The sequence below is a fragment of the Methanoregula sp. genome (assembly GCF_049518935.1).
In the GTDB taxonomy this organism is placed as follows: domain Archaea; phylum Halobacteriota; class Methanomicrobia; order Methanomicrobiales; family Methanospirillaceae; genus Methanoregula.
The window spans coordinates 1-42,367 of record NZ_JBEKRH010000021.1; the positions used below are offsets into that span (position 1 = coordinate 1).

Here is a 42,367-nt window from a genome sequence, read left to right on the forward strand (position 1 = left end):
GGAGAACGGGCAGGTCCAGAAAGTAGGCACGCTCATCGTCCGTGGGGATAATGTAATTTATATCTCTCCATCACTCGAACAATAAGGTGAAGTAACATGTCAAAAGGCACTCCATCAATGGGAAAGAGGAACAAGTTCACCCATATCGCCTGCCGGCGCTGTGGGAAGATCTCGTTCCACGCCCAGAAGAAAGTCTGCTCTGCCTGTGGTTTTGGCAGAAGCACAAAGATGATCAGCAACAAGTGGAACACCAAGAGACCGAAAATCCCTACGCATTAAGAGTTGTACCATGTGCGGAATCGTTGGCATCGTCGATGCTGGCGGTGTATCAATCCAGCTCTATTATGCCCTGTACGCTCTCCAGCACCGTGGCCAGGAGAGCGCCGGAATATCCACTTTTGACGGCACCCTGGTCCACAAGTTCAAGGGAAACGGGCTTGTAGCCGATGTGTTTTCCCCCTCTGTTTTATCCGATCTGAAAGGCACTGCCGGCATCGGCCATGTGCGGTATCCGACAACGGGCGCGAATCTTCCCGAGAATATCCAGCCCTTAAACTTCCAGTTCCAGGAGCACTTCATCTCGATCGCCCATAACGGGAACCTGGTCAATACCTGTGAGCTCCGGGCAGAGTACGAGCAGGCCGGCCAGATCTTCACGACAACGACCGATACCGAGATCATAGCAAAGATCCTGATCGATGCGATCAGCAACTCGGGGTCGGTGGAAGACGCAGTCAGCTTCTGCATGCGCAAGCTCGTGGGGTCTTACTCGGTCGTGATCATGATCGACGGGGTTCTCTATGGCTTCCGGGATCCGCTGGGTATCAAACCCTTCTGCATCGGGAAGACCGAGCATGGGTACATGGTGGCCTCAGAGAGCGTTGCCGCTGACGCCCTGAGCGCAAAGTTCCTGCGGGATGTGAAGCCCGGCGAACTGATCCGGATCGATGCGGAAGGAGTCAGGTGCATGCAGATCGCGGTGGCCGGCAAGCGTGCCCACTGCATCTTCGAGTATATCTACTTCGCACGCGCAGATGCGATTATCGATGGTGTGCTCGTATACGACGTCCGCCGGCAGATCGGCCAGAAACTCTTTGAAGAAGATCCGGTAAAGGCCGATTCGGTCTGCTCGGTACCTGATTCAGGAACTGCGTACGCGATCGGGTACGCGGAACGCTCGAAGATCCCGTTTGTCGAGTCCCTGATGAAAAACCGGTACATGGGCCGCACGTTCATCATGCCATCCCAGAAAGAGCGGGAGAAGGCGGTCCGGATCAAGCTCAATCCGATCCCTGCACACTTAAAGGACAAGTCCGTGGTGCTCGTGGATGACAGCATTGTCCGTGGTACGACCTCGAAACGGATCATAGAGATGATGCGGGACGCAGGTGCCCGCGAGGTCCACATGCGGATCGGCTCCCCTGCGATCAAGGCTCCCTGTTACCTTGGTGTGGACATGCCGACCCGCGAGGAGCTGATCGCGAGCAACAAGGCCGAGGATGAGGTCAGGCACAGTATCACGGCTACTACCCTCCATCATGTCTCGATCGATGCGCTCGTGGAAGCGATCGGGTTCGACCGCGAGAGCCTCTGCACCGGCTGCCTCACGGGCTGCTACCCGCTTCCCATCGAAGGGGAGAAGGCAAAGACCTGCCAGATCAACTTCGTGGACGGGACGGTCCAGTCCAAGCTCGGGTCGTTCGAAGCATAACCGTTCTTCCGGAAACATATCCTATCAGGATCACCGATCTTTTTTGGCTTTGCCGAGCCGATCTATCAATACCGGATTACCCATACCGGGCTCTGGCAACAGGTGTATTCATGGAGCACATCAGGCAGGCATTCAACCAGTTCGCACAGTACTACGATACCCAGCGGGAGTACATCATCCCTGAGATGCGGCAGTTCTATGGCACCGCAGTCTGGGCAGCGGAATCAGGAAATCCTGAACCTGATGTCCTCGACATCGGTGCAGGGACCGGCCTGATGAGCGCATGCCTGCTGGAGAAGTTCCCGCAGGCGCACCTGACGCTCGTGGATATCGCCGAGAACATGCTGGAGATGGCGCAACAGCGGTTTGCCGGCCGTGAGAATACCCGGTACGTGGTGAGCGATTATTCCGCGGGCGAGCTTGGCGGGCCATACGATATTGCCTGTTCGGCCCTCTCGATCCATCACCTAGCACCCGAGGAAAAACGACTCCTCTTCAAGCGCGTTTTTGTGTGCCTGAAACCCGGCGGGATGTTCGTGAACGCGGATCAGGCGGATGGCGAGACCCTGTATTTCCGGGGACGGTATCTTGAATACTGGAACGAATTCCTCAGAAGTGGCCCGATGACCGAATCGCAGCATGCGGAGATCCTGAAGCGACGGGATGAGCTTGATCGGAACGAGAAGCTCTCGGACCAGCTCGCGTGGCTGCGGGAGGCCGGGTTTTCTGATGTGGATGTGGTGTACCGGAACCGGACGTTCATCGTGACGGTGGCGAGGAAAGAATAGTGTTCTGGGAGATTCTCGCTGAACTGGGGTACCCCCAAGCTGAAACGATCAAACTCCTGGATAAAAAACGGGCAGATTGTGATTGGAAATTTTCCAATCACCTCATGACCCCTTCCTGAAAACCGTTTGCAGATCAATCAATCCTGCTTGAAAAAATCATCAAATCTTGATTTAAAATTTTTAATGACGATCCTGATCGAGCTTGAAAACGTATCACCAGCTGCATTGGTCACCAGTCATGATGCTCCCTGGTGATTCCTCTCCTTGCGAACAGAAGTATCCTGGTAACCTCCGTAGATTTCGCTGCAGGAAAAAACACAATCAGAATGTGTCCGTGCCGGACAAAAACCTAAGAAAAAGCAGTAGCGAGGGATGGATTTGAACCATCGATCTACGGGTTATGAGCCCGTCGGGATATCCTGACTACCCTACCTCGCTTCCTATAATCAGGGTTATAATATAGTCGGCATCCGCAGATATACTGCATTAAATGAGCAGTGACGGTAATACTGGATCATGGACGATGAGCTTGCCCTTCTCCGGGAGAAGCGCAGGAAGGAGTTGGAAGAAAAAATGAAACACGAGAATAAGGGTTGCGTAGAGAATGTTGACGAGATGCACTTCCAGCAGTTCATCACTACGAACCAGTTTGCCGTGGTGGATTTCTGGGCAGAATGGTGCGGACCCTGCCAGCGGATTGCGCCCATCATGGACGAGCTCTCAAAGGAGTTTGGCGGCAAAGTTGCGTTCGGGAAATGCAATACCGATGAGAACCGCAGGCTCGCAATGCAGTTCAACATCGATGCGATCCCTGCGATGATGATCTTCTCCCGTGGCCAGCTGGTGGACCGGATTATCGGTGCCTATCCCAAAGAAGCGATCCGGGAGAAAATTGTCCGGAAGTTCGGGCTGGACTAAAAAATTATTTTTTAAAAAGAATTACTGGTCTTTTCCCATCCCGTTGAGTTTTGCTGCCATGATGAAGTCATTCATGGTGAGGCCGCCGGCGGGATAGGTATAGAATGAGACCTCGACGAACCGGGACTCTTTCATGCAGAGGTCCGGGAAGTGGCCTTCTTCTGTGGCGAGACTTGTGATCTCCGAGAAGAAAGCGATGCAGGCAACTGCGTCGGGGAACGTGAAGGTACTGACAATGTGCCCGTTCCGGAGTGACCAGCCGGGAACACCGTTGAGAAGCTCCATCGTCTCCTTCCGGGTGAGTGGCGGGGAGCCCGGCTTATAAGTTGTGCACTTCTGCTGTGCGAGTTCCATGGTAATGTCTCGGTGCGCAGGACAAAAAAAGTTTCTCCCGGGGAATGGTGGGAATATTCCCGCAGGGCTACCCGGAAATCAGGTGGCACCGGGCGCAACCATTTTCGCCCTGCAGACCTGATACAGGATCCCGACGGGAAAAGCCATAATGCCCGGGACACAACCCTTGTATATCGTGTCGTCCGTCTTCTCCTCCATGCACGAATCGCTCCAGGGCATACTTTCCCAGCGGCTCGAATGGACCGATCTTCGCGAAGTGCAGGAGCGGGCCTATTCCGCAATCTCTTCTGGCAATGACGTGCTGGTGATTGCACCTACAGCGGGCGGGAAGTCGGAAGCAGCCCTCATACCGGTGATGGACGATATTCTCAAACATGGCAGGAGCGGGATTGCCTGTCTCTACCTCTCGCCCCTCAAGGCGCTGATCAACGACCAGGAGGAGCGGTTTGCTGCGTTCTGTATCCCCACAGCCCTCACGGTGACGAAGTGGCATGGGGACGTGCCGAAAGGGGATCGTTCGTGGAAGGAAGGCGAACCCCCTCATTTCCTGATGACCACCCCGGAATCCCTCGAGGTCCTCCTACAGGAGCGGACGGTATCCGCCGATCTCAGGAATGTCCGGTCGATCATCATCGATGAACTCCATGCGTTTGTGGAAACGGACCGCGGAGTGCAGCTTAAGGTCCTGCTCGACAGGATGGACGGGATTACCGGGCGGAAGGTGCAGCGGATCGGCCTCTCGGCAACTACCGGGAACCCGGAGGAAGTGCTCACCTGGCTCTCGGACAAGCGTCAGGGTACCGAGCTGGTCGTAGTCCCGACACTGCCACGGGAGAAGCAGTTCAGTTTCCTTATCGAACCTGACGAAAACCGGCGGATCGATGCGCTGGCAGGGATTGTTGCCGGGAGGAAATCCCTCGTCTTTGTCAACAGCCGGAGCGTTGCCGAACACCTGGTCCAGGCACTTGAGGGCAAGGTCCGGAACCTCCACATCCACCACTCCTCGCTCTCGCCCTCGACCAGGAAATCTGCGGAGGACGCGTTCCTCTCCGAAGACGGGGCCTGCACCATATGCACGAGTACGCTAGAACTGGGTATTGATATCGGTGACCTCGATGTGGTTGTTCAGGTTGGCCCACCTGACTCGGTCTCCTCGTTCCTCCAGCGGATGGGCCGGAGCGGGAGGCGGGGAGCAGCTGCATACGTTGCCTGGGTGCTCAAAGATCCCTGCGAGCTGCTCTGCAGTGTCGCGATCATCGAATGCGCCATGGATCGGGAGGTCGAGTGTCTCTTCCCACCGGAGCAGCCCTGGAACGTCCTGCTCCAGCAGGTGTTCCTGTACCTGCACCATGCGTCACGGGCAGGACGGGGAAAGCTGATCAAGGATCTGCTCTCCCGTCCTGCCTTCCGCGGAATCAGCAGGCAGGCGCTGGACGGGGTGATCAGCCGTCTCGTCCTGGATGGTTACATAACAACCGACGGGGAGATGCTGATGCCCGGGACCGAGGCGGAGCGGGCATTCGGGCGGTCGAACTGGAAAGATCTCTACTCGGTGATCAATGGAGGTGGGGAGTACCGGGCGGTTACGCCCGATGGCGAGGTTGTGGGAAATCTCGATGCCCGTTTCGTCAACTCCCGCACCGGGGAGGAGGTCTCGCTTGGTGGCCGTAACTGGTCGATGGTGAAGAGCGACGAGGGGCACAACCTGGTTGTGGTAGTCCCCTCCGGTAGTGCCGGCTCCGCACGCACCTTTTGGACCGGTGCCGGGGAGAGCAGCCTCTCATCCATTGTCTGCCGTCGGATCCAGCAGATCCGGGACCGGGCAGGGTCCCATCTGCCGCTCAGGGACGAAGAGCAGGCGCTCCTTTCCCCCCTGCTTGCAAAGATACCTGAAGGAGGGGGGAAGGCACGTCTGGTTGTCATCGAGAAGCGGAGAAATGACCGGCGGATCGTTCAGGTTTCCTCCCCGAACGGGAGCCGGTTCAACCACATCGTTGCGATACTCCTGCAGAAACGGCTGGGGGGCAGCGCCCGGGCCCACTACAACGACTCTGTGATCCGGATCACGGGCCTGGGGAAGACTGGCTGCCGGGAGGATGTGGTATCGGCGCTGCTCGCTGTTAAGGTAATGGACCGGCATGAGATCGGCCGCCTGCTCCCCTTACCGCCCCGGGAAGGCTGGAAGTTCGCCCGCCTCCTGCCCGATGCAGTCTTCCGGGAGTTCGTTCTCTCGGATGAGTATCGTATCGGGAAATTTCTCCAGACGATCGCTGCCCTTGAAGTTTGCGCTCCCTGATCCCGGAATTACGGCCAGAGATCGCAATGGGTATCGCTCACCCGGTACCCGGGGTCTCTGATCACTTTTTTTACCCGGGCTGCTGACACTACGGTATGAAGAAACTGTTCGTGCTCGTACTTCTCGCAGCCTGCTTCATCATTGCCTGCGGATGCACCCAGTCCTCCCCCCAGCCTGCGGACACTCCCGTGCCAACACACTCTGCCGCCCCCACAACGGCGAGAACCTATATTCCCGCAACTGCCGTGATCACTCCTGAAAGTACCGTTTCGGTATCCGACAATACTATTACTATCATTAAGGACGCCTTCACACCCGCTGCTAACCTGACGGTGAAGGTGGGTTCGACCGTCCGGTGGGTGAACGGGGATGATCACCCGCACCGGATCCTGTTTGCTAACAACGCGTTCTCCCGGTCCCCCCAACTCCTCGCGGCAGGCCAGTCCTTCAGCCAGCTGTTCGATCGCCCGGGTGTCTATAACTATGACTGCATGATCTACCCGTTCATGAAAGGCACCATCACGGTCGTGGAGTGAGCCATGTTCCTGGAGATCTCTTATGCCCCCATTTTCGGCAAACCGCTGATATTCTATCTTGGGATTGCGACCATCCTGCTCTTCTTTTTCGCAGCAGCAATTGCGATCCTGAACCGCAGGGGAATCCACACGATACCTTTTGCCTGGCACCCGCGTTGTGCAATGATCGCGATCTTCGTTGCCATTGTGCACGGAGCGCTGGGGGTTCTTGCGTATTTTTAAAAACACCGAACGGGATCCTCCGGTCTTCCCCGGATACTGGTAAAAAGAGTGGTTGTTAACGCAGCCAGTACAAAGAATGGATTATAATCCGACCATTCGAAGAACTGCCCCGACAAGGATGCCAAACATAGATGTGGATGCCGAGAGCATTCCAAGGATAATATAACCTGCAATCGCACCGATCTTCAGCGGCATGTAGGTTCGGTTCAGGTTCAGTCTCCGTATGGCCCGGAACGATTTTGCGTCTCCGGATACCAACGGTTTGTTCTGTCTGATTCGAAGCATGTTCATGCACCCTGCCATAAACGGTACCTGCCATACACGATACAGTGCATGGTTTTGTTACATGTACTAGGAACAGGCCGTATTTAATAATTTTTAAACGATCAAATCCGTGAAATCCCGTTTTTTCTCTTTATTTAACTCAAATCGTTGATATTGTCCGTTTTTCAGTGTTTGCCGGGGTAAGGATGCTGATGGGAAATATGCGGGAGATTTTTGCCCGTTTCACGCACATCTTCATGCGATGAAAAAATGCAGGAACTGCGCTTAGGTACACTGTTCCGGTGTCAGGATCGTTTGTGTGCCGTTTTTACCCTTCATATGGCGGGACAGACCCGGCCAACGCGACCGATCAGGTAGCCGGAAGCTGGCGGGCAGGTGTGGGAAAAACAAGGCGACTTATCATAAAATCAGAGGAGAGCAGGATGCTCCCGTTCAAACGCCGAGGGGGAGATTTGAACTCCCGAGGCGCGAAGCGCCAGTAGCTTTCGAGGCTACCGCCTTCCCGGGCTAGACTACCTCGGCACCCGATTCTCTTAATTTTTTCCTCAATTCCACTAATAGTTATCTGAGTCCCGGCAAAGTAGCAGGGTACTGTGGATCGCTATGGACCATATACCTCCTGCCGGATTTTGCAGCAAACAAATCATGAATGAATGTGAAAAAAAACGAATAAAGAAAAAAGGAACGGATTTTTAGTATTTACATCCCGTGAGGAGCGCCGCCCCTGCCACCCTGCTGGGTGATCATCATATCATCCACGCGGATGAGCATGACAGCGGTCTCGGAAGCGCTCTGGATGGACTGGCGCTTTGACCTGAGGGGTTCGATAACACCTTCTGCCAGCATGTCAACAACTTTGCCTTCGTAGACATTCAGGCCGGCATTCTTCTTGCCCTTGGAGTGGACATTCTTGAGCTCGACCAGCTTATCGATCGGGTTGAATCCGGAGTTCTCTGCAAGTGCCCGTGGAATGGACTCGTATGCTGCTGCATAGGCTTCAATGGCAATCTGCACGCGGCCACCAACGGTCTGGGCATATTCGCGGATCTTCATCAGGAGCTCGGTCTCGACCGCTCCGCCGCCAACAACATAGGTACCGTCTTCCATGGCATCCATTACGACACGGGTGCCATCGACAACGGCCCGCTCGAGCTCGTCGAGGAGGTAATCGCTTGTCCCGCGGAGCAGGATGGTCGTGGTCTTCGGGTTCTTGCACCCGGATATCCGTGTCACACTGCCTTCGGAATCCTCTTCAACAAGGTCCGCAGCCCCGAGATCCTTTGCCGTGAGTGACTCAGGCTTGGTGACGATGGTTGCATGGAGTGCCCGGCCTGCATACTTCATGTCCTTCTCGGGTACGTCTTCGATTGCAAGGATACCGGCTTTGGCAAGGTAGAACTGAGCGATGTCCGAGATACCTTTCTGGCAGAGGAGAACGTTTGCGCCGCTGTCAATAATCATATCGGCGAGTTTCTTTAATGCTTCGCGCTCCTGCTGGCTGAAGGCATTGATCTGCTCAGCGGTGGAGATCTTGATCTTCGCTTTTACCTGGGTCTTGGTGATCTCAAGGGGGGTTGCGATGAGAGCGACTTTTGCCTTGGTGATCTTCTTGGGCATGCCCTCGTGGACCCGGGTCTTGTCGATGACCACGCCGCGGATCAGTTCGGCGTCGTCCATGGACGATCCCTTCTGTTTCTTGATCATCACATCTTCTTCGTCAACGAGGATCTTGCCGTTCGCCTTCTCGGCTACGGTCATGACCGCATCGACAATGATGCCATCAAGCTTGGTCTTCACCTGCTCGATGGACTTCCCGGTGATGGCGGTGTCTGCGATCTTGATCAGGAGCTTCCGGTCCGAGGGGTCGAGCTTGAGCGAGAGGCTGTTCACGATCTCGAGCGCCTTCTCCATCCCCATGCGATAACCCTGTGCGATGACGGTCGGGTGGATGCCCTGTTCGAGCATCGATTCGGCCTGTTCCATGAGGGCGCCAACAAGAATGACTGCGGTTGTTGTACCGTCCCCGACTTCATCGTCCTGGGTGCGTGCGACCTCGATCACCATCTTGGCGCCGGGGTGCTGCACAGCGATCTCCCCGAGGATTGTCGCGCCATCATTGGTGATGACGATATCCCCGGTAGGGCTGACAAGCATCTTGTCCATGCCACGGGGGCCAAGCGTTGACCTGACGGCACCGGCGATCGCCTTTGCTGCCGCAATATTCGAGCGCTGGGCTTCCTTCCCGTAATTACGCTCCACATTTTCTTTTAAGATGATAATTGGCTGTCCAGAAAGCATAATGGAGAAAAATGGAAGGATCAATCTATACGGGAGATCTTGAAGAGCGAGTAGACTGGGACGCCATCAATATCCTTGATGCCGCGCTTATCGAAGATCACCCAGATCGCGACCGGTGTCGCGTTATGCTTCTTGAGGTACTTGACAACTTCTTTCATTGTGTTGCCGGAGGTGATCACGTCATCTACAATAATACAGCGCTGGCTGCTGATGGAGGCGAAGTTTCCGCTGATCGACCCGGTGGGCCGGTCGCTCTGGTTCTGTTTTGCCGGGTGGTAAATGGCAAGCTGGGCCGTTTCCTGCACGGCAATGAGCGTGGCAAGGGGGATACCCGAGAGGGCAATGCCCACGATGACATCCGCTGCGGGGGATCCCTCACAGTCCCTGGGCTGCACCTGGTAATACCGGTTCAGGAGCATCGATGCAGTTTCTTCGAGAAGGGGGGCATGGCTCGAAACCGCTGTCCAGTCGATATGGACATCCTTGGGTGCGGTTGTTCCCTTGGCCTGCGTGAGCAGCCACGTTACCGTCTCCATGGAAAGGGAGAGCTCATCTGCAATCTGACCCGGGCTGTGGCCTTCTGCAAGGAGCATCTTTGCCCTGCCGATCAGATCGTCAAGCGAAGACATGAACAGAGATTCGCTGGTATCTATTTAAGTTTTCTTTTAATCGCTGCACCGCAGACCGGGCATTCCCCATCGTGGTCGTAGTACTTCCCGCAACCGCTGCACCGGTATTTCCAGAAAACCCTTTTTGCTTTCCTCTGGGTTATGGGATGTGTTTGCACACCAAGCGCTGTTGCAACATTCTGGATTGCAAAGTCGTCTGTGTAGAGGACTGCTTCAAGGTCCAAGGCAAGGGCGAGGAGCTCACGATCGGTATCGGAGATGACGCCGGAATCCCGGGTGGTCAATGCGGCCGCCCGCACCCGGTCCAGGCTCCCACCCCCAGGAGAGACGACACGTAACCCGGCAGCGGAGAGCTTCTCGAAATTGCCTTTCGACCGGATATCACGCAGTTCGTCGCAGACTGATGGCGTGGTATACAGTTCGCCTTCAGGCTTAATGTCTGAGAAAAAGATGCTGGCATCAAGCACTGCTTTCATGGGTGCCTGGCCGGAGACGACAGACGGGGAATCATGATACAACCTGCCGGAAAGCAGTCAACGGGTCCTGATCGCGTGGGCGATCTGCTCTGCCGCTGATACTTTGCTGCAGGCCCGCTCTATCGTATCACTGCAGATCACGTCACGGATGCCGGAAGCCATGAGCCGTGCATATGCCCCTCCGGTGAACACACCATGGACGCAGGCTGCATAGACGTCGGTGGATCCCTGCTGGTAGAGCATACCGGCAGCAGTGGCAATCGTCCCGCCTGTTGAGATGATGTCATCAACAATGACGACCGGGCGGCCAGCAGCAGAGAGCTGCCTTGGAGCCATCCGGACCTCAACGCCGCTCAGCCGGGTCTTTTCAAGGTGATCGAATTCCCAGCCCCCCCCGGCCGATGCGACCTGACCGGCAAATGCAAGGGCCCCATCATCAGGTGCAAGAATCAAGGGATTGTCGAGATCCAGTGTTTTGATATACGCTCCGATATCCGGCGCAATGGAGATGTTCTGTGCCGGTGCCGGGAAATATTTCAGTATTTCCGGCTCGTGGATGTTTACGGTGTAAATATCCTCAACACCCCGCCCGATTGCCCGTGCCACTGCCCGGGCACTGAGCGGTTCACCCGGCTTGAATTGTTTGTCCTGCCGGGCATAGGCCATGTAGGGAAGGACAAGGTGGTTCCGGGAACCGTCACATGCATCGATGAGCAGCAGAAGCTGCACGAGAGCGTCGTTATCCACAACGCTCCCGACGATCATAGTCTCGTCCCCGGTTTTCCCGGCCTGAAGATAATGTTCCCCGTCCGGGAAGCGGGAATATTTCACATCAACAAGCGGAAGAGTGAGTTCCCTGGCGAGACGGGTGGCGAGGATCTGGGATGTTTCCGTATACACAACATTCATGATATCGTTCCTTACACCGGCATGGTTGAATGACTGCATTTCCAGTGAGGTACCTGTCTGGTAAAAAGTATTGCGGTTTTTCAATTTGAATAGTTTGGGAATGCGGGTTTTTACTTCCCAATCCCTCCGGTCATCCCTGCGAATGCTATCAGCTGAAAGTACTTAAACTAGCGTGAGACATTGTATATAAAAAAATCAAGGGTAAAACCTGAGGGCACAACCGCAATGGAAAATTCCAGTCAACTCCCGGAGCAGGAAGGGCAGATATCACCGCCAGCTGAAGTTGTCGATGAGCAGAAAGCGGACATCGCTGGCATAACATCATCGCAGATTGAAGTACCGGCAAAATTGATTGACCAGGTGATCGGCCAGGAACGTGCTGTGGAAGTCATCAAGAAGGCGGCAATCCAGCGACGTCATGTCATGATGATCGGCAGCCCCGGCACTGGCAAGTCGATGCTCGCAAAAGCGATGGCAGAGCTTTTGCCCAAGGAAGAACTGCTGGACATCCTTATCTATCCGAATTCCGATGATCCCAACAATCCGGTGGTCCGGACCGTAGCCGCCGGGCGGGGCAAGCAGATCGTTGGCGCTCACAAGGCAGAGGCCAAGAAGAAGATCCAGTTCCGGCAGACCCTCCTGATGCTTCTCCTGCTCGGTATTGCAGGATATGCGATCATCACCATGCAGCTCTTAATGGGGCTTATCGCAGGCGCGTTTGTTTTCATGGCCCTGCGGTATACAACACCCCGCGAAGAGACCATGGTGCCAAAACTTCTGGTCTCCAATGATACCAAAAATATCGCACCCTTCATTGACGGGACAGGTTCCCACGCCGGGGCGCTTCTCGGGGATGTCCGTCACGATCCATTCCAGAGCGGGGGCCTCGAGACCCCTGCCCATGACCGGGTTGAAGGTGGCGCTATTCACCGCTCAAATGGTGGTGTTCTCTTTATCGATGAGATCAACACGCTCGATCCTCACTCCCAGCAGAATCTCCTCACTGCTCTCCAGGAAGGTGAGTTCCCGATCACCGGCCAAAGCGAGCGCTCGAGCGGTGCGATGGTCAGGACCGAGCCGGTGCCCTGCAGGTTCGTGATGGTCGCAGCCGGGAACCTTGATGCTATCCAGGGAATGCACCCGGCCCTCCGTTCCCGTATCCGGGGGTACGGATACGAGGTCTACATGGCGGAGAGCATGGAGGACACACCTGAAAACCGGCAGAAGTACATCCGGTTCATTGCGCAGGAAGTCAAAAATGACGGGAAGATCCCGCACTTCGACCAGAGCGCAATCGACGAGATCATCCGGGAAGCCCGCCGGCGCTCGAACCGCAAGGGGCACCTGACCCTCAAACTGCGTGACATGGGTGGCCTGATCAGGGTCGCCGGTGATATCGCCCGGCAGGAAAACGCTGCTATTACCACGGCAGCACACGTTACCACCGCGAAAAAGACTGCGAGGTCGATCGAAGACCAGGTCTCGGATGAGATCACCCGCCACCTCCGGGAATACGAGATGACCGTTGTCGAAGGCACTCGTGTCGGACGCGTCAATGGTCTGGCCGTGACCGGCAGCGACGCAGGGTCAGTACTCCCCATCATGGCCGAGGTCACCCCTGCACAGGGCGCCAGCGGTACCGTGATTGCAACGGGAATGCTCAAAGAGATCGCTCAGGAATCGATCAAGAACGTGAGCGCCATCCTCAAAAAATTCACTGGCAAGGATGTCAAAAATATTGACATCCACATCCAGTTTATCGGGACATACATGGGTGTCGAAGGAGACTCCGCCTCCGTCAGCGTAGCTACTGCAGTTGTGAGTGCTATTGAGGGCATTCCTGTCAGGCAGGACATCGCAATGACCGGTTCTCTCTCGGTACGGGGTGACGTCCTCCCGGTCGGTGGCGTAACCTATAAGATTGAAGCCGCGGCCAAAGCAGGCATCCACACGGTTCTCATTCCCCGCATGAACCTCGGGGATGTCCTGATAGAGGAGCGGTACAAGTCCTTTGTCACCATCATCCCGGTCGATACGATCGACGATGTCCTGAAGTTCGCACTGGTTCCGGAGAATTCCGATGGCTTCCTCACCAAGCTTAAGAAGATGGCGATGAGGTCGACCGCGATGATCGCGGATGCACCCCCGGTCAACCAGACAACGGCCTGAACTCAAATGGACGGCATCTCCTATTACGACCTGCGGCATGTGACCGGTGAAGTCACCCATATCGATATCGATAACAGCGTTGTGGAATCCGCAGGAACCTCATTCTTCAACAAGGCCATACTCAGGGTACTTGACAAGACCGGCTGGGGGGTAATCCAGATCGACAATTACACGCCCTGTACCGGCAGGAAATTCGAAGAACTCCTCCGGCAGGCCTTGAAGCTTGCCAGGATTACCCAGGAGAGCGTCTCGCTTGGGGACTTTCCCCAAGGAATGCTCCCGGTTCCGCGGCTTCTGGAAGACCCGCGGGATGTGAGCATCGAGGAAAAGTCCACCCTGCTGGCCGCGATCGAGAAGAGCGCCATGCATCCCGATGTTGTGAACCGGCGGGCGAATTACGTTGAACGGGCAGAAAAGGTCAGGTTCTCGGACAGTTCCGGGAATGAATATTCGTATGAGATGAGCAGGTCCGGGTTCAATGTCCTTGCCGTGGCATCCCGCAACGGCAACATCCAGATGGGTTATGAACGGGAACACACCATCCACGGATTCAACCTCCGGCAGCATCTGGATCTCGGGAAGAAAGCCGCGGAGATCGCCGTCGCCCTCCTGGACGCAAAGGCTGTTAAGGGCGGGAAGATGCAGGCGGTGCTTGATCCGGAACTTGCCGGTGTCTTTGCCCACGAGGCAGTTGGCCATGCAAGCGAGGGGGATCTCGTGCAGGAAGGCAACTCCGTTTTGAAAGGAAAGATCGGGCAGAGGATCGGCAATGATACCCTAACCATCGTCGACGACCCTGGTCTTCCCGAGTTCGGGTTCGATCCTGTGGATGCGGAGGGAGTGGCGGTGAAGCGGACCGAGATCATCATGGGCGGCATCATTAACGCCTACCTGCATACCCGGGAATCGCTTGCAGCAGTAGGGGATGGGGTTGCCGGCCATGCCCGGGCTATGCCGGGCGAGCCGCCCCTTGTGCGGATGAGCAACACGTTCATCGAATCGGGTGATTCTACCGCAGAGGAGATTTTTGCGGAATGCAAACGGGGGATCTTCCTCAAGGGTTCCCGGGGCGGTCAGGTCGATCCCGGGCGTGGCATCTTCCAGTTCAACGCGGAGTACGGGTATCTCGTCGAGGATGGCCAGTGTACGCAGATGGTCCGGGATGTCTCCCTATCTGGAGAAATCCTGACAACGCTTCACGGCATCGTCCTCTGCGGGAACGACCGGATGATGAGCCCGGGGTATTGCGGGAAAGGTGGCCAGAGTGTCCCGGTCAGTGACGGGGCGCCCCATATTCTCCTGAACAATGCGGTGGTGGGTGGCAGTGGCGTGGATTGAAGAACTGATAAAAGAAGGACAGAAGACCGCTGATGAAGTGGAGGTTTTCTTTGTCAAAGGTACCAGTGTCTCTGCTGACCTCCGGAACAAGAAGATCAGTCTTGCCACGACCTCATTTGACTGCGGTCTTGGCATTCGTACGATTCACAAGGGCAGGATCGGATCGTCGAGTACCAACAACCCGGACCAGTGGCGTGAATGTCTGGCTGCAGCGATTGCGAGTGGCAGGCTAGCAACTCCAATGAAGTGGGACGAGTTGCCTGGTGCCCGGTCGCTTGTTCAGGAGCCACTTACCTTCGACGCAAACGTGAATATCGATCCCGCTGCTGCCAGCGGACTGCTCGAGGCAATGCTTGCCGGTGCGGCCGAACATCCTGCGGAGGTGACCTCGGGATCGGCCGGACTTTCAAGCGCGGAGGTTACGCTGGCCAACAGCCACGGGGTGCGGTATACCAGTTGTCACACCGGGATTTCCCTCTCCCTGGAAGCGATCGTCTCCCAGTCCACGGGGTACGAGTTCGATCACTCCTGGTCTATGGATCGCATCGACCCGGCCCTCGTCGGGGAGCGGGCAACGTTCTTTGCCTGTGAATCCGCGGAGGGGAAGGATATCCCGTCCGGGGATTATGATATCCTCCTCTCTCCGCTCGCGTACGCGGAACTGCTTGGCAATGTCTTTATTCCGGCCCTGAGCGGAAGGAATGTGCATGCCGGACGGTCCCGGTTTGCCTCATGCCTTGGCACATCCGTCACCGACCCTCAGATCTCAATGTATGACGACCCCCTGATGCCAGGTGCAAACGGCAGCACCCGTTGGGATGCAGAGGGAACACCCACCCGGCGCGTGGATTTCATCCGGGACGGGATCCTTGAATCGTTCGCGTACGACATACGAACTGCCTCCCGGTACGGGAAGGAGAGCACGGCAAACGCAGTTCGCGGAGGGTATGGCGGACTGCCCTCCATCGGTCACCACAACTTCGTGGTTGACGGTAACAGGGACACTGTTGACGATGAACGTATCCTCTATGTCCACAACATGGTCGGCGCCCACACGGCAAACCCGATGAGCGGCGAATTCTCTGTGGAACTCTCCAACGCGTTCTGGATGGTGGATGGGGCGTTCCAGGAGCCGGTCCGGAGCGCAATGCTTTCCGGCAATGTGTTTGACCTGCACAAGACTGTTGGAGGAATGAGCAGGAAAACCCGGACAATCGGCTCGCTCGTCCTTCCGTCAGTTAAAATACCAAAACAGCATATCATTGGTAAATAGGGGATTTCATGACCAACCTCCTCGTTGCGCTTCTCCTGATTATAGCAATCATCGTCATTGTATGGTACCTGGTAAAACGGCTTTCCGCCCTTGTTGTGAATGCGGTTCTCGGCCTGCTCCTTCTCGTTCTCATCAATTTCCTGCATATCATGCAGTGGATGGGGAAGCCCGATCTCGGGTATGATGTCGCCACTATCCTGATCTGCGCTCTCGGAGGGGTACCCGGCGTGCTGATTCTTGTGTTGCTCAGCATCCTCGGAATTTCGATTTAAAAACCTTATTAAAACGATTTTTAGATTTTTTTAAGAAAAGTTGTTAATCGGGATCTCCCTGCATTTTTTTATTTTTTAATAGTATCAGAACACGTTGGCTTCCGAGTAGACGAGCACTTGGTCCTGCATCAGTTCGTAGGGCTTGATCTCACGCGAGTGTGCCGACATCCTCATCTTCACTACTTCCAGCGCAAGGTGGACATCCGTGAGATCCGAAGGGCGGACGTACCGGAGCAGGATAACGGTATCCGAAAGGTATTCGATGAGAGCATGCCGGCTCGCAAACACGTTATCCCGGTCAGTTTCAGAGGTCATCATGATCGTGCATTTCTTGTCCCGAAGCCCCTCAATGAACCGGAACATCTCTTGGCGCCGCTCGAAATCCGTAGTAAACAGGTCTTCAAACAGCGAGATGGGATCGATGACGACCCTGTGTGCTTTTACTTCCTCGATGAGTTTTGGCAGCTCGTTCTTGATCCGGTTGTTTGCCAGATTGAAATCTGTGGGATCAAGCTTGATAACGTAGAGTGATTTGTTCAGGTACGGCGTGACATCCCAACCCTTCTGCTGCATATAGGAGACGATCCGCTCCTCGCGCTCTTCAAGACTGATATAGATGACGTTCTCTCCTTTCTTGAGCCCGTCCCAGGCAAACTCGAGCGAGAAGGTTGTCTTCCCGGTACCGTATGTACCGATGATGGAACAGATGCTTCCTGATATAAGACCTCCACCCAGCATATCGTCCAGACCCATAATTCCCATCTTGACCCGTTCGCCGCTCATATGACCACCCGGATATTGCTCACTTCAAATCCGCCGGTAGTGGAGATCCGCACGGCAAACTTCACCAGATCACGCTCTTCCAGGTGGGGCATGACGCCGCGGAACTTCTCGAAGTACATCACCCGCTGCCTGCGTGCACCGCTGGTCTCCTCCCACTTGAAAAGGAGGACGGCATCCGCAATATCTGCAAGCTCCCGCTCTTCGGAAGAATCAAGAATGCCCCGGCTGAGCAGGAGGTACGTGGTGATGTTCCGCTGCTTGGAGATCCTCTGGAGACCTCTTAAAAACCCGGTAAGATTATGCCAGATGTTGGGGATGGATCTCTGCGTTGCAATATCCGTGATCGAATCCAGGACCACGAGACTACCGGAAGGTATGCCGTTGATCACATTTGCCAGCTGGAGCAGGATGTTCTCGCGACTGGCCCGCTTCTGGAGCCTCGATATGATATCCCCGTGGCTGTACCATTCGTCGGGCACGACACTGTTGTCGAAATACAGCTCAGAGAGATCCTCAAACTGTATGCCGTCGACCAGTGCCGAAAGGCCGTCGATGTGCAGGGAACCGGCAATCTCCTGCCTCACATCCTCTTTCAGTCGGGTGAACGTGATATACCGGACTTCCTTTGCTATGTGGGTTCTTTCCGAAGCTCTCTCTGTCATCGATTTCAGCGTGTTGACAATCGAGCTGTACGTGAATTCGTAATTCCCGGCCCCGATGTCCCCAAGGAGAAGGATCAGTGAACCCGGCGGGACCCCGCCATCAAGAATAGGATCGAGCGATGCGATCCCGGTGGGCATTTTCTGTGGTGTACGTTCCTGCATATCTGGGGTCTCCAAGGCGTTGGCTCAGATGCGTCTGCAACAAGACTCTCATGGACTAAATTGATAAATATATCTGTCGGGCAAGGATAATAACCAGAATGGTCAGGAAAAAATAAAAAAGGGCTGAAAACGTAACGGAATGACCCATAATTATATAGAATGGTTCCCCCGAATAATAATTCGGAAGAATCCATAGAGTATCTCACGGAGCGTCGTGTCATGCAAATAGCGGATTTCATAAAATCATTAAAAAAAGACACACCGCCGGGCGAGCCGGGGCAGGTCTCTCCGGGGCCCGCCATTGAACCTGCACCCCAGGAAAAACCCCGGGACACGATCGAAACCGCACCGCCGGGTGCTTTGCCGCAACCCAGAAAACCCGACGCTACCTACCGCCATTATTTCCGCCTGATAAAGGGGCTGGAAAGATCATCGATCGAAGAATACGATTTTGAACGGGACGGATCTTTGGTCGATGTCCGGATCCCTGACGGATACGAGGAGGTTGACCAGTACTGGGTGGAACGCGGTCGCTCGCTCGTCATCATCGCCCATAACCGGCGCTCCAACCAGAAAGAATACCTCCTCTTCGAACCATCCCTTTCCGATTTTGAATACGAACTGCTCGAACGACTCCACGAGGACCTGCGGGACGTGCTGATCCTCTCGTCAGAGGAGATCAAGAAAGACCGGAAACGCATCCTCCTTGAAAAGATGCATGGCCTTCTGGATGATTATGGTCTTGATCTGGAAGTATCCACGCTCTTCAAGCTGCAGTATTTCCTGATCCGGAATTTTATCGGCTGGTCGCGGATTGACCCCCTCATGAAGGATGCGATGCTCGAGGATATCTCCTGTGACGGGAACAAGATCCCGCTCTTCCTGTATCACCGGAAATACCGGAACATCAAGACCAACATTGCCTTCGAATCCGAAGTCCTCCATTCCCTTGCCATCTCGCTCGCCCAGCGCTCCGGCAAACACATCTCCACGGGATCGCCTATGATCGATGCGACCCTGCCTGATGGATCCCGTCTGCAGCTGACCTTGGGCACGGAAGTGACCACGCGGGGAACCTCGTTCACGATCCGTAAGTTCAGGGAAGAGCCGTTCTCTCCTGTCGAACTGATGGAGAACGGGACGTTCAATGCAGAGGCGCTCGTCTACTTCTGGATGGCGATCGAGAACAACAAGAGTCTCCTCTTCATCGGTGGGACTGCATCCGGGAAGACCACCTCCCTGAATGCGGTCTCGCTCTTCATCCCGCCCGTGGCAAAAGTCGTCAGCATTGAAGATACGCGTGAGATCACGCTCTACCATGATAACTGGATCGCCAGCGTGACAAGGGAAGCCATGACCGAGGGCGGAAACGCTATCAACATGTTTGACCTGCTCCGGGCAGCGATGCGGCAGAGGCCGGAATTCATCCTCGTAGGCGAAGTCCGTGGAGTCGAGGCCCAGACGCTCTTCCAGGCAATGAACACCGGCCATACCACCTTCTCGACCATGCATGCAGGCAGCGTGGATGCCGCGATCCACCGGCTTGAGAGCGAGCCCCTGAACGTGCCGCGGAACATGATGCAGGCCCTGAACATTATCAGCGTCCAGGGCCTGATCTATCACGGCACTGAACGGGTCCGCAGGGTCCAGGAAGTGGTCGAGATCGCCGGCATCGATCCCTCGACCGGCAACCTGAGGGTCAACAATGTCTTTGTCTACGACCCGGTTCAAGACGTTTTCAACTATACCGGCAGATCGCAGGTATATGCCGATATCACCGAGAAGCGGGGGTGGACCCGTGAGCAGCTTGAAAACGAGATTACCCTCCGCATCTCCGTTCTCAATGCGATGAGGAAACAGAGCATCATGGATTACATCTCGGTGGCGTCCCTCTTCCATTCCTACCATATCGATGCGAAAGCTGTCCTCTCCAGCATCGATGACCTCCGCAAGGTACTCCGATGATCGTACGCAATTACCTGTACCGCTGGATAAAAATGGATCCCCTGCGATACCACGGGCTGCATGCGGACATGATCTCCGCCCGGGTCGGTATGACCCTTGAGCAGTATCTCTGGCGGTCAGTCAAACTTGCGTTCGTCACCGGTATCCTGTTTGCGGTCATCGGGTACTTCGCAAGTGCGCTCATCTCCCTGCAGATGGTGACCGGCCACGCCGGGATCTCGAACGTGTTTAATTTCCAGATGCCGGTCATCTTCGATGCAATATATCCAACCGTCTACATCCAGGCAATTGTCATTATCTTCTCGTTTATTGCAGGCACCTATCTCGGGTATGTCCTGTTACTGAAAGTCCCCGGGATCGAGAAGAACAACCGGTCCATCAAGATCAACCTCACTCTGCACAATGCGGTTGCCTACATGTATGCCATGCGCCGGGGTGGCGCCCAGATGATGACAATCTTCCGGTCCCTTTCCGACCGGGCGAACATCTATGGGGAAGTAGCCCTGGAGTTCCGGCAGATCGTCAGGGATGCCGATTTCTTCGGGTATGATGTGGTCACGGCGATCCGCCACTTGTCGGAAACCACGCCCTCGGAAAAACTCAAGACTTTCTTAGAGGATCTCCTTTCGGTTATTGAGAGCGGTGGGAATATGGGCGAATTCCTCTCCATGCGTGTCAGGCTTTACCAGGAAGAGGCACGCTTTGAGCAGCGGCAGTTCCTCAACGTCCTCTCCATTGTTGCCGAATCGTATGTGACGCTGTTTGTTGCCGGCCCCCTCTTCCTTATCATCATCATGGTGGTGATGGGGATGATGGGCGGCCAGGCGGTCCTCCAGCTCTCCCTCGTTACCTATGCGATCATGCCGATCGGGTCCCTGGTCTTCATCCTCCTCATCGATCTCATCTCCATCAAGGCGGAGAAGACCGAACGGTATGTCAGGACCAAATGGCTCCATACATATTCTGATGTCACAATAATTCAGAAAAGCAATGAAGAGCCCCTGTTCGAACAGCTGAAAAAGTATGATCGCCTGCGATCATTCGTTCATCACCTGCGCCACCCGCTTGAGAGTTTCATCAGCAATGTCAACCATACGCTCTTTATCACCGTTCCCGCGGCCACCATCTACCTCATCCTCGTCTTCATGCAGGTCCCTCACTACCGTGATATTGAGACCTACATCCATGTAGTCGATTCCCATGTTGTCATCGCGCTCCTGATGATCCTTATTCCCTACGCAATCTTCTACGAGATCTGGTCCCGGAAAGTGCTTGGGATCCAGGCCCTTATCCCGGATTTCCTGGAGCGGATGTCCGGCATCAACCAGGTAGGACTGACCATTGCGCAGGCGATCGCAATCATGGTCAACACCAACCTCGGGCTCCTCAGCTACGAGATCCGGCGGATCAAGCGGGATATGGAGTGGGGTGCGAATTTCACCGAGGCGCTGATGCGGTTCGAGGAACGCGTTAGCACCCCCTCCATTGCCCGTACCGTGACCCTGATCACCAAGGCGAGTGAGATGAGCGGACAGATCGGGGACGTCCTCTCCATTGCATCGAGCGATGCCAAGATGAGCGAGGTCTTAAAACGGGAACGCCTCGCTGAGATGTTCATCTATACCGCGATCGTTTACCTCTCGTTCTTCGTCTTCCTCTTCGTGGTTGCCGTGCTGACCACACAGTTCCTGCCGGTCCTTGCAAACATCTCGGTCAAAGGACTTCCCACAACCGGGGCACTCGCAGGTATCGGATCCATCCCCACGGTAACCTTTGGCCGGCTCTTGTACCATGCCTGCCTCATTCAGGCCCTCTTCTCAGGCCTCATCGCGGGCCAGATGGGTGAATCCTCGCTTGCAGCGGGGGTAAAGCATTCCTGTGTTCTCCTCATCATATCCCTTGTGGCATTCAATTTCGTTCTCGTTGCGCTGTGATGAGCAGAACCGGCTTCTCCCCCTCTGCGAGATACCATTAAATCTTCATATGAAGATCTCAAACTGAGGTGAGAGAATATGTGTACTGTCGGGGGAGGTCCCACCGGGGACCTGAATTTCGATGACGACCGGGTGAAAGCGAAGAACTATCGCTGCAATGAGTGCGAGGAAAAATTCCCTCACATCAACCCGAACAAGAAACCTATCTGCCCCAACTGCGATTCAGATAACGTTACGGAAATATGATTCATCCTCTGACCGATGAGTTTCTGCTCATCAGCGGGGAACACTCTTTTTTACTGGCAGGAAAAGCGAATGCCCGGTTCGGTCTCAGGATCGAGACCATGGATGCAGAATACAGCCAGACCGTGGACCCGGATGATCTCATCGTGGTCTCAGCACCCGAAGGTGGCCCTCTCGAACCGGCGATCATGCTTGCAGAGTTTGTAAGGACCTACCGCATGCCCCTGATCGTTCTCCCAAAAAACCATCCCGGTTCCAAACGGTTCTCCTATCTTGTATCTGTATGGCCGGAGATCCACACCAGCTGCTCGATACGGAGGGGGACACACCCGGAACAGCACCTGGTCTGTTCGAGTGATGAACTGGCAGGAATATCTCTTAAAGGGCTTCCCGGCGCCGTGGAACTTTCCGGTCTTACCGGGAATATTATTCCTCAGTATGTAAAATCCCGGATATTAACCGAATTCTCTAAATTTCCGGGATAAGCTGCCGTTCTCTCGTACTGGAGACCACCCTTTTGATCGAAAATGACAATACATATATGGTTTTTTTCACCTACTATTGTACTGCCGTGAGAGGAGGGTTGGATGAAGACTGAGGTCCTAAGAAACATCAAGAAAGCTGAAGAAGAGTACCAGTCAGTGATCAGCAAGGCCCAGGAAGAGAAGAAGAAGAAACATTCAGAGGCCGAGCTCGAATCTGATAATCTGGTAACGAAAGCGCAGAGTAATGCAGAACAGTACAAAAAGCTGAAACTGGAAGAAGCACGGCACCAGGCGGCACTTAAGCACGCTGAAATCATCAAGGGCGGCAACCAGCGCGCAGCAGCACTGAAACAGAAGGGCGAACAGAATCTTCCAAAGGCGGTGCAGCTGCTGGTTTTGCGGTTTAAGGAGCAGCTGCATGTTAAAGCCTAAACAGATGAACCGGCTTCTCATCGCCGCTTCCCGGGACCAGATGGGCCCGGTCATAGCGGAGCTCTACCGCCATAACCTGTTCCACATCGAGGAGTACGTGGAAGCAGGAGTGGAAGGCTATGAGGGTTTTAAGATCGGTACGCCTCTTTCAGGAGCAAGCGAAGCATCAGGTGACCTGCTGAAGATACGGGCGATCGAGAACGCCATTGCCATCCGCGGCGATGACATGGAACCGGCAGCCCTATCTTCCCGGTCCGCACTCCGGACACAGATCGAGCGCGAGCTCCCGGGTCTTGAACACGAGGTCGAAGAATTGACCCAGAAGCGTTCGAAACTCGAGAACCGGTCAAAAGAGTTCGAACAGAAGATTGCCGAGATTGCGCCGTTTGCCAGCGTGCCGGCCGATCTGGATCTGTTCCGCGGCTATGCGGGTTTTACCGTATATGCCGGGTATGTTTCCGGCGATGTTGCACTCTCTGTCCCGTGCGAACAGTTCTTCTCCAAAGGTAAGGAGAAGAGTTTTATCGTTGTCGTTGTCCCGTCAGGGCAGCGCAGCGAGGCCGAGCGGGCCCTGCAGGAAGCAGCATTTCAGTCAGTACCGGTTCCCGATGAGACCGGTGCCCCGCAGGCACGCATCGATTACTATACCGGGCAGATTGCCGACCTGGCAAAGCAGATTGCCGACATTAACGGGAAACTGGGTGCTGTCAAACAGCAGCATGCCGGGTTTCTGGTTGCCTGCGAGGAATTCCTGAAAGCTGAAGTGGAGAAGACCGAAGCCCCGCTCCGGTTTGCAACCACACGGCAGACCTTCGTGGCAGAAGGCTGGATCCCAACAGACAAGGTTGACGAAGTGAGCGCGTCTCTTGTCAAGGCAACCGGTGGCAGGATCTTTGTTACCGTGGTACCGATCGATCTGGAACACGACACCGTGCCGGTCGAGTACAATAACCCGAAGTTTGCACAGCCTGCACAGATGCTGATGGATGTCTATTCGCGACCCCGGTATACGGAAGTGGATCCGACACTGATGCTTGCCATCGTCTTCCCGATCTTCTTCGGTATGATCCTCGGGGACGTCGGGTACGGCCTGATCCTTCTTGTCATGTGCTTTGGCCTGCGGAAATTTATCAAAGGCGAAGAAGGGGGCCAGTTCTTAACTGTACTCCGGAATGCCAGCATATCGAGCATTATCTTCGGGCTGCTCTTCTCCGAATTTCTCGGATTCGAGCTCCCGTGGAACCCGATCATCTTCTCAAGGCACCTGCTGATAGGTGGCGGGGCGGAAGGCGGTGCAGGCCCGGCAATTCCTGCACTCATGATCATGTCGATCTGGATCGGTATCCTGCACATCACGCTGGGCAGGGTGCTTGGTATGTACAACCATGCACAACAGGACCATGGCGAACACCGTATAAAGGCCGTGATGGCCAACTTCGGCTGGCTTGCGGTCATGTGGGGTCTTGTCATCGCAATCTGGTCCAATGTTGCAATGCCGTATATGCCCAATCTCACCGGGCTTCCGGCTGTCGCAGCCGCACTGAATGCCGGGACCATTTCCGGGGCCGTCCTCATCCTTATCGGTGTGGGCTGCATTGCGAGGGACTCGATCCTTGAAGTGGTCGAGTTGCCCACGATCATCTCCCATGTTCTTTCCTATGCACGTCTTGTCGCGGTTGGCCTCTCTTCAGTGGCCATTGCGATGGTCGTCAACTACATGTCCATCGGGATGTTCATCGGTCCCGGGCTTAAGAGTCTCTCACTCGTCGGAATCGTCATGATCCTTGTCGGTATCGTGATCTTCCTGCTCGGGCATGCGCTTAATACCGCACTGGGTATCCTGGGTGGAGGGCTTCACTCAATTCGTTTGCACTATGTCGAATTCTTCACCAAGTTCTACAAGGGTGGAGGCAAAAGGTACGTTCCATTCGGAATGAAACGCAGATTTACGGAGGAATAAATTATGGTAGACGCAGGAACAGCAACAGCAGTAGCAGTATCAGCAACAGATCTCGCATCAATCCAGGCATCGCAGATGGGAATGAAGGCAATCGGCGCAGGTCTCGCCGTCGGGCTTACCGGTGTCGGTACCGGTGTGGCCGAGATGGGTATCGGAGCAGCCGCAGTCGGTGCAATCGCCGAGAACAAGGACTTCTTCGGTCTTGGTCTCCTCTTCACCGTTATCCCTGAAACCATCGTTATCTTCGGTCTCGTCGTCGGTCTCCTGCTGTTGTTCTAAAAGGAGAGAACAATGGGACTGGAAGCAGTAGTCGAAGAGATCAGGGAAAACGGCAGGAAAGAAACAGACCGGATACGGCAGGAATCGAAGCAGGAAGTCGATCTCATTCTCACAGCTGCCAACAAGCGTGCAGGAGAGATCAAGCTTGCCGCAGAAGAGGAATCAGCAAAACAGTCCACTCACCTCGTGAGCCAGGATGTTTCCGCTGCCAACCTCCTTGTCAAGCGTGAACTGCTCAATACGCAGAAGGCTCTCCTTGACCAGGCCTACGAAGCGACCCGGTCGGAAATCGCCGGTCTCCCTGAAAGCTTCCATCGGGAAGCAATCAAGAAGCTCCTCACCGAGGCAAAAAAGGAGATCCCGTCCGGGACCATATATTGCAATGCCCGGGATATCGCAGCCGCAAAGGCGGTCATTGCCGAACACCCGGAGTTTGCAGGATTCACGGTTGGGCTCCCCGTCGCTATTGACGGTGGACTTCTGATTGAAGGTGCAGGAGCCGAGTTGCAGATTGATTACAGCTACCGCACATTCCTCATGAAGGTGTGGGAATCCGGGTTGAAGGATGCGTCGGATATCCTGTTCGGGTAAGGAGGCACACGTATGGGTGTGAATATTTCAGCACCGTACATCTATGTGTGTACCAGGATGCGGGTGAGGAAGGCCAAGCTCCTCCCGCGTGACGAGTATATGCGGATGCTCAACATGAGTATCCCGGAAATCACCCGTATCATCGAAGAAACCGAATACAAACAGGAAATCGACGAACTCGGGACTACGTTCAAAGGTATTGATCTCGTGGAGGTTGCCCTGAGCTGGAACCTGGCGAAGGAATACCAGAAGATCCAGGAGATCACCCCGGGCACGCTCAAGGCATTCACCCGGGCGTACCTGCGTCGCTGGGATATCCAGAATGTCCTCACCATCCTGCGGGGCAGGGTGCAGGGCGAGAAGACCGGGCGGATCAAGGAGATCCTGATCCCGGCCGGCAGCCTGGACAAAGTAGTGCTCGACCGGCTCCTTGCCGAGGACAGCAACGACCGGATCATCGAGCTCCTGAAGGATCACCGGATGTACCCGGTCCTTGCACAAGAGTACCCGGCTGCAAAGGAGAGCGGATCCTTCTCCCGCATGGAGAACGAGCTCCACAAGGATCTCTACGCGGAGATCATCGCTGATGCAAAGGCAGGAATCAAGGGCGGGGCATCGTTCCTCTCCTATATCCAGCTGGAGATAAACATCAAGAATGTGAAGACCCTCTTCAGGCTTCGGGCAGATACCCAGGCGGAGGATGTCCGGGAGATGTATATTCCTGGGGGTTCCCTGTCTGCAACGGATTTTGTAAACCTGAATGCGATCAAGGACCAGAACGAATTCATCGATCAGGTCAAGGCAACGATCCGGAGCGACAGCCTGCATGCGCTGCTCGATGAGCTCAAGGGGCAGAAGGCCATGCACGATATTGAGATCCGGCTGACCCGGGTGCAGATCGAGCAGATGGAGAAGATGTCCAAGCGCAATCCCTTCTCCATCCACCCGATCCTCGTCTACCTTGAGAAGAAGAAGTACGAAGTTTTCAACCTGAGGGCCCTTGCACGCGGCAAGGAATCGAAGCTGCCCTCGGAGAGGATCGCAGAATACCTGGTGATGTAAATGGAGATTGCAGTAATCGGCAACAGTGAGTTCATTCTCGGGTTCCGGCTGGCAGGCATTCGCAAGACGTATGCAGCCGAAAGTGATGAGAAACTCAACGAGCACATCACCCGTGTGCTGCAGGATGGCGAGGTAGGGATTCTCGTCCTCAACAGCAGTGATATGGAGAAGATCCCCCGCAGGCTCCGCGCCACACTGGATAATTCCGTGAAGCCGACCGTGATTGCCATCGGCGGCGAGGAGAAAGGCGGCCTGACTATGAGAGAGAGAATCAAGAGATCGGTGGGTGTTGATCTGTGGAAGTAAAGGACAAACAAGCAAAAGAACAGAAACACGGGGTTCTGAAAAGAATCGCCGGCCCTGTCGTAACGGCAGTCAATCTTGACGCCCACATGTATGATGTGGTGAAGGTCGGTAAAGAAGAGCTGATGGGAGAAGTCATCAAGATCCAGGGTAATAACGTCATTATCCAGGTGTACGAGGATACCTCGGGGATCCGGCCCGGCGAACCGGTCTCGAACACCGGACTCTCCCTTGCAGTTGAACTCGGGCCTGGCCTGCTTACCAGTATCTACGATGGTATCCAGCGCCCGCTCGCGGTGCTCGTCGACAAGATGGGCAACTTCATTGAGCGTGGTGTCTCGGCACCCGGTCTCTCCCATGAGAAGAAGTGGACCTTCAAGCCGCTCGTTAAGGCCGGCGACAAGGTTGAGCCGGGTGCAATTCTCGGCGAAGTGCAGGAGACCAACATCGTCCACAAGGTCATGCTACCCCCGAACGTAAAGCCGGGGACGGTCAAGACGATCAAGAGCGGGGATTTCACCGTTGACGATACCATTTGTATTCTCGATGACGGCCGCGAGTACCCGATGATCCAGCGCTGGCCGGTCCGTGTCCCCCGCCCCGTGAAAGAGAAGATGAACCCGACAATCCCGCTGATCACCGGTCAGCGTATCCTCGACGGTCTCTTCCCGATCGCAAAGGGTGGCACCGCCGCAATTCCCGGCCCGTTCGGGAGCGGCAAGACGGTTACCCAGCAGCAGCTGGCCAAGTGGTCGGATGCCGAGATCGTGGTCTACATTGGCTGCGGAGAACGCGGCAACGAGATGACGGAAGTTCTTACGGAATTCCCACATCTCGAAGACCCGAAGAGCGGTAAGCCTTTAATGGAAAGGACCGTGCTCATCGCAAACACGTCCAACATGCCGGTGGCAGCCCGTGAAGCATCAGTATACACAGGTATTACCATCGCGGAATACTTCCGTGACATGGGCTATGACGTCTCCTTAATGGCAGACTCTACCTCCCGCTGGGCAGAAGCGATGCGTGAGATCTCCTCCCGTCTGGAAGAGATGCCCGGTGAAGAAGGATACCCGGCATACCTTGCAGCCCGGCTCTCGGAGTTCTACGAGCGTGCCGGTCTTGTCAAGACCCTCAACGGCGCCCGCGGCTCGGTCTCGGTTATCGGTGCCGTGTCCCCGCCCGGTGGAGACTTCTCAGAACCGGTCACCCAGAACACGCTGCGTATCGTCAAGGTATTCTGGGCGCTGGATGCCAAGCTCTCCCAGCGCAGGCACTTCCCGGCCATCAACTGGTTGAATTCGTACTCCCTGTACCTCGAAGCCCTCCACGACTACTATGACAAGGAAGTCTCCCCAGAGTGGAACAAGATCCGGTCATGGGCCATGGAAGTCCTCCAGAAAGAGGCAGAACTCCAGGAGATCGTGCAGCTCGTCGGTTCCGATGCTCTGCCCGAATCCGAACAGGTAACGATCGAGGTCGCCCGTATGATCCGTGAGATCTTCCTCCAGCAGAATGCATACGACGCAGTCGACACGTTCTGTGACATGAAGAAACAGTACGACATGATGAAGGCGATCAAGACGTTCGCCGAACTGGCGTACGCAGCTCAGATTGCCGGTGTCAGCCCGGCCCAGATCAACGCGGTCCAGGCCAAGAACGAGCTGGCCCAGATCAAGTTCATCAAGGACTACAAGCCGGAACTCGCCAAGATAATGAAACAGATGGACGATGAATTCAGTGCACTGAGGTCGGCAGCATGAAGGAATACAGGACGATAAGTAAGATTGCCGGGCCGCTCGTCTTTGTCGAAAAGACCGAGCCGATTGCCTATGGAGAACTCGTGAACATAGTCCTTGCCGACGGCACAACCAAGCGCGGCCAGGTGCTCGACACGAGCGACGAACTCGTCGTTGTCCAGATCTTCGAGACCACTGCCGGTATCGGAAGAGACAGCGGAGTCCGGTTCACGGGCGAGACCATCAAGATGCCCGTGGGCAGGGATATGCTTGGACGTATCCTGTCCGGTGGCGGTAAGCCCATTGATGGCGGCCCGGAGATTGTCCCGGAGAAGCGCTTGGACATCAACGGTGCGGCTATCAACCCGTACGCCCGGGGCATGCCGGCGGATTTCATCCAGACCGGTATCTCCACGATCGACGGAACCAACACCCTTGTCCGTGGCCAGAAGCTCCCGATCTTCTCGGGTGCTGGTCTCCCGCACAACAATGTTGCACTGCAGATCGCCCGTCAGGCAAAAGTGCCCGGCTCAACCGAGAGTTTCGCGGTAGTCTTCGCTGCCATGGGTATCACCAAGGAAGAAGCGAACTACTTCATGCAGGACTTCGAGCGCACCGGTGCGCTGGAACGTGCAGTCGTGTTCCTCAACCTTGCAGATGACCCGGCGGTCGAGCGTATCATCACCCCGCGGCTGGCCCTCACCACTGCCGAGTACCTTGCCTTCGAGCTTGGTATGCATGTGCTTGTCATTCTGACGGATATGACCAACTATTGTGAAGCGCTCCGTCAGATCGGCGCTGCCCGTGAAGAAGTGCCCGGTCGCCGTGGCTACCCGGGATACATGTACACGGATCTCGCCAACCTCTACGAGCGTGCCGGTATGATCAAGGGCCAGAAGGGCTCCGTCACCCAGATCCCGATCCTGACCATGCCCGGTGACGATATCACGCATCCGATCGCCGATCTGACCGGGTACATCACTGAAGGCCAGATCGTGGTCAACCGTGAACTGCACCGCAAAGGCATCTACCCGCCCATCAACGTGCTGCCCTCGCTCTCCCGGTTAATGAACCTCGGTATCGGCAAGGGGAAGACGCGTGAGGATCACAAGAAGGTCTCCGACCAGATGTACGCGGGGTACGCGGAAGGCAACGATCTCCGCGGCCTCGTGGCCATTGTTGGTAAGGACGCGCTCTCCGAGCGTGACCGGCTGCTCCTCGAGTTCGCCGATCTCTTCGAGAACCGGTTTGTCCGCCAGGGATATGACGAGGACCGGACCATCGAGGATACCTTAAACCTCGGATGGGACCTCCTCGCTACCCTGCCTGTCGAGCAGCTGACCCGTATCGACCGTGACCTGATCCACAAGTACCACCCGAAATTCCGCACTGGTGCAAAGAAGGAGTAAGAAGTTCATGGCGCTGCGCGATATCAAGCCAACCCGCTCGGAACTGATCAACCTCAAGCGGAAGATCCAGCTCTCCCAGCGTGGCTATAAGATCCTCAAGATGAAGCGCGATGGACTGATCATGGAATTTTTCAAGGTCCTGGCAGATGCGAAGGACAGCAGGGGCGATCTTCTCAGGAAGTATGAACTCGCCGTCCAGATGATGGCGATTGCAAACACCGTTGAAGGAGCCATCGGGGTAAAATCCGCGGCATTCTCTGTCAAAGAAGTTCCGCAGATTACCCTCAAGAGCAAGAACATCATGGGAGTCATTGTCCCCCAGATCGAGTCCTCGAAAGTGAGAAAGACGCTCGCTGACCGCGGCTATGGTGTGCTCGGCACATCCACGGTCATCGATGAGACTGCCTCCTCATTCGAGGAGCTGGTCGAAGCGATCATCGAGAGCGCGGAGATTGAGACCACAATGAAGCGGCTCCTCGACGAGATCGAGAAGACCAAGCGCCGGGTCAATGCCCTGGAGTTCAAGGTCATCCCCGATCTCACGGAAGCCCGTGATTTCATCAAGATGCGTCTTGACGAGATGGAAAGGGAAGAACTGTTCCGGATGAAGAAGATCAAATCCCGGAATACCGCATAACCATTTTTGGTGGTATGGATGCCGATTGGAACCATCAGGGACCTGGGAGCCGAGGGAAAGACCGTTCTCCTCCGGCTCGATCTCAACTCTCCTATCGATCCCACCTCAAATCTTATTCTTGACGACAAGCGTTTCCGGGAGCATCTCCCGACTATCCGTGCTCTCGAAAAGAGCAGGGTTGTGATCGTTACCCACCAGAGCCGCCCTGGAAAGAAGGATTTTACCACGCTCGAAGCCCACGCGGAGAAACTGGAACAGCTCCTCGGGAAACCCGTCCTCTACGTGGACAGCATCTTTGGCCGTCATGCCCGCGAATCCGTGCATGCCATGAAGCCGGGTGAGGTGCTGATGCTCGAGAACGTCCGGTTCAATGCCGAAGAGAACCTGACCTTAAAACCGGAAGAAGCCAAAAAAACGCATCTGGTGAAGAAACTTTCCTCCATGGCGGATGTGTTTGTCAACGACGCCTTTGGCACCGCCCACCGCTCACAGCCAACCGTCGTCGGTCTTCCGCTTGTCATGCGCTCAGCAGGTGGTCTCCTCATGGAAAAGGAGGTATCCCACCTCTCACGGGTTTTCTCCGGAGCTCCGCGTCCTGTCTGCATGGTGCTCGGAGGGACCAAGGTTGACGATTCTATCGATGTTGCCAGGCACGTGCTGGACAACGGGATTGCAGACCAGGTGATCGTGATCGGCGTGGTTGCAAATGTCTTCCTGGCTGCTGCGGGATACAATATCGGGAAGCCCTCCATGCAGCTGATCGTCCAGCTCAAGTATGAGCCGGAGATCCAGAAGGCAAAGGAGATCCTCGTCCGGTACCGGGACCGGGTCGTGATGCCGGAATCGGTTGCCGTCCGTCAGGATAACCACCGCGTTGAATATTCCATCGACCATATCCCCGATGATGCCCCGGTTCTCGACCTCGGCATGGATGCCGTAGCCACTCTTGTCCAGACTCTCAAAAAGGCCGGCACCGTGGTCTTCAACGGCCCGGCTGGTGTCTTCGAGGACGCCGACTTCGCCACCGGCACCTACGAACTCCTCAAGGCCGCGTCGAAGGTGGAGTTTTCGGTAATCGGTGGCGGGCATACTGCAGCCGTCATCGACAAGCTAGGGATTGAGAAGGACTTTACCCACATATCGACAGGTGGCGGGGCCTGCATTGAATTCCTGACCGGCAAGAAGCTGCCCGCGATCGACGCCCTCGAGCAGTCAAAAAAGATATTCGGATAATTTTATTCCTTTTTCAGCATCGCTCCAATCATGATGGCAGGTGCGTGGGAGTCGTACCGCTTCCTAGATACAATGGATGGTTGCCCGTCTGACTGCGTGATCGCAATCACTTCATCCTGCGTACCCACCTGGAGCACCGGCACTTCGCTTTTGTGTTTCTTCCGCCGCATGGTGCTGAGCACCGCAAAGGAGAATGCGAGTGCAGTGAACATGAACAGGCAGATAGCAAAGAGCGTGGTGATGCCGAGGATCAGGCCAAACCGGGTCTCCAAGAGTATACCGTAGACCCCGATCACGAAGAGCAACCAGAAGAGGACCACGGCGATCCGGGTGGACTCGATCGGACTTGCCAGACCCCGCTCGCGTTTCGATTCGTCTCCGACAGGGTAGCGGTCAATCATCGTCCCCAGTCCGAGGAGGCCGACACTGCATCCGACAGCAAACACACCGACGATGGCAAGAAGTAACAGGAATATCTCATCCATACGTTCACCTCACGACAAACTCCTATGGTAGCCCGCGCTATAAAAAGTACTCCATAAGTATTATTTAAGGAATACAAGCGGCACTTTTGAATGACTTAAAGAATATTGGGTGCGATTAACAGCCTATTTATAGTATTTTACCCAAATTTTAGAGGAATGGCGGAAAAGGGACCAGGGAGTCGTGGGGAGCGTGTGGCAATATCCTACAAAATGCCCCCCAATATCTATGAAAAGGTCAATAAACTCGTGTACGAGGAAAAGAAGTTCTCTACGGTCTCTGATTGTCTCACACAAGCTTTATTATCCTTCGTTGATAATCACCACGATATGGGACAGTTCAGAGAACTGTTCAAAGACTACATGTCATCGGAGGAGGGGCGGGAACTCATGAGAACCATGATGAAAGAAGTGCTCTTGGATGTATTATCTCACCAGAAAATCGATCCAAAGGAACGCAAGAGTAATCCATAGGTAACATACTTCCACCCCCGCTCTTTTTATCACGCTAATACCGGTTATGGCATTTCGGCCGGCATTGTACATAGTGAAAATCATGCAGGTCACGATTATTGCTGTCGGGAAGATCAAGGAGAAGTTCCTGCAGGAGGCGATCGCGGAGTACGAAAAGCGCCTGCGCCCTTACATGAAGCTGCATATCCTCGAAATTCCCGAAGAGAGGCGGCCGGTATCTGCCACGGCTTCGGTGGAGACTCGTGCCATGGAGAAGGAGGGCGAACGTATCGTTGCGGCCATCCCCACCGGTTCCTTCGTGATCGCTCTCGATGTGCAGGGGGCCGGTCGGTCTAGTGAGGAGTTTGCCACCGCATTCCGGCAGTGGGAACTGGCCGGTAAAAGCCACATCTGCTTCCTTGTCGGCGGAGACCTCGGATTTGCGCCCGCCGTCCTCGCCCGCTCAGACAAGCAGTTCTCACTTTCACGGATGACCTTTACCCACCCGATAGCCCGGTTTCTCCTGCTGGAACAGATCTACCGGGCGCTACGGATTAACCACGGAGAGCCGTACCACAAATAAGCGTGCGTTCCAAAAAACAGATGCAGACCGGCACTTCCACACTTGCCATTTCATGAACAGACATTGCAGCATAGCGTTTCCGAGGCCCGGGTCATCTGCATTGCCGTGACTGCGGTCATGCCAAGGTGAAAGGTCGGGAACCGGCCGGTGGTGAGGACGGTGCTCGAGACCATCGCGATTGCAATCGCCGCAGCGATTGCCGGCGTCCTGATTGGAATGCTTATCAGCTGAGCAGCCCGGGGAAAATTTTCCCGGGACTCCCCCAATACTATTCTTTTGTATTTTACAAGATGGGAATCTAAAGAACTTTCATGTCCGGTTTATCTCTCGCCGGAGGATAGCACAGGTGTTTATGGCAACTCCTGCCGCATTCGGTTCCGCCCCCATACCGGCGGAATATCGGCGATTCCACGCCGGCATGGATTTATCGAAAAATTATTTATAATGCGGTTGCATTATACTAGACTAATGTACCAGTCAGTCCCTTCCATGAAAAGCAGGGTAATGCGGGTACGGTCCGCTCATGGTAAGCGGATGCTCTTCTTTGTTTGTTAGGACCGGGCTTTTTCCGGTATTCCGGCAGAGCATGGATCGGTGTTGAACATTCTTGATGTAATCTGGTGAATATATGGATCTGATTGCGGGAAAAATCCAGGGAGAATGGTATGATTCCCTCCCCGGAAAAGGGATTGTATACGATCTGGCGTATGCGGCGCTCTCCGGTTCGGATACTGAAGGACGGCTGAGGGCGGTAACCGATTTGGGGAAAAGTGACGATCCCCGGGCGGTCCGCCCACTGATGGACCTGGTGGCTGACCGGGATCCGGCAATCCGGAGCGGTGCGATCGCGGCTCTCGGCCAGCTGAAGAGCGGCCGCCCGGTTGATGTCCTGATCGAACGGTTGCGGAACAGGAACGAGCAGGGGGATATAAGGCAACAGGCTGCGGGAGCGCTTGCAGCGATCCGGAGCACCGGCGCCATCCGGGGGCTCAGGGAGTTTGCCGCTGATCCGGACGAGGACCCGGCTCTCCGCTCGCATGTCACGTATCTCCTGGATCATCTCCTGGCCTGGTGAGGAATGGAAGAGCCGCATCATCATCTCCAGGGTCATCCGCGTTTATTTTCCATAACGCCCGGGAAAAACAGCAGGTTAATCCTTTCCTGTAGCATAGTTTTCCGGCAATGACGGTGAGACACTGATATGAAATCTTCCCCCCCGATACCAGCGGCCGGCACATGCAGCCGTTGCGGCGAATGCTGCCGGTGGATCCCCTTGCTGATGGTCCGGCAGTGCAACCCCTCCCAGCTCCACTACCTGCGGGAGCGTGGTCTCAAAGAATACGGGGGGTATTTCCTCGCCGATGACCCCTGCCGGCACCTGAAGTCTCTCGATGACGGCACCGGACAGACAACGTGCGATATCTACGATAAGCGGCCGGTCACCTGCAGGGATTTCTGCGGGAAGGAGCTGAGCGGAGGAAGGCGTTATTTTGTTCCCGCAGGTTGCACCCCGGTGGCTGGGAGGGGGGGGTTGGGATGAGGGGGACGAGTGGAAGAAGCAGGTCCAATACATGGAAGAAAACAAAGTTTGATGTGTCTGTGTCACCAATAGAAACAGACACAATTCCGGATATCTTCCAGTTATCCGAATCATCCTGCGCGGGAAAATATTGTGCAGGAATCACGCGGAAGATGGCAGGATTACCATCTTAAAGGAAAGGCATCGGGTGAAGAAACCGGTGCCCGTACACAGACACAGGGTCACGATGATCCACGGTTTCGTGGTGATGGCCCGTTTGGGGGCCCTGGACAATATCTATCGACGAACCTATGCGGTAAAGATGGGCGGATCGATAAATCGTGCAGGGCCTGTCACCGGTGTACCGGGAGTGGCAAATGAATAGTAAGGGTGCGGAGAATCAGGAATAAGCTGCTTCTGCCTACCCCTTCAGCAACCCGATATGTACCGATGTAGCCGGTGGAATGAACGGGAAGATGTGCGAACTGCCCGGACTGCGGGAGAACACGATCACTCCATCCCGCAGGTTCCAAAAGGGTTTCATTGCCCCCCGGGGTGCGTTCCACTGGATTCGCACTCAGGGAGCACGAGAGAAATACCATTCCGGGCACTATCGGGGCAGGCAGCTGTAACAAAGGATCACCTTTGTTTCCGCTGACATCGCATCGATAGGCGGCCCGGACCCGGGCAGATCGCACGATACCATAACAACCGGGAACTTTTTCCCCCAGACACACAGCCAGATACAGAATTTGAGGAGATACAACACAAAATGGAAATAGAAATTATCGCCGTTGGCGGATATGACGAGGTCGGGCGGAACATGACCGCTGTCCGCTGCGGAAAGGAAATTGTCATTTTTGACATGGGGCTCCGCCTGGACCAGTTGATGATCCATGAGGATGCAGAGGTTGACGAGATGCATTCCCTTGATCTGATAAAAATCAAGGCGATTCCGGACGATACCGTGCTGCAAAATGTCGAAGGCACCGTAAAGGCCATCGTCTGCTCGCACGGGCACCTGGACCACATCGGGGCCATCCCGAAACTTGCACACCGGTACAAGGCGCCCATCATTGCGACCCCGTATGCAATCGAACTGATCCGCCAGCAGATATCAGGAGAAAAGAAGTTCGCGTCTAACAACAAGCTCTTTGCGCTCAAAGCCGGGCAGCGGTACACGCTCTCCCCGAACCTCATTCTTGAGTTTGTCCACACACAGCATTCGATCATTGATACGGTGACTCCGGTCCTTCACACCCCCCACGGTGCGATCGTCTATGCCTGTGACTTTAAGCTGGACCGGACACCGGTCATCGGCGAACCTCCGGACTTCGCCCGGTTCCGGCAACTCGGCAAGGAAGGCGTGCTCGCCCTGATTGTCGAGAGTACCTATATCCATCGTTCAGGACGGTGCCCGAGCGAGCGGATCGCCCGCGATCTCGTGCGTGACGTAATAACCAGTTTCGAAGACGACAAGCATGCAATCCTCGTGTCTACGTTCTCATCGCATATCTCCCGGGTGAAGACCATCGCGGAGTGCGCCCACGAGATCGGCAGGAAGCCGGTATTTCTCGGGCGCTCTATGGAGAAGTATTCCGTTACTGCAGAGCAGATGAAATATGTCTCGTTTCCTGAGACAGCAAGTGTCTTCGGCAACCGGAGGACGGTCGACCGGGTGATGCGAAGGATGATGAAGGAAGGAAAGGAGAAATTCCTGCCGATTGTCACCGGTCACCAGGGCGAACCCGGGTCGATCCTCACTCGTCTGGCACTTGGCGATACCCCATACCAGCTGAGCAAGGGTGACAAGGTGCTCTTCTCGGCAAACGTGATCCCGAACCCGATGAATTTCGGGCAGCGGTATGTAGTTGAACAGCATCTCAGAAAGGCAGGCGCCCGCATTTTCGAGGACCTGCACGTGAGCGGCCATGCCTACCGGGAAGACCATTATGAGTTTATCCAGATGCTCAACCCGCAGCATATCATCCCGGCACACGCGGATATGAAAATGACCGCAAGCTATGCTGAGTTTGCCGGTGATCTTGGGTACACGCTGGACAACGATGTCCACCTGTTGAGGAACGGGCAGCGGCTGATGATAAAATAATCCCCCGTTTTCCATTCTCACGATATTCCGGAAACCGGTTGTGCATTGGTTCAGCTGCAGACATGGTTGTCGGATAGTCATTGTGCTGAAAGGGAGGGGTACCCCACCCTCTCATCAGCCTCAGGGGAGGGGGTACCCCCCCTACCGCTGAGGGAGCCACCCTCCCCCTACGGCCCGGCCGTCCGGTACCTCCGATAACCGGATACTCGTCGGAAAAAAACCCGTTCATACAAACAGGACCGGTTGTCTGACAGGAGTTCCCGGACAACCCCCCCACCCTCATACAGGGGGGTCGGAACGGTTTTGAAACAAGAATGTGGGGGGGTTGCCTGTGAACCCCCCTCCCCATTTTTGCGTAACGCGGTATTCCGGGCAGTTGATCGGCTGGGGTTTCGTGTAGAGTTGCAGTCGGCACGGTTGGCGTTACGGGATTATCGAAAATGAGTAAGGGGCTCTCCGGGTACAAAAGGGGGGAGGGGTAGGCCGGCAACCCCCCCGGGGTCGGGTGGGGGGGGTTCGGTGCGATTTGAAAAACAAATGAAAGAGGGGTTGGGATACGATCCTCCAACAGTAATTTCCCTCCCCGCCGGTTTCTTACTTACCAACAAACAGGTGCCCTGTGAACCGCTTCCTGCTAATCACCAATACCCTCCTGAATCATGAACATCTGAACCAAGATATGAAAATCTGACAAAAACGGGATGAATACAAGATACGCGGGGAACGATCAGGTCCCCGGTTGCGTTTTCTCTTCGGCCGCCTCTTCCTCGCCCGCCTTGAGCGTCTTCATCGAGGGGAAGAGAATCACTTCCTTGATGGAATTGTTGTTGGTCAGGAGCATCACGAGCCGGTCTATTCCGATCCCGACACCGCCGGTCGGGGGCATGCCGTACCCGAGTGCGTTGATGAAATCGTAATCGATCATCTGGGCCTCGAGATCGCCGAGCCGCCGTTTCTCGTCCTGAGCCTCGAACCGCTCCTTCTGGTCCACCGGGTCGTTCAGTTCCGAGAACCCGTTGCCCACTTCCATCCCGTTAATGAAGAACTCGAACCGCTCGGTGAAGCCCTCCTTGGAGCGGTGGCGCTTTGCAAGCGGGGAGTTCTCGACCGGGTAGTCGTAGATGAAGGTTGGCTGGATGAGCTTTCCCTCGACAAGCCCCTCGAAGAAGGCGATCAGGAACTCCCGCTGGGAGCTGGCCTTCTCCCATCCCTCGATCCGGTGCTGCTGTGCAAGCTTCTGCAGTTCCTCCACGCTATGGGCAAAGATATCGACGCCGCCGATCTCCTTCACTGCTTCTTCCATGGAGAGTTTCTTCCACGGTTTGGCGAAGTTGAGGGTGATCTCACCGTATGGGAGCTCGTACTTCCCGTGAACTTCCTGGATGATGGAGCAGACGATATCCTCGGTCAGGGCCATCATGTCCCCAAAGTCCCGGTACGCCCAATAGATCTCCACCATCGAGAACTCAGGGTTATGGTCCGCGTCCACCGCCTCGTTCCGGAAGTTCCGGGCGATCTCGAAGACCTTCTCAAAGCCGCCTACGACGAGCCGCTTGAGGTAGAGCTCGGGAGCGATCCGGAGGAAGAGTTTCTGGTCGAGGAAGTTGTGGTAGGAGGTGAACGGCCGGGCGTTTGCCCCGCCATAGACCGGCTGGAGGATGGGGGTCTCGAACTCGAGGAACCCGTGGTCGTCGAGGTACCTGCGGATAAGGGAGACGATCCGGCTCCGGTTCCGGAAGGTCTGCCTGCTCTCCTCGTTGACGATCAGGTCCACGTACCGCTGCCGGTAGCGCTTCTCCACGTCGGTGAGGCCGTGGAATTTCTCGGGCAGGGAGCAGACTGCCTTGCAGAGGAGGGTGAAGGAGTCCACCCAGATCGTGATCTCCCCGAGCTTTGTCCGGAAGACGTGCCCGTTCACCCCGATGATATCCCCCCGTTCGATGAACTGGTTGAAGAGCCCGAACTGCTCGTCCCCGAGATCGCTCTTCCGGATGTAGAGCTGTATCCTGCCGGTCTCGTCCCCGAGATCGGCAAAGATGGTCTTGCCATGGTTCCGGACTATGTAGATCCTCCCTGCGGTCGAGACACTCTCCACACTCTTGTCGTGTGTGATCTCCGCGTATTTTGTCTTGATATCAAGCACGGTGTTACGGCGGTCAAACGTGGGAGGGAAGATGGAGATGCCTTTCTCCTTGAGTGCATGGATCTTGTCGAGCCGTGTCTGGTCGAATGCCGTATTCTCGGTGGGACTGGTCATGGGAAAAACACCCGGGGACTCATGGATGTGTATCGTAATAATGCGATCCCGGATGTAATAATACCTTCAGCATTTGCGTCGGTAGACGCACCCTGGCGGGTATTGCCAGGTGAGAACCTGTCCCGGGTACCGGGAACGGGGTATTATGAACCGCTTTTTTTCCTCAGGAGTTCCGAGGCATATTTTGCAAGGCCGTACACCCCGTCCGTGGTGGGGTGGACCTCGATGAATTCCTCGAAATCGTGGACCGAGAAGTGGTGCTTCATCAGGAAAGCCATGTAGCCGGCGATCAGGCCCCCACCGGGCGAGGCGGAGATGATCCCGCTGATCGAGCCGTCGGCTTCCACAAGGATCTTCGCAAGGCCGGTCCGGGAAGAGGGCACCGACCAGAAGGTGTCCGGCCCTGCGGGTCCCGGGACGGAGAGCGGTTTTGCCGTACCGCTTCCGTCGAGTGCAAACGCGAGCTCGTTTTCAAGGTATATTGCCTGCGGGATCGCGGGGAGGTCCATTTTCCGCCGTTTTCCGAGGATGTTGTCCGCGGCCACGATTCCCTGGTGCCGGGCCACGGGTGTCAGGTATGGCGGTCCGGTCACGTCCCCCCCGGCATATACGCCGGGTACGCTCGTCTCCATGTATTCGTTGACGATCACCTCCCCGGACGGGCCTTTTTTAACGCCGCTGATCGTGTCCGAGCGGGGGATGAGGCCGGCAGCGACAAAGACCGCGTCGCAGGGGATCTCCTGTGCCGTTTCCCCGATCTTTACCGTGACGCTGCGTACCTGTCCTTCGCCGGCAATGGCCCGGAGGTCGGCATTCTCGAGGATTGTGACACCGGAGAGCTCCCGGATCGCCTCGGCCCGGAGCGTCGGGTCGACTGTTTTCAAAAACGTGCTCCGTGAGAGGACAGTCACTCCGCTCCCGAACCGGGAGAAGATGTAAGCATACTCCGCAGCCATGACTGCCCCTCCGAGAATGACAATATGCTCCGGCAGCCGCTGCATCTGCCCGAGAGACCTGGGGGTAAAGACGCCGGGCAGGGTGATCCCGGTAACCGGGGGAATATTGGACCGGGACCCGGTAGCCACGATCACGGCATCCGGCACGATCCGTTCTTCGTCGAGCCAGATGGTCTTCCCGTCCAGTCGCCCCACTTTGCCGTAGATGATTTCCACGCCGGCGCTGCGGGTCTCGTGGTCGAGGATGCCGGCGATCTTTGCCTGGACCGCCTGCATCTCCCTGATCACGCGGGGAAAGTCCGGCTGCGGCGCCGGCCCGGCCAGACCGAGTCTTTCGAATCTCCTCCCCATGTCGAGAAACCGTGCCACGTCGTTCAGGGCACAGACCGGCATGCAGCCAAAGTGGAGGCACTGGCCCCCGATACCGGCACTGACGCCGCCTTGCTCGATCAGACGGACCTCTTTTCCTGCCGACGCAAGCCGGAGGGATGCGATCCGGCCGGCCGGCCCGCCGCCGAGAATTACGATCATGGGCATCCCGTTCCCCGGGTTACATGGCCCGGGTCAGCATGCATCCGCAGTAACTGTAGTGAACCGGATAAAAAAAGGCAGGGGGATTCTGCCCTTCCTGCTGGTATTGGAGAATGGATCGTCATCCGTTTTAAAAGACTTCGACGCCCTCATCCATCGGTTCCGAGAGCAACTCACCGGTGAATGCATTCACTTCCACGATCTTCTTGCCACGAATCTGCCATACGGGAACATAGACCTGCTTCGAATCGATGGTGATATTCTTGCGGTCGGGCTTGAGGATCTTCTCTTCGTAGAAGATCGCATCGCCCTTCTCCTGCTTGATCCTGACCTTCTGGGTGAGATGGTCGATCAGCTCAGTGACAATGCGTTCGGTGGCCTCATCCTTCCGGATATGGGGGTCGCAGACCTCTGCACCGCCAGGGATCTCGGACTCCTCCACGAGCTTCCCGTCGAGATCGATCTTGATCCCATTGATCGCGTTGATTGCTCCCCAGCCGTCGGCATCGAACGGAATGCGGCGGTCCTTGTAGACCTGCTCACCTGAGCTCTGGTAGTGGAAGAGGTAATAGGGGATAAACCGGAGCTTTGCTGCGCCCTGGACTCCGCCGGTCCGGATTGCGGCCTGCTCGCTCAGTTTTATCGGGAAATGGGGGAGGGTGATACCCGAGGGCTCTTCTTTCTCTGCAATCGCTGCTGCAACGGCGGCCTTCTTCGCCTTTGTCGGTGTCAGGTCGAGAGCCAGCTCACGGGCAAGGATGTCGGCAAGGACTGCCTCGCCGGTATACCGTACGAACTCATCGATACCCCACTGGATACAGTTCTCGGTCGCCGTATCCTTCTCAAGAGTGAAGAGAAGTTTCTTGCAGTTCATCTCGTGATCATCGATCATGAGACTGTAGTTCGTCTTGTCGAACTGGCTGATCAGGTCGCGGTCGTTGGAACAGAGCACCAGAAGGCACACCCCGTCACGTACCGCCGAGAGGTCAAGAGGCTCATCCACTTCTTCCACCTCAAAACGAGCCGCTTCAAGAATGAGTCTCATCGCATTCTTGGCTTTTTCCCGCATTTCTTGTTCCATCATACATAAATTGCCATGGTCTTATAGAACAATTTTTCTATTGCG

General features: G+C 55.6%; 43 protein-coding genes and 2 tRNA genes. 30 read left to right on the plus strand and 15 right to left on the minus strand.

What is annotated here, in order from left to right; genetic code table 11:
• Positions 1–96 precede the first annotated feature (96 nt).
• From ABSE13_RS10840 to ABSE13_RS10850, 3 genes are all read left to right on the plus strand, one after another.
• On the plus strand, positions 97–279 hold the full coding sequence (locus tag ABSE13_RS10840) for a 50S ribosomal protein L37e (protein ID WP_424024065.1): 183 nt from the start codon (positions 97–99) through the stop codon (positions 277–279).
• A gap of 10 nt (positions 280–289) precedes the next feature.
• Positions 290–1,711: an amidophosphoribosyltransferase gene (gene purF / locus ABSE13_RS10845; protein WP_424028534.1), complete on the plus strand. Its 1,422-nt coding sequence runs from the start codon at positions 290–292 to the stop codon at positions 1,709–1,711.
• 110 nt (positions 1,712–1,821) lie between these two features.
• Positions 1,822–2,499, plus strand: a complete 678-nt coding sequence (locus tag ABSE13_RS10850) for a class I SAM-dependent methyltransferase (protein WP_424028535.1) — start codon at positions 1,822–1,824, stop codon at positions 2,497–2,499.
• 363 nt (positions 2,500–2,862) lie between these two features.
• Here the strand turns inward: ABSE13_RS10850 and ABSE13_RS10855 are convergent.
• Positions 2,863–2,937 (minus strand) — tRNA-Met (locus ABSE13_RS10855).
• Positions 2,938–3,015: 78 nt separating this feature from the next.
• On the opposite strand from ABSE13_RS10855, the gene trxA reads away from it, so the two are divergent.
• Positions 3,016–3,417, plus strand: coding sequence for a thioredoxin (trxA, locus tag ABSE13_RS10860; protein ID WP_424028536.1), 402 nt, complete (start codon positions 3,016–3,018; stop codon positions 3,415–3,417).
• A gap of 21 nt (positions 3,418–3,438) precedes the next feature.
• On the opposite strand, the gene ABSE13_RS10865 is transcribed toward trxA, so the two are convergent.
• On the minus strand, positions 3,439–3,771 hold the full coding sequence (locus tag ABSE13_RS10865) for a 4a-hydroxytetrahydrobiopterin dehydratase (protein ID WP_424028537.1): 333 nt from the start codon (positions 3,769–3,771) through the stop codon (positions 3,439–3,441).
• A 148-nt stretch (positions 3,772–3,919) separates the two neighbouring features.
• Here ABSE13_RS10865 and ABSE13_RS10870 point away from each other — a divergent pair, with 148 nt between their 5' ends.
• The 3 genes from ABSE13_RS10870 (at position 3,920) to ABSE13_RS10880 (ending at position 6,825) form a co-directional block, all read left to right on the plus strand.
• Positions 3,920–6,067 carry a DEAD/DEAH box helicase gene (locus ABSE13_RS10870; RefSeq protein WP_424028538.1) on the plus strand — a complete coding sequence of 716 codons (2,148 nt, stop codon included), beginning with the start codon at positions 3,920–3,922 and terminating at the stop codon, positions 6,065–6,067.
• A gap of 95 nt (positions 6,068–6,162) precedes the next feature.
• Positions 6,163–6,603, plus strand: a complete 441-nt coding sequence (locus ABSE13_RS10875) for a plastocyanin/azurin family copper-binding protein (RefSeq protein ID WP_424028539.1) — start codon at positions 6,163–6,165, stop codon at positions 6,601–6,603.
• 3 nt (positions 6,604–6,606) lie between these two features.
• Positions 6,607–6,825, plus strand: a complete 219-nt coding sequence (locus ABSE13_RS10880; RefSeq protein ID WP_424028540.1) for a hypothetical protein — start codon at positions 6,607–6,609, stop codon at positions 6,823–6,825.
• Positions 6,826–6,906: 81 nt separating this feature from the next.
• Here ABSE13_RS10880 and ABSE13_RS10885 read toward each other — a convergent pair whose 3' ends face one another.
• The 6 genes from ABSE13_RS10885 to ABSE13_RS10910 form a co-directional block, all read right to left on the minus strand.
• The gene (locus ABSE13_RS10885; protein ID WP_424028541.1) at positions 6,907–7,110 is read right to left on the minus strand and encodes a hypothetical protein; all 204 of its coding nucleotides are present in this window, start codon (positions 7,108–7,110) and stop codon (positions 6,907–6,909) included.
• A 437-nt stretch (positions 7,111–7,547) separates the two neighbouring features.
• Positions 7,548–7,632, minus strand: a tRNA-Ser gene (locus ABSE13_RS10890).
• A gap of 177 nt (positions 7,633–7,809) precedes the next feature.
• Positions 7,810–9,408, minus strand: a complete 1,599-nt coding sequence (gene thsA, locus ABSE13_RS10895) for a thermosome subunit alpha (protein WP_424028542.1) — start codon at positions 9,406–9,408, stop codon at positions 7,810–7,812.
• 20 nt (positions 9,409–9,428) lie between these two features.
• Positions 9,429–10,037, minus strand: coding sequence for an orotate phosphoribosyltransferase-like protein (locus ABSE13_RS10900; RefSeq protein ID WP_424028543.1), 609 nt, complete (start codon positions 10,035–10,037; stop codon positions 9,429–9,431).
• Positions 10,038–10,057: 20 nt separating this feature from the next.
• Positions 10,058–10,513, minus strand: coding sequence for an NOB1 family endonuclease (locus tag ABSE13_RS10905; protein WP_424028544.1), 456 nt, complete (start codon positions 10,511–10,513; stop codon positions 10,058–10,060).
• Between the two features lie 57 nt (positions 10,514–10,570).
• A complete protein-coding gene (locus ABSE13_RS10910; RefSeq protein WP_424028575.1) occupies positions 10,571–11,422 on the minus strand; it encodes a ribose-phosphate diphosphokinase in 852 nt (283 codons plus the stop codon).
• Between the two features lie 225 nt (positions 11,423–11,647).
• On the opposite strand from ABSE13_RS10910, the gene lonB reads away from it, so the two are divergent.
• The 4 genes from lonB to ABSE13_RS10930 are packed head-to-tail and all read left to right on the plus strand — an operon-like array spanning position 11,648 to position 16,474.
• Positions 11,648–13,591 carry an ATP-dependent protease LonB gene (gene lonB, locus ABSE13_RS10915; protein ID WP_424028545.1) on the plus strand — a complete coding sequence of 648 codons (1,944 nt, stop codon included), beginning with the start codon at positions 11,648–11,650 and terminating at the stop codon, positions 13,589–13,591.
• Positions 13,592–13,597: 6 nt separating this feature from the next.
• On the plus strand, positions 13,598–14,929 hold the full coding sequence (locus ABSE13_RS10920) for a TldD/PmbA family protein (protein ID WP_424028546.1): 1,332 nt from the start codon (positions 13,598–13,600) through the stop codon (positions 14,927–14,929).
• Positions 14,916–16,202: a TldD/PmbA family protein gene (locus ABSE13_RS10925; RefSeq protein WP_424028547.1), complete on the plus strand. Its 1,287-nt coding sequence runs from the start codon at positions 14,916–14,918 to the stop codon at positions 16,200–16,202. The genes ABSE13_RS10920 and ABSE13_RS10925 overlap by 14 nt, the downstream gene beginning before the upstream one ends.
• 8 nt (positions 16,203–16,210) lie before the next feature.
• Positions 16,211–16,474: a pro-sigmaK processing inhibitor BofA family protein gene (locus ABSE13_RS10930; RefSeq protein WP_424028548.1), complete on the plus strand. Its 264-nt coding sequence runs from the start codon at positions 16,211–16,213 to the stop codon at positions 16,472–16,474.
• A gap of 84 nt (positions 16,475–16,558) precedes the next feature.
• Here the strand turns inward: ABSE13_RS10930 and ABSE13_RS10935 are convergent, their stop codons facing one another.
• Both ABSE13_RS10935 and ABSE13_RS10940 read right to left on the minus strand, forming a co-directional pair.
• Positions 16,559–17,257 (minus strand): KaiC domain-containing protein, encoded by a 699-nt coding sequence (locus ABSE13_RS10935; protein WP_424028549.1) that lies wholly within the window; start codon positions 17,255–17,257, stop codon positions 16,559–16,561.
• Positions 17,254–18,081 (minus strand): RAD55 family ATPase, encoded by an 828-nt coding sequence (locus ABSE13_RS10940; protein ID WP_424028550.1) that lies wholly within the window; start codon positions 18,079–18,081, stop codon positions 17,254–17,256. The genes ABSE13_RS10935 and ABSE13_RS10940 overlap by 4 nt, the downstream gene beginning before the upstream one ends.
• Before the next feature lie 219 nt (positions 18,082–18,300).
• On the opposite strand from ABSE13_RS10940, the gene ABSE13_RS10945 reads away from it, so the two are divergent.
• The 14 genes from ABSE13_RS10945 (at position 18,301) to ABSE13_RS11010 (ending at position 32,350) form a co-directional block, all read left to right on the plus strand.
• The gene (locus tag ABSE13_RS10945; RefSeq protein ID WP_424028551.1) at positions 18,301–20,046 is read left to right on the plus strand and encodes a type II/IV secretion system ATPase subunit; all 1,746 of its coding nucleotides are present in this window, start codon (positions 18,301–18,303) and stop codon (positions 20,044–20,046) included.
• The gene (locus ABSE13_RS10950; protein WP_424028552.1) at positions 20,043–21,980 is read left to right on the plus strand and encodes a type II secretion system F family protein; all 1,938 of its coding nucleotides are present in this window, start codon (positions 20,043–20,045) and stop codon (positions 21,978–21,980) included. Before ABSE13_RS10945 ends, ABSE13_RS10950 begins: the two co-directional genes overlap by 4 nt.
• Positions 21,981–22,058: 78 nt before the next feature.
• A complete protein-coding gene (locus ABSE13_RS10955; RefSeq protein ID WP_424028553.1) occupies positions 22,059–22,226 on the plus strand; it encodes a hypothetical protein in 168 nt (55 codons plus the stop codon).
• Positions 22,223–22,708 (plus strand): alpha/beta hydrolase, encoded by a 486-nt coding sequence (locus ABSE13_RS10960; protein WP_424028554.1) that lies wholly within the window; start codon positions 22,223–22,225, stop codon positions 22,706–22,708. Before ABSE13_RS10955 ends, ABSE13_RS10960 begins: the two co-directional genes overlap by 4 nt.
• Before the next feature lie 102 nt (positions 22,709–22,810).
• Positions 22,811–23,140, plus strand: coding sequence for an ATPase (locus ABSE13_RS10965; protein ID WP_424028555.1), 330 nt, complete (start codon positions 22,811–22,813; stop codon positions 23,138–23,140).
• Positions 23,127–25,100, plus strand: a complete 1,974-nt coding sequence (locus tag ABSE13_RS10970; protein ID WP_424028556.1) for a V-type ATP synthase subunit I — start codon at positions 23,127–23,129, stop codon at positions 25,098–25,100. The genes ABSE13_RS10965 and ABSE13_RS10970 overlap by 14 nt, the downstream gene beginning before the upstream one ends.
• Before the next feature lie 3 nt (positions 25,101–25,103).
• Positions 25,104–25,379, plus strand: coding sequence for an ATPase (locus tag ABSE13_RS10975; protein WP_424028557.1), 276 nt, complete (start codon positions 25,104–25,106; stop codon positions 25,377–25,379).
• A gap of 12 nt (positions 25,380–25,391) precedes the next feature.
• Positions 25,392–25,970 carry a V-type ATP synthase subunit E family protein gene (locus ABSE13_RS10980; RefSeq protein ID WP_424028558.1) on the plus strand — a complete coding sequence of 193 codons (579 nt, stop codon included), beginning with the start codon at positions 25,392–25,394 and terminating at the stop codon, positions 25,968–25,970.
• A 12-nt stretch (positions 25,971–25,982) separates the two neighbouring features.
• Positions 25,983–27,032 (plus strand): V-type ATP synthase subunit C, encoded by a 1,050-nt coding sequence (locus ABSE13_RS10985; protein ID WP_424028559.1) that lies wholly within the window; start codon positions 25,983–25,985, stop codon positions 27,030–27,032.
• Positions 27,033–27,338, plus strand: a complete 306-nt coding sequence (locus ABSE13_RS10990; protein ID WP_424028560.1) for a V-type ATP synthase subunit F — start codon at positions 27,033–27,035, stop codon at positions 27,336–27,338. It begins immediately after the preceding gene.
• Positions 27,329–29,095: an ATP synthase subunit A gene (locus tag ABSE13_RS10995; RefSeq protein ID WP_424028561.1), complete on the plus strand. Its 1,767-nt coding sequence runs from the start codon at positions 27,329–27,331 to the stop codon at positions 29,093–29,095. The genes ABSE13_RS10990 and ABSE13_RS10995 overlap by 10 nt, the downstream gene beginning before the upstream one ends.
• Complete coding sequence (locus tag ABSE13_RS11000) at positions 29,092–30,480, plus strand: ATP synthase subunit B (RefSeq protein ID WP_424028562.1); 1,389 nt, start codon at positions 29,092–29,094, stop codon at positions 30,478–30,480. Before ABSE13_RS10995 ends, ABSE13_RS11000 begins: the two co-directional genes overlap by 4 nt.
• 7 nt (positions 30,481–30,487) lie before the next feature.
• Complete coding sequence (locus tag ABSE13_RS11005; RefSeq protein WP_424028563.1) at positions 30,488–31,117, plus strand: V-type ATP synthase subunit D; 630 nt, start codon at positions 30,488–30,490, stop codon at positions 31,115–31,117.
• Between the two features lie 18 nt (positions 31,118–31,135).
• Positions 31,136–32,350, plus strand: a complete 1,215-nt coding sequence (locus ABSE13_RS11010; protein ID WP_424028564.1) for a phosphoglycerate kinase — start codon at positions 31,136–31,138, stop codon at positions 32,348–32,350.
• Between the two features lie 2 nt (positions 32,351–32,352).
• On the opposite strand, the gene ABSE13_RS11015 is transcribed toward ABSE13_RS11010, so the two are convergent.
• The gene (locus ABSE13_RS11015; protein ID WP_424028565.1) at positions 32,353–32,835 is read right to left on the minus strand and encodes a hypothetical protein; all 483 of its coding nucleotides are present in this window, start codon (positions 32,833–32,835) and stop codon (positions 32,353–32,355) included.
• Positions 32,836–32,991: 156 nt separating this feature from the next.
• On the opposite strand from ABSE13_RS11015, the gene ABSE13_RS11020 reads away from it, so the two are divergent.
• Positions 32,992–33,306, plus strand: a complete 315-nt coding sequence (locus ABSE13_RS11020) for a hypothetical protein (RefSeq protein WP_424028566.1) — start codon at positions 32,992–32,994, stop codon at positions 33,304–33,306.
• 46 nt (positions 33,307–33,352) lie between these two features.
• Complete coding sequence (rlmH, locus tag ABSE13_RS11025; protein ID WP_424028567.1) at positions 33,353–33,868, plus strand: 23S rRNA (pseudouridine(1915)-N(3))-methyltransferase RlmH; 516 nt, start codon at positions 33,353–33,355, stop codon at positions 33,866–33,868.
• A 50-nt stretch (positions 33,869–33,918) separates the two neighbouring features.
• On the opposite strand, the gene ABSE13_RS11030 is transcribed toward rlmH, so the two are convergent.
• The gene (locus ABSE13_RS11030) at positions 33,919–34,134 is read right to left on the minus strand and encodes a hypothetical protein (protein ID WP_424028568.1); all 216 of its coding nucleotides are present in this window, start codon (positions 34,132–34,134) and stop codon (positions 33,919–33,921) included.
• 362 nt (positions 34,135–34,496) lie between these two features.
• On the opposite strand from ABSE13_RS11030, the gene ABSE13_RS11035 reads away from it, so the two are divergent.
• The 3 genes from ABSE13_RS11035 to ABSE13_RS11045 all read left to right on the plus strand — a co-directional run bounded on the left by ABSE13_RS11035 (position 34,497) and on the right by ABSE13_RS11045 (position 37,497).
• On the plus strand, positions 34,497–34,943 hold the full coding sequence (locus ABSE13_RS11035; RefSeq protein ID WP_424028569.1) for a HEAT repeat domain-containing protein: 447 nt from the start codon (positions 34,497–34,499) through the stop codon (positions 34,941–34,943).
• Positions 34,944–35,069: 126 nt separating this feature from the next.
• Positions 35,070–35,408 (plus strand): hypothetical protein, encoded by a 339-nt coding sequence (locus ABSE13_RS11040; RefSeq protein ID WP_424028570.1) that lies wholly within the window; start codon positions 35,070–35,072, stop codon positions 35,406–35,408.
• A 751-nt stretch (positions 35,409–36,159) separates the two neighbouring features.
• Complete coding sequence (locus ABSE13_RS11045) at positions 36,160–37,497, plus strand: RNase J family beta-CASP ribonuclease (RefSeq protein ID WP_424028571.1); 1,338 nt, start codon at positions 36,160–36,162, stop codon at positions 37,495–37,497.
• 727 nt (positions 37,498–38,224) lie between these two features.
• Here ABSE13_RS11045 and lysS read toward each other — a convergent pair.
• The 3 genes from lysS to ABSE13_RS11060 form a co-directional block, all read right to left on the minus strand.
• Positions 38,225–39,754 carry a lysine--tRNA ligase gene (gene lysS, locus ABSE13_RS11050; RefSeq protein WP_424028572.1) on the minus strand — a complete coding sequence of 510 codons (1,530 nt, stop codon included), beginning with the start codon at positions 39,752–39,754 and terminating at the stop codon, positions 38,225–38,227.
• A gap of 143 nt (positions 39,755–39,897) precedes the next feature.
• A complete protein-coding gene (locus ABSE13_RS11055) occupies positions 39,898–41,247 on the minus strand; it encodes an FAD-dependent oxidoreductase (RefSeq protein WP_424028573.1) in 1,350 nt (449 codons plus the stop codon).
• Positions 41,248–41,371: 124 nt separating this feature from the next.
• A complete protein-coding gene (locus tag ABSE13_RS11060; protein WP_424028574.1) occupies positions 41,372–42,325 on the minus strand; it encodes a hypothetical protein in 954 nt (317 codons plus the stop codon).
• Positions 42,326–42,367: the final 42 nt, after the last annotated feature.

Coding starts and splice junctions, on each gene's coding strand:
- ABSE13_RS10955 (WP_424028553.1), top strand. CDS start 22,059: ATGTGTACTGTCGGGGGAGGTCCCACCGGGGACCTGAATTTCGATGAC.
- ABSE13_RS10870 (WP_424028538.1), top strand. CDS start 3,920: ATGCCCGGGACACAACCCTTGTATATCGTGTCGTCCGTCTTCTCCTCC.
- ABSE13_RS10935 (WP_424028549.1), bottom strand. CDS start 17,257: ATGAGCGGCGAACGGGTCAAGATGGGAATTATGGGTCTGGACGATATG.
- ABSE13_RS11005 (WP_424028563.1), top strand. CDS start 30,488: ATGGCGCTGCGCGATATCAAGCCAACCCGCTCGGAACTGATCAACCTC.
- ABSE13_RS11045 (WP_424028571.1), top strand. CDS start 36,160: ATGGAAATAGAAATTATCGCCGTTGGCGGATATGACGAGGTCGGGCGG.
- ABSE13_RS10865 (WP_424028537.1), bottom strand. CDS start 3,771: ATGGAACTCGCACAGCAGAAGTGCACAACTTATAAGCCGGGCTCCCCG.
- lysS (WP_424028572.1), bottom strand. CDS start 39,754: ATGACCAGTCCCACCGAGAATACGGCATTCGACCAGACACGGCTCGAC.
- ABSE13_RS11020 (WP_424028566.1), top strand. CDS start 32,992: ATGGCGGAAAAGGGACCAGGGAGTCGTGGGGAGCGTGTGGCAATATCC.
- ABSE13_RS11055 (WP_424028573.1), bottom strand. CDS start 41,247: ATGCCCATGATCGTAATTCTCGGCGGCGGGCCGGCCGGCCGGATCGCA.
- lonB (WP_424028545.1), top strand. CDS start 11,648: ATGGAAAATTCCAGTCAACTCCCGGAGCAGGAAGGGCAGATATCACCG.
- purF (WP_424028534.1), top strand. CDS start 290: ATGTGCGGAATCGTTGGCATCGTCGATGCTGGCGGTGTATCAATCCAG.
- ABSE13_RS10945 (WP_424028551.1), top strand. CDS start 18,301: ATGCAAATAGCGGATTTCATAAAATCATTAAAAAAAGACACACCGCCG.
- ABSE13_RS10970 (WP_424028556.1), top strand. CDS start 23,127: ATGTTAAAGCCTAAACAGATGAACCGGCTTCTCATCGCCGCTTCCCGG.
- ABSE13_RS11010 (WP_424028564.1), top strand. CDS start 31,136: ATGCCGATTGGAACCATCAGGGACCTGGGAGCCGAGGGAAAGACCGTT.
- ABSE13_RS10920 (WP_424028546.1), top strand. CDS start 13,598: ATGGACGGCATCTCCTATTACGACCTGCGGCATGTGACCGGTGAAGTC.
- trxA (WP_424028536.1), top strand. CDS start 3,016: ATGGACGATGAGCTTGCCCTTCTCCGGGAGAAGCGCAGGAAGGAGTTG.
- ABSE13_RS10980 (WP_424028558.1), top strand. CDS start 25,392: ATGGGACTGGAAGCAGTAGTCGAAGAGATCAGGGAAAACGGCAGGAAA.
- ABSE13_RS10975 (WP_424028557.1), top strand. CDS start 25,104: ATGGTAGACGCAGGAACAGCAACAGCAGTAGCAGTATCAGCAACAGAT.
- rlmH (WP_424028567.1), top strand. CDS start 33,353: ATGGCATTTCGGCCGGCATTGTACATAGTGAAAATCATGCAGGTCACG.
- ABSE13_RS10985 (WP_424028559.1), top strand. CDS start 25,983: ATGGGTGTGAATATTTCAGCACCGTACATCTATGTGTGTACCAGGATG.
- ABSE13_RS10940 (WP_424028550.1), bottom strand. CDS start 18,081: ATGCAGGAACGTACACCACAGAAAATGCCCACCGGGATCGCATCGCTC.
- ABSE13_RS10885 (WP_424028541.1), bottom strand. CDS start 7,110: ATGCTTCGAATCAGACAGAACAAACCGTTGGTATCCGGAGACGCAAAA.
- ABSE13_RS10840 (WP_424024065.1), top strand. CDS start 97: ATGTCAAAAGGCACTCCATCAATGGGAAAGAGGAACAAGTTCACCCAT.
- ABSE13_RS11060 (WP_424028574.1), bottom strand. CDS start 42,325: ATGATGGAACAAGAAATGCGGGAAAAAGCCAAGAATGCGATGAGACTC.
- ABSE13_RS11040 (WP_424028570.1), top strand. CDS start 35,070: ATGAAATCTTCCCCCCCGATACCAGCGGCCGGCACATGCAGCCGTTGC.
- ABSE13_RS10880 (WP_424028540.1), top strand. CDS start 6,607: ATGTTCCTGGAGATCTCTTATGCCCCCATTTTCGGCAAACCGCTGATA.
- ABSE13_RS10905 (WP_424028544.1), bottom strand. CDS start 10,513: ATGAAAGCAGTGCTTGATGCCAGCATCTTTTTCTCAGACATTAAGCCT.
- ABSE13_RS10850 (WP_424028535.1), top strand. CDS start 1,822: ATGGAGCACATCAGGCAGGCATTCAACCAGTTCGCACAGTACTACGAT.
- ABSE13_RS10965 (WP_424028555.1), top strand. CDS start 22,811: ATGAAGACTGAGGTCCTAAGAAACATCAAGAAAGCTGAAGAAGAGTAC.
- thsA (WP_424028542.1), bottom strand. CDS start 9,408: ATGCTTTCTGGACAGCCAATTATCATCTTAAAAGAAAATGTGGAGCGT.
- ABSE13_RS10950 (WP_424028552.1), top strand. CDS start 20,043: ATGATCGTACGCAATTACCTGTACCGCTGGATAAAAATGGATCCCCTG.
- ABSE13_RS10910 (WP_424028575.1), bottom strand. CDS start 11,422: ATGAATGTTGTGTATACGGAAACATCCCAGATCCTCGCCACCCGTCTC.
- ABSE13_RS10960 (WP_424028554.1), top strand. CDS start 22,223: ATGATTCATCCTCTGACCGATGAGTTTCTGCTCATCAGCGGGGAACAC.
- ABSE13_RS11015 (WP_424028565.1), bottom strand. CDS start 32,835: ATGGATGAGATATTCCTGTTACTTCTTGCCATCGTCGGTGTGTTTGCT.
- ABSE13_RS10990 (WP_424028560.1), top strand. CDS start 27,033: ATGGAGATTGCAGTAATCGGCAACAGTGAGTTCATTCTCGGGTTCCGG.
- ABSE13_RS11035 (WP_424028569.1), top strand. CDS start 34,497: ATGGATCTGATTGCGGGAAAAATCCAGGGAGAATGGTATGATTCCCTC.
- ABSE13_RS11000 (WP_424028562.1), top strand. CDS start 29,092: ATGAAGGAATACAGGACGATAAGTAAGATTGCCGGGCCGCTCGTCTTT.
- ABSE13_RS10875 (WP_424028539.1), top strand. CDS start 6,163: ATGAAGAAACTGTTCGTGCTCGTACTTCTCGCAGCCTGCTTCATCATT.
- ABSE13_RS10930 (WP_424028548.1), top strand. CDS start 16,211: ATGACCAACCTCCTCGTTGCGCTTCTCCTGATTATAGCAATCATCGTC.
- ABSE13_RS10900 (WP_424028543.1), bottom strand. CDS start 10,037: ATGTCTTCGCTTGACGATCTGATCGGCAGGGCAAAGATGCTCCTTGCA.